This window comes from Microbacterium testaceum, assembly GCF_001476655.1.
Taxonomy (GTDB): Bacteria; Actinomycetota; Actinomycetes; order Actinomycetales; family Microbacteriaceae; genus Microbacterium; species Microbacterium testaceum_C.
In genome coordinates, this window is record NZ_LDRT01000051.1 from 1 (window position 1) to 50,857 (window position 50,857).

Consider the following 50,857-nt stretch of genomic DNA (forward strand, 5'->3'; position numbering starts at 1 on the left):
GACCGCGACGACCGCCGCGGCGCCGACGCCGACCAGCGAGCGGCGCACGATACGCCAGCGAGTCTGTCGCGCCTTCACCTGCTGCGCCTTCTCACGCACCGCCTCCCGGCGATCGCGTTCGGCGGGCACATTCGGCGTCTGGTCGTTGGACATGGAACCTCTCGGGCACGGACGTGGCCGCAAACAAAATCTGGGATCGCTCGGGTTGGGGCGAACGAGCATCGATGCTAGCCAGGCTGGCTGAGAAAAGCCCAGACGCATGCCATACTTGCCCTTGCGTCCAACGTCGGGCGCGCGGGGTCGCCCCCGCTCATTCCATTCACTACGGATCGTCCGGCACGTACCTGCCGGTGAAGGAGAAGAGAAAATGGCGTCCGTCACATTTGACAACGCAACCCGTCTGTACCCCGGTGGCACCCGTGCCGCGGTCGACAAGCTGAACCTCGAGGTCGCCGACGGCGAGTTCCTGGTCCTGGTCGGGCCCTCCGGCTGCGGTAAGTCCACGTCGCTGCGCATGCTGGCCGGCCTCGAAGAGGTCAACTCGGGCCGCATCCTCATCGGTGACCGCGATGTCACCGACGTGCCCCCGAAAGACCGTGACATCGCCATGGTCTTCCAGAACTACGCGCTGTACCCGCACATGACGGTCGCCGAGAACATGGGCTTCGCGCTCAAGATCGCCGGCGTCGGCAAGGAAGAGCGCGCCGCCCGCGTCCTCGAGGCCGCCAAGCTCCTCGACCTCGAGGAGTACCTGACCCGCAAGCCGAAGGCCCTCTCGGGTGGTCAGCGTCAGCGCGTCGCCATGGGCCGCGCGATCGTGCGTCAGCCCCAGGTGTTCCTCATGGACGAGCCGCTGTCGAACCTCGACGCCAAGCTCCGCGTCCAGACGCGCACCCAGATCGCGTCGCTGCAGCGTCGCCTGGGCGTCACCACGGTCTACGTCACCCACGACCAGACCGAGGCGCTCACCATGGGCGACCGCATCGCCGTGCTCAAGGACGGCCTCCTCCAGCAGGTCGGCACCCCGCGCGACCTCTACGAGAAGCCGAAGAACGTCTTCGTCGCCGGCTTCATCGGCTCGCCCGCGATGAACCTGTTCTCGGTCGATCTCGCCGAGGGCGGCGTCCGCTTCGGTGACCTCGTCGTCCCCGTCGAGGCCGACGTCATCGGCAAGGCCAACGGCTCCGAGGTCACCATCGGTGTCCGCCCCGAAGACATCCAGGTCGCCCCGGCCGACGGCCGCGGCCTCTCGGTCGTCGTCGACCTGGTCGAGGAGCTCGGTGCCGACGGTTACCTCTACGGTCACACCGACATCAACGGCAAGCGCACCGATCTGGTCGCTCGTGTCGACGGACGTCGTCACCCGAACGCCGGCGAGACCGTCGTGCTGGCCCCCGTCCCCGGTCACGTCCACGTCTTCGACGCGACCTCGGGCGACCGCCTGACCGACAAGGCCATCGCTTCGGCCTGATCGACGCACCGCTGCGGCGCGTCTTCGTTCCTGACCTGTCACGGGACGAAGGCGCGCCGCACCTGTTTTCCCGGAGAAACCGTGTCCGAATCCCTCCGCATCACCGCCAGCGCCGTCGACCCGGGACTGCTTCAGCTCCCCTGGTCCACGGGACTCGCCGACTGGCCGAGCAACCACATCGTCGCGCTGCCGAAGGGCATCTCCCGCCACCTCGTGCGGTTCGCGAACCTGTCGGGGCGTGTCGTGGCGATCAAAGAGACCACCGAGGAGATGGCGCGCCGCGAGTACGACATGCTCGGCAACCTCGACCGGCTCGACGCTCCCTGCGTCGACCGCATCGCCGTCATCGCCGGTCGCACCGACGCCTCCGGGCGTCCCCTCCCCGCGGCGCTCGTGACCGCGCACCTGCGCTTCTCGCTCCCCTACCGCGCGCTGTTCACGCAGGTGCTGCGTCCTCACACCGCGACCCGTCTGGTCGATGCCCTGGCCGTCCTCCTCGTGCGCCTGCACAACGTCGGGTTCTACTGGGGCGACGTGTCGCTGTCGAACACGCTGTTCCGTCGCGACGCGGGCGAGTTCGCCGCGTACCTCGTCGACGCCGAGACCGGTGAACTGCACGGCAATCGCCTGAGCCCCGGGCAGCGCGCGCACGACCTCGACATCGCCCGCACGAACATCGCGGGAGAGATCATGGACCTCGAGGCCGGCGGACGCCTGGAAGGCGGACTGGATGCCGTCGCCATCGCCGATGGTCTCGTCTCGTCCTACCACTCGCTGTGGGGCGCGCTGACCGACAAGGAGTCGTTCGCCGTCGACGAGTCGTGGCGCATCACCGAACGCGTCCACCGCTTGAACGCCCTCGGTTTCGACATCGGCGAGATGTCGATGAGCACCACGAGCGACGGCACGCGCGTGTCGATCCAGCCCAAGGTCGTGGATGCCGGACACCACCAGCGCCGACTCCTGCGCTTGACCGGTCTGGACGTCGAAGAGAACCAGGCGCGACGCCTGCTGAACGACCTCGACGAGTTCCGGGCGCGCGTGTCACGCCTCGGGGCCGACGAAGAGATGGTCGCGCACGAGTGGCTCACCCGCGTGTTCGAGCCGATCGTCATGTCGATCCCCTTCGACCTCCGCGCGAAGCTCGAACCCGCGGAGGTCTTCCACCAGGTGCTCGAGCACCGCTGGTACATGTCACAGGCGCGCGGGCGCTCGGTCCCCCTCGCCGAGGTCGTGACCTCCTACATCGAAGACGTGCTGCGTCACCGCCGCGACGAGGCCACCGTCATGGGTCCGCCCACGGACACGATGTCGTTGCCGACCGTCTCCGACGCCGACGCGCCCGCTACCGGCGAGGTCCCCACCACCGACACCGACGTCGTCGACTGGCGCGATCTCGTCTGACATCGCCCCGCACAGGAGGAAGGCCGTGGCATCCGGGACAGATCCGGGATGCCACGGCCTCACCGTGGGAGGGCGAGTCAGTAGCCGACGGTGAAGCGCCCCCGCGTGTGCTTCGGGTTCTCGATCTCGTCGAGGACCGCGATCGCGAAGTCGGCACCGCCGATGAAGGAGTTTCCGTCGCCGTCGACGACGAGGACGTCGCCGCCGTCGCGGTAGCTGCCGGTACGCTCCCCCGGGGCCCACGAGCCGAAGCCGCCGGCGGGGTGCACGTAGAACCAGTCGCGGCCGGTGTCGTCTGCCTGCAGGTCCTCCAGGATGCCGATGGCCTCGCGTGCTTCCGGCTTGTACTCCTCGGCGAAGCCCTCGGTGTCGATCAGCCGCGGGCCGCCCTCGGCGACGAGCGAGCCGCCCGCACCGCCGACGACACCCACACGGACGTTCTCGGGCAGTGCCGCGACGAGCTCGGCGATCGCGGGGCGGAGCTTGCCCTCCATGTCACCGCGGGGAGCCGCGGCCGAGACGACAACATCGACCCCCTCGAGCTGCGCCACGAGACCGGGGACGTCCAGGACGGTGCCCTCGAGATAGGTCGCCCCCTCGACGCGCTCGGTCGGAACCGACCGGGCGACCGAGACGGCGGTGTGTCCGCGGCGGACGGCCTCGGCGATGATGTGGCTGCCGGCGTAGCCGGTGCCACCGATGACGGCGATACGGGTCATGAGCGTTCCTTTCTCGGTGAGTCAGTGCGCGGCGCGGAGCGTCGACACCTGGTACAGGGCCACGGATGCCGCGATCCCGGCGTTCAGCGACTCGGTCGCCGTCGAGATCGGGATCGACACGACCTGGTCGCACGTCTCGGTGACCAGACGGGAGAGACCCTTGCCCTCGGAGCCCACGACGATCACGACCGGACGGTCGGCGAGCTCGAGGGCCGGCAGCGAGACATCGCCGTCGCCGGCGAGGCCGAGCACGAACACGCCCTGCTTCTTGAACTCTTTCAGCGTCGCCGTCAGGTTCGCCGCGAGAGCCACCGGGATCCGCGCCGCGGCTCCGGCGCTGGTCTTCCACGCCGCGGAGTTCACGCTCGCCGAACGGCGCTGCGGCAGGATGAGCCCCTGCCCGCCGAAAGCGCCGGTCGAGCGGATGATCGCGCCGAGGTTGCGGGGGTCGGTGACGCCGTCGAGAGCCACGAGAAGCGGAACCTCGCCCCGGTCGATGATCTGCTCGAGCAGATCCTGCGGGTGCGCGTACGTGTACGGCGGCACCTTCAGCGCGACGCCCTGGTGGACACCGTCGAACCCGGCCATACGGTCCAGTTCGGGACGCGTGACCTCGAGGACCGGGATACCCCGGTTCGTCGCGATCGACAGCATCTCTTTGACACGGTCGTCCATCTCGACGCGCTGGGCGATGTAGAACGCCGTGGCCGGGATCTTCGCGCGCAGAGCCTCGAGCACCGAGTTACGGCCCGTGACCGTCTCGGTGTCGTCCGCCGCCTTGGGGCTCTTGCGGTTGCTGTTGCTGCCCACCGCGCGGACGCCGGGGCGGCCCTTACCGCCCGCGGCGGCGTAGCGTTCTTCTGCGGCCTTGCGCTTGCCGGCGGGGTGCCAGGCGCGGTCCTCCGCCTTCGGGGTGGGCCCGCGCCCCTCGAGCGCTTTGCGGGAGTGCCCGCCGGTGCCCTTCAGCGGGCCCTTCTTCTTGCCGGGGTTGCGTGCTCCCGGGCGTCCAGGCTTAGCCATCGATACTCCAATTGGTTCCGGCCGGAGTGTCCTCCAGCGTGATTCCTGCGGCGGCGACGGCGTCGCGGATACGATCGGCCGCCGCCCAGTCCTTGTCGGCGCGTGCCCGCGCGCGCTGGTCGATCATCTTGCTCAGCAGGGCGTCGAGCACAGCCTCGCTCGCCCCGGTCGCGACGGCGGGCTGGGCGGCATCCAGACCCAGGATGCCGAGCATCGCGGCGACGCTGCGGTGGGCCGCGATCGCGGTCTCGAGGTCTCCCGCGTCGATCGCGACGTTTCCCGCGCGTACCGTCTCATGCAGGGACGCGAGCGCCTGGGGCACGCCGAGGTCGTCATCCATCGCCGCGGCGAAGCCCGCCGGGATCGTCCCTGGCACGATCACGAGGGGATCGGCGTCGGCGGCGCGCAGAACGCGCTGGCGGAACGTATCGATGCGCTCCAGCGCACTGGCCGCCTCCGCAAACGCGCGATCGGAGACGTCGAGGTTCGAGCGGTAGTGCGCGGCCGCCAGCGCGTAGCGCACCACGCGCGGGTCATGGTCGGAGAGGACGTCGACCGCGAGCGTGAAGTTGCCGAGCGACTTCGACATCTTCTGGCCGTCGACGGTCACGAGGCCGTTGTGCACCCAGTACCGCGCGAAGGGGTCTCCCGCCGCCGTCGACTGGGCGATCTCGTTCTCGTGGTGGGGGAAGCGCAGGTCGAGGCCGCCGCCGTGGATGTCGAACTCGGGACCCAGGTAACGACGCGACATCGCGGAGCACTCGATGTGCCACCCCGGCCGGCCCGCGCCCCACGGCGAGGCCCACGTGGCCGATGCCGGCTCGTCGTCCTTCGCGCCCTTCCAGAGGGCGAAGTCCCGCGGGTCGCGCTTGCCCCGGGGGTCGGCGTCGGCCGCGGGCTCCATGGCATCCAGGCTCTGGCGGGTGAGCTCGCCGTAGGCGGGCCAGGACCGCACGTCGAAGTAGACGTCGCCTGCGGCGGCGTAGGCGTGACCCCGTTCGATGAGCTCGGCGATCAGCTCCTGCATCTGAGTGACGGAGGCCGTGGCTCGCGGTTCGTACGTGGGCGGAAGGATGCCGATGGCCGTATAGGCGCGGGTGAACTCGAGCTCCATGCGGTAGGCGAGGGCCCACCACGGCTCGGTGTCGGTCGCGTTGGCGAGGACCTTGTCATCGATGTCGGTGACGTTGCGCACGAACGTGACACGACCGAAGCGGTGCGCAAGCCAGCGGCGCAGCAGATCGAAGGCGAGTGCGGCGCGCACATGCCCGATGTGCGGACCCGACTGCACGGTGGGACCGCACACGTAGATCGTGACGTTCGCGGGGTCGAGAGGGACGAAGTCGCGCAGGGCCTGCGCTTTCGTGTCGTACAGCCGAACAGTCACCGTCCCAGCCTACCGGCCGCCCCTGACGAGGACCCGTGCCCGAAACACGGCGCGCGTACGCTCGAACCGTGCAACTCGACATCCGCCTCGACGACCTCTCCGGATCCGCCACCCGCGACCTCGTGACGGCCCACGTCGCGGGGATGCTCGCCACCACACCGGCGGAGAGCTGTCATGCCCTCGACGCCGACTCGCTCGTGGGCAAGGGCGCTCTGCTGTGGTCGGCGTGGGCCGACGGCGAACTCGCGGGGATCGGTGCGCTCTCGCCCTGGGGCGACGATGCAGGAGAGCTGAAGTCCATGCGGGTGACCGAGGCCTTCCTCGGCCGCGGGGTGGGCCGTGCGATCCTCCGGCACATCATGGGAGAGGCGCGGGCGCGCGGCATCCGGAGTCTCTGGCTCGAGACCGGGAGCGGTGACGACTTCGCCGCAGCCCGCGGACTCTACGCCAGCGAAGGCTTCGCCGAATGCGCGCCCTTCGGCACGTACACGGCCGATCCACTGTCGACCTTCATGACCCGGGCACTCTAGAGAGGGACGACCAGGGCGGTCGCGAACGCGGCGACGCCCTCGGTGCGCCCGGTGAAGCCCAGGCCGTCCGTCGTCGTGGCGCTGACCGACACCGGTGCCCCGCCGAGAGCGGCCGACAGAGCCCGCTCGGCCTCGATCCGGCGAGCGGCGAAGCGCGGGCGGTTCGCCTGCACCTGCACCGAGACGTTGCCCACCCGCCACCCGGCGGCCGCCAGGAGGCCGACCGTGTGCGAGAGAAAAGCCTCGGCGTGAGCACCGGCGAACTCGGGCCGGTCGGTGCCGAAGTGGGTGCCGATGTCGCCCAACCCCGCGGCGGCGAGGAGCGCATCGACGATCGCGTGCGCGACGGCGTCGCCGTCGGAGTGCCCGGACAGCGCGGGTTCCCCCGGCCACTCCAGACCCGCGAGCCAGAGCGCGCCCTCCCCTCCGAAGCCGTGGACGTCGGTTCCGAGGCCGACGCGGGGGATCAGCGCGGGGCGCGGCGCGACGAGGCTCCGCGCACGTTCGAGGTCGGGGGCGGTGGTGATCTTGAACGAACTCGCATCGCCGGCGACCGTCACGACCGTGTGGCCGGCGGCGGCGACGAGGGCGGCATCGTCGGTGTGGTCGGCATCGGCGGCGGCGACCGCGGCTTCGAGGACGTCACGACGGAAGCCCTGGGGCGTCTGAGCCGCGGCGAGCTCGGATCGGTCGACAGCGGCCAGAATGACGCCGTCGTGGTCGACGCGCTTGATCGTGTCGACGACGGGGACGGCGGGGATGACGGCCGACGCGCCCCGTTCGAGGGCATGAACGACCCTCTCGAACACCGCGACAGGAGTCAGGGCGCGGGCCGCATCGTGCACCAGGACGAACTCCACGCTCGGCTCGAGCACCGCCAGGCCCGCAGCGACCGACTCCTGACGGGTGCGACCACCGACGACGACGTCCACGCGCCGAACGCGATCGGCGGCGGTGCGAGCGGAGTCCTCGTATCCGTCGGGGACGACGACCACGACGTGCGCGGACGGGGCCGCGAACACCCCGTCAAGAGCATGCTCCAGGATCGAGCGGTCATCGAGAGCGACGAAGGCCTTGGGTCCTCCCCCGTTCAGACGGGTTCCGGAGCCGGCGGCGACGACGATGACTGCGAGGCGCGGAGAAGGCGAGGGGGTCACTCCCCTACGCTAGCGCGGGCATCGCCCGCCGTTCGGAACGAACGACGGGCGATGAGGCGTCTCAGGACGCGAGGACCTCGTCGAGCACGACGCTCGCGCGGTCTTCGTCGGTCTTCTCGGCCAGAGCGAGCTCGGACACGAGGATCTGGCGGGCCTTGGCCAGCATGCGCTTCTCGCCGGCGGACAGGCCGCGGTCCTGGTCACGTCGCCACAGGTCACGGACGACCTCGCTGACCTTGATCACATCGCCGGACGCGAGCTTCTCGAGGTTCGCCTTGTACCGACGCGACCAGTTGGTCGGCTCCTCGGTGAAAGGCGCGCGCAGCACGTCGAAGACGCGGTCGAGGCCTTCCTTGCCGATGACGTCACGGACGCCGACGAGGTCGACGTTGTCGGCAGGGACCTCGATGACGAGGTCTCCCTGGGTGACGTTGAGCTTCAGGTACTTCTTCGTCTCGCCCTTGATAACGCGTTCTTTGACCTCGATGATCGTGGCCGCGCCATGGTGCGGGTAAACGACGGTCTCGCCAACCTCAAAAAGCATGGAGTTATGTCCTTTCGGCAACATCCAGGATACCACAGGCAGTCATACGCTAAGGTTCCGCCCTCTCTGCCGACCCCTCCCTCACACCCGCGCCTTCGCGCGCGCGCAGAAGCGCCCCCGCGTGCGCGCCCGAGCCGATCCCCACGCGCCGACCCCGTAGGATGGGGACGTGCCGTCTGTCGTCCTGGGAGGATCCGTGAAATCGCGCCTGATCGCGTCCATCGCCGTAGGTGCCGCTGTCGTGCTCGGCACGACGGGTTGCAACATCCTCGCGCCGCAGGCGACGACGATCGACTACTCCGCCTCCGACGGCGTCAACGTCCCCGCCGCCTCCGGCCCTCTCGACGTGCGCAACGCGTTGATCGTCGCCGACCAAGATGGCGAGCTCGGTAACTTCGTCGCCGCGGTCGTCAACTCCTCGAACCAGCCGCTCACGCTGCGCGTCGAGGTCGGCGAGGGCTCGTCGGCGGTGCGCGCCTCGGTCAACGTCCCCGCGAGCAGCACCCTGAGCCTCGGAGACCTCGCCAACGGCGTGGAGCCCCTGCGTCTCGAGGGCATCGACGCCGTGCCCGGCTCGACGGTCCCCGTGTACTTCCAGTCCGGCGACGGCGAGGGCGCGCTCATGCAGGTGCCCGTCCTCGACAGTGCCGTCCAGTACCTCAGCACCCTCGCGCCGACTCCGTTCCCGACGGTCACGGCCACCCCGATGCCGCTGCCGAGCTCGACGTCGACGCCCAGCGTCCCGACGCCGACTCCCACGCCGTAAGCGGTCGACCTCTCGACCGAAGAGGAAGGCGCCGACGGTTTCCCGTCGGCGCCTTCCTCGTTCCGCTCTCAGGATTCGAAGCGGTAGCCGAGCCCGCGAACGGTGACGAGCATCGTCGGCTCGCTCGGACTGCGCTCGATGCGCGAGCGGATGCGCTTGATGTGCACGTCGAGGGTCTTGGTGTCGCCGAAGTAGTCGGTCCCCCACACCCGATCGATGAGCTGGCCGCGGGTGAGCACTCTGCCGGCATTGCGCATGAGGACCTCGAGCAGCTCGAACTCCTTCAACGGCATGTTGATCTCGCTGCCGTCCACCGCCACCGTGTGCCGATCGATGTCGAGCGTGACACGCCCCCCGCTGAGCACGCGATCGTCGAGGTCGGCGTCATCCGGAGTACGGCGTCGCAGAACAGCTCGCATGCGGGCGAGCAGCTCGCGCGTCGAGTACGGCTTCGTGACGTAATCGTCGGCACCGAGCTCGAGGCCCACGACGATGTCGACCTCGGAGTCCTTGGCCGTCAGCATGATGATCGGCACATGCGACGACAGGCGGAGCTGTCGACAGACCTCGGTGCCGGGCATGCCCGGGAGCATGAGATCGAGGAGAACGATGTCAGCGCCGCGGTCGTGGAAGGCCGACAGCGCGAGCGCGCCGTCCTCGGCGATCTCGACCTCATAGCCCTCGCGCCGCAACAAGTAGGCGAGCGGGTCGGCGAGGTCCGGCTCGTCCTCGACGATCAGAACACGGGTCATACAGGGTCTCCGTTCAGGGAAGCCGGTCGCGGGACGGAAGCGGCCTTACGGCCCTTGCGTCCCGACTTCGGACGGGCGGGTTCGAGGTCGGGCGCCTCGGACATGGGCAGTCGAATGGTGAAGGTCGAACCACGGTCGGGGCGCGACCACAAGCGCACCTCGCCGCCGTGACGTTGCACGGCGTGCTTGACGATCGACAGGCCGAGGCCGGTCCCCCCGGTGCGGCGCGACCGCGCCTGATCGGCGCGGTAGAAGCGCTCGAACACCCGGTGCTGATCGGCCTCGGGGATACCGATTCCGCGGTCGGTGACGGCGATCTCGACGACCGTGCCGTCGAGCTTCACGCCCACACCGACCTTCGAGCCGCTCGGCGAGTACGCGATCGCGTTGGCGACGAGGTTGCCGAGGGCCTCGGTGAGGATCTGCGGCTCCCCGCGCACCCACAGTCCTTTGGTGCCGCCACGCACGACCGTCACCTGCGCCGAGTCCGCCGCCACGGCGTAGGCCTCGACCGCGGAGGTGACGACTTCGTCGATCGACACGTCGCGCACGTCGCGCAGCTCGTCGGAGGCCTGCAGACGGGACAGGCTCAGGATGCGATTGACCAGACCGCCGAGCCTCGTGACCTCCGCCTGCAGCCGCGACGAGAAGTATCGGACCTGCTCGGGGTCCTCGGCGGCGGACTCGATCGCCTCGGCCAGCAGGCTCACCGCCCCCACCGGCGTCTTGAGTTCGTGGCTGGTGTTCGCCACGAAGTCGCGTCGCATCTCTTCGACGCGCTCGCGCTCCGTGATGTCGCGCAGGACGAGGAGGGTGAGCCGGGCCGAGATGGGCGTGGCCCGCACGGCGACCAACCGAGGCTCCGCGGGGGCGGCACCTCGACGCAGACGCAGGTTCTCGCTCACCGACGCGCCGGAATCGCGCGCCGCCCGGGCGACCCGGCGGAGCTCGTCGCTCGCGATCACCTCTCCGGCGATCAGGCCGAACACCCCCGCGGACGATGACAGCGCCAGCACCGTCGACGACATGTCGCACACGAAAGCGGGGTCGTCCATCGCTCCGAGCATGGCCTCGACCCCTTCGGGAAGGTCCACGGTCGCGTGTGCGAGCGATCGATCCCGCGCGCGCAGGGCGCCGACCACGAGGCCGACGATGCCGCCCCCGAGCAGGAGCCCGACGAGGAGCGCGAGCAGCGAGAGCTGCGGTGGTTCCATGTCACCAGCGTAAAGGCGAGGTCACGGCGTCACCGGCCGTTCAGGCACGGGATGCCGAAGCCGGACGTTACTATTCACTGTCACGGCACCGTTCGTTCATCTTCGCTGGAAACAATCCCGGGAGGTAGCGGGACGTCCCTGTGCCGTGCCGCCGACGGAAGGTACCGCGATGCGCGAAGTATTCCACCAGTCCCTCGAGGACGTTCAGGGCCGCCTGGTCGAGATCGCCGACCTCGTGACGGTCGCGATCGACCGCGCCACGCGCGCGTTCGGCACGAGCGACGTCGCACTGGCCGAGGAGGTCATCGAGGCCGACGCGGTCATCGATGAGAAGGCCCTCGAGCTCGACGAGCTGGCCATCGAGATCCTCGCTCGCCAGCAGCCGGTCGCGCGCGACCTCCGCATCGTCGTCACGGCGCTCCGGGTGAGCGCTTCGCTCGAGCGCATGGGCGACATGGCCGAGCACATCGCCCAGCTCGCACGCTCACGGTTCCCCGAGCGCGCGATCCCCAAGGGACTCAAGACGACGTTCACCCGCATGGGCGAGCTCGACGTCGAGGTCTCGCGAAAGCTCGCCGAGCTCCTGCGCACGCAGGACCTGCGGATCGCCGAGTCCATCCGCGACGCCGACGACGACATCGACGAACTTCACGTCAGCGTGTTCGAGAAGGTGCTCGGCGACTCGTGGAAGGGTGAGGCCACCGCAACCGTCGACGCGACCCTCGCGAGCCGTTACCACGAGCGCTTCGCCGACCACGCGGTGTCGGTGGCCAAGAAGGTCGTGTACCTCGCGACGGGCGATTGGGCCGGTGCCGACGAGGAGGCCGAGACCAGCCCCGTCATCTGACCGCAGAACGAGGAAGGGGGTGGATGCCGAACGGCATCCACCCCCTTCCTCGTTGCGGTGTCAGTGCTTGTTGCCCTGTGCAGCCACGGCCGCAGCCCCCGCGGCGGCGGCCTCGGGGTCGAGGTACTCGCCCGGGCCGAGGGGCTTGAGATCGTCGTCGAGACGATAGACGAGGGGGATGCCGGTGGGGATGTTCAGCTCCGCGATGTCGGCGTCGCTGATGCCTTCGAGGTGCTTCACGAGACCGCGCAGCGAGTTGCCGTGGGCCGTGACGAGCACCGTCTTTCCCGCCTGAAGGTCGGGAACGATGTCGCTGTGCCAGTACGGAAGCATGCGGTCGATGACGATCGCGAGCGACTCGGTGTCGGGAACCTCGCCGTCGATGCCGACGTAGCGCGGGTCACCGACCTGGCTGTACGGGTCGTCCGCGGGCAGCGGCGGCGGCGGCACGTCGAACGAACGACGCCAGAGCATGAACTGCTCGTTGCCGAACTCCTCGAGGGTCTGCGCCTTGTCCTTGCCCTGCAGGGCACCGTAGTGGCGCTCGTTGAGGCGCCACGAGCGCTTCACCGGGATCCACAGGCGGTCGGCCGCGTCGAGCGCGATGTTGGCCGTCTGGATCGCGCGACTGAGCACCGAGGTGTGCAGCACGTCGGGGAGCACGCCGGATTCCGCGAGCAGCTCACCGCCGCGCTTCGCCTCGGCCTTGCCCTGGTCGGTGAGTCGCACGTCGACCCAGCCGGTGAACTGGTTGGTCTTGTTCCACTCGCTCTGCCCGTGGCGGAGGAGGATCAGCGTGTGAGGCATGGGTCCATGCTATCGAGGACCAGGGCCGAAGCCTCGGCCAGGGCTGGCATCATGGCGGACGTGACTTCCTCGCCCGTCGGCCGCCCGACCCGCGGCACGACCGGCACCAATCGCCTGCGCCGGATCGATCGCTGGATCTCTCGGCATCCGGTGCTCCGCCGTACCGAGGATCCGCTCGTGGTCGACCTCGGCTTCGGGGCGAGCGCGGTGACGCCCCTCGAGCTCCTCGCGCGTCTGCGCAGCCAGAGGCCCGACGCCGAGGTGCTCGGTCTCGAGATCGATCCCGAGCGGGTCACCCGCGCGCGGGAGCAATCCGCCGGGATCGCAGGGGTGTCGTTCGCCCGTGGCGGCTTCGAGGTCCCGGTCCCGGGGACGCGTCGACCGGCAGTGATCCGGGCGCTCAACGTGCTCCGCCAATACGACGAGTCCGATGTCGCCGAAGCCTGGGCGCTCATGTGCGCGCGCCTGCAGCCCGACGGCATCCTCGTCGAGGGGACGTGCGACGAGATCGGGCGGGTCGCGACCTGGATCGAGGTGGGGGCGGATGCCGTACCCCGCAGCCTCACGATCTCGCTGCGTCTCGCGGAGCTCGACTCCCCCGCGATCGCCGCCGAGCGTCTGCCGAAGGCGCTGATCCACCGCAACGTCGCCGGAGAGCGGGTGCACGAGTTCGTGGCATCCCTCGATCGGGAATGGACGCGCGCGTCCGCGGTCGCGCCCTTCGGACCCGTGCACCGCTGGCGCACCGCGATGCACACCCTCGCCGACGCCGGCTGGCCGCTGGTGCGGCGGGACCGTTGGAGACTGGGCGAGGTCGGGGTGGCCTGGGACGCGGTCGCGCCGCGCTGAGGTGGGCCCCCTCCGGGAGCTGCGCGCACGCGTCTCTGCCCGGGCGACGCGGTCCGGCTCAGATCCGCGGGAGAAGAGCGCGGGCCTCGGCGGACGGCATCCCGGCAGCGACCAGCAGGTCGACGGCCAGCGGCCGCATCGCGGTGACGAGGCCCTGCTCGCCGACCCCGCCGCCCGGAAGAAGCGCAGCCGGGTCGAGGCGCCGGACGACGGCGACGAGGCCGGCGCGCGCCGCCGGTTCGAGGGAGATGTCATCGAGGCTGTCGCGCACGAGAGACGCGCCCCGCGCCAGCTCCGCGAGGAGGTCGGCGGGGACCGGGCGCGCCTGGCCGTCTGCGCACAGGTAGGCGGCGCGACGCGCGACCACGCGCAGGTTGCGGGTCGCCAGGTCGAGAGCCTCGCGCACACGGGCATGCCTTTGCAGCTCGGTGCGCTGGCGGCGGAGGAACGGCGAGATGCGAGCGACCTCGCGCCCGGATTCGAGGGATCCGCTCCACGCGTCGACGTAGGTCTGCAGCGACCGCGCGCGCTCGAGGCCGCGCTCGGCGCGCGCCCTGTCGCCCTTGCGAAGCGCCCGCACGATCGTCGTCATGGCCACCTCGAGCGCGTCGAAGAGTTCGTCGGCGTCGCGCAGCTCGGTGCGGCGCAGGGTGCGCGGGATGAGGGCGGTCACGATGAGAGCCGCCACTCCCCCGACCGCGCCGTCCACCAACCGCAGGAAGGGCACCCCCGAGACGAGCACGAGGGCGATGAGCGACTGCACGACCGCAGCGAGCGCGAAGCCGGGCTGCGGCGAGAGGAAGCGCGCGGCGAGCAGGGTGATCGTCATCGCGAGCGCGATCTGCCACCAGCCCGCACCCGCGATCAGCAGCACGACCTCGGCGATGAGGATGCCGACGAGCATTCCCGTGACGGTTTCGGCGACGCGCCACGGTCGCGCGTCGCGGACGAGCCCGAGACTCGAGACGGTGACGGTGGCCGCGAGCAGCGGGACGCTGTGCCCGAGCACGAAGTGCGCGAAACAGTACGCCGCGGTGGCCGCGACGACGATCTGGGCGATCGCCGGCAGAGACTCCCGCACCCGGGTTCCGCGCCGAGCGAGCGAGACGCGCCACCCCGGCCGAGACACCACCACCCCGACGGTGGTGGTCGAGGAGTCGTCCGCGGTCATTCCGCGGCGCGACGGCGTCCGAGGCGCGGGAGCCGCGGAATGGAGGCCGTGGCGCCCGCATCGGCGGGGACGACGGTCTCTTGCGCGGCGGCCAGCGGACCGTCGGCGGTGTCGACGACGAGCGGGACACCCTCGGGGGCGTTGCGCTTGATGAGAGCCAGAGCGATCGGGCCCTCTTCGTGGTGCACGGCGACCGAGGTGATGGCTCCGATCACCGCGTCTCCGGCGCGCACCTCGTCGCCGCGCTGCGGGAGGACGTTGTCACTGCCGTCGAGCTGCAGCGCGACGACGCGCCGCGGCGGGTGGCCGAGGTTATGGACCTTCGCCACCGTCTCCTGACCGCGGTAGCACCCCTTCGACAGGTGGACCGCCGTGCGGAGCCAGTCCACCTCGTGCGGGAGCAACCGCTCGTCGGCGTCGACGCCGACACGCGGACGCCATGCGGCCACGCGCAGCGCCTCCACGGCGTCGAGACCCGCGAGCGCGACCTCACCGCGCGCGGCGGCATCGATCACGCGGCCGAACTCGTCGGCATCCACGATCGCCTCGGCCCAGTCGCGGTCGGCACCGGGGTGCGGTTCGACGCGTGCGTACGCCCAGCCTCCGGGCGAGACATCCGGCCACGGGTCGACCCATACGGGCGCGACGGCCGACAGCGCCGAGACCGCGTCGTGTGTGCCTCCGACGACGAACAGCTCGTCGGAGCGGTCCTTCACCTCGACCCGCAGGCGGAACCGCATCCGCGTCAGCCATCCGGCGAGCGCCTCGACGTCGGTCGCATCGACGATGAGCCACGCGGTCTCTCCGTCGTCGACGACGGACGCGGCGTGTTCGACGCGGCCTTGTGGATCGAGGATGAGCATCTCCGTCGAGACGCCCGGTGCGAGGTGTGTCAACGCTTGCGACGACAGCGAATCGAGCCAGCTGCGCCGGTCCTCGCCACCGACCGAGATGACGCGGCGATCACCGAGGGGGGCGAGAGCGGCACCGGATGCCAGACGTCGTTGCTCCGCGACCGGGGAACCGACATGGCGAAGACCCCGGTCGTCGACGACGGCACCGGGTACGTCTGTGAGCGTGGCCACCGTCATTCCGCCCGCGCGAGACGTGCCGACGCGTGCGAGCCCAGCTCGCGACCGAGCGCCGCGATGTCCCAGGCCCAGAGGAGGTGGTTGTCGACGAGACCGTACAGGCGCGTCGCGGCGGTGTACGGCTTGGCGCCGGCGGTGCGCACGACCGCATCGGTGACGAGGTCGATTCGCGGGCCCTTGACCTGGCCGACGTACAGCTCGAGGACGCCGTCGGAGTGCACGAGGCTCACCTCGAGGTCGAAGCCGCCGTCGGCGTTGCGCAGGGTTTCGACGTCATCCGCCGAGCGGATGACCGCGGGGTCGGTCGGGGGCAGCAGAGCCGGACCGGCGTCCGCGCCGGTCGACGGCCGCGCGAGGCGCCAATACCCGATCTCGGAGACCAGCGGGCGCCGCTCTTCTCCGTCGAGAAGCCACGCATCCGCGGAGTAGTTGAGGAAGTCGCCGCCGTCGTGGCTGAAGCTCACGCGGTGTGCGAACTCGCCCGAGAAGGATCGACCGTCCGCTTCGTAGTCGATGACTCCGGTGCCTTCCCAGACGCCGAGGAGCCACGAGAGCGGGACGAGGTCGGCGGGAAGATCCGTCGGAATCTCGATCACGAGATGGCGATCAGCGCTGGCCGCGGTAGAGGTTCCAGACGACCGTTCCCGACACGAAGGCGATCGCCAGAGACGCCAGACCGAGAAGTCCCACGAAGAACAGTTCGAGCGCGAGGAGGTTCATGGCTCAACTCTAGCGGGGAACGATAGCCGCGAGCCCGAAGCCGGCCGTGATGAGTCCGAGAACGACGAGGGCGCCGAGCACGCTCGCGGCCATGCGCTGGATGAAGGCCTGGGACCGCCCGTACCAGAGCTGAATGGCGAAGGCCGCGACGACGCACGCCCCCAGCGCGACCGTGACCCATTGCGCACGCACGTTCGCCGGAACCAGGATGCCGATGGCGACACCGGCGATGGCGGCCAGGACCCACACGGCGATCACCCCGCCGTAGGTGCGGCGCGGTACGAGGTCGGGCGTCGACATGCCTCCATCATCACCCACGTGGAGGCGCGGTGCACGTGAGAAGGGCTCGTGCGGTGTCGTGTCGCGGCTCACCCTAAGATGGGCGGGTGTGCGGCAGCCCGCACTGGGAGGACCGTGTGGCTCAACTTCTCGTTCTCAGCTCCGCCCCCGGCGGCGGTGCCGTGCTGCCTGCGCTCGAACTTCTGAGCCACCGGGTACGGCAGATTCCGGCCGAACCTGCGCAATTGGTCAACGCACCCAGCGCCGACATCGTCTTCGTCGACGCCCGCTTCGACCTGGTCGGGGCGAAGTCGCTGTGCAAGATCCTCACGACCACGGGCATCGAGGCTCCCCTGATCCTCGTCATCACCGAGGGCGGGCTCACCGCCGTCTCGACCGACTGGGGCATCGACGACGTCGTGCTGGTCGGGGCCGGTCCCGCCGAGATCGACGCTCGCATCCGCCTGGCGATGGGCCGGCGCAGCGCCGACCAGGTCTCCACGCGTATCCAGACCTCCGGGATCACGATCGACGAGTCCTCGTACTCGGCGAAGGTCCACGGCAAGCCGCTCGACCTCACGTACAAAGAGTTCCAGCTCCTTCACTTCTTCGCGACGCACCCCTCTCGGGTGTTCACGCGCGAGCAGCTGCTCAGCGAGGTCTGGGGCTACGACTACTTCGGCGGGACGCGCACCGTCGACGTGCACGTGCGACGCCTGCGGGCGAAGCTCGGCGACCTCGAGCAGCTCATCGGCACGGTGCGCAACGTCGGCTACCGCTTCAACGTCTACGAAGACGAGCAGCCGCCCGTGGCGTCCGCTCCCGCCTGACGACCCCCGCCACCGCACGCGGGTACCGCGTGTTCACTCCCGTGTCACCGACCCCTGCAATGATGTGGGGATGATGGAACACGACGCGCTCGACGCGGGCCTCGGCGACGCGGACGACGACGACTTCGACGAGGCGATCGAGGTAGAGGACGACCAGCTGCCCGACCACCGCTACCTCGATCGCGAGATCAGCTGGCTCGCCTTCAACCAGCGAGTGCTCGAGCTCGCCGAAGACCCCACGGTTCCCGTGCTGGAGCGCGCGAACTTCCTCGCGATCTTCGCCAGCAACCTCGACGAGTTCTTCATGGTGCGCGTCGCCGGGTTGAAGCGTCGCATCATCACCGGGCTCGCCGTGCCGACGAACGTCGGCCGCGCCCCGCTGGATGTCCTCGCCGACATCTCGGCCGAAGCCCATCGTCTCCAGCTGCGGCATGCCGCGGCATGGACCGAGAAGGTGCGTCCTGCCCTCGCCGAGGCAGGGATCGAGGTCGTGTCGTGGGACTCGCTCGACGAACCCACGGCCGAGCGACTGACCGAGTACTTCCAGCGCAACGTCTTCCCGGTCCTCATGCCCCTCGCGGTCGACCCGGCCCACCCGTTCCCCTACATCTCGGGCTTGTCGCTGAACCTCGCGATCCGCATCCGCAATGCGCGGACCGGGCGCCAGGAGTTCGCGCGTCTGAAGGTCCCGCCGATGCTTCCCCGCTTCGTCGAGGTCCCGGGCGACGGCCCGGGTGTGCGCTATCTCCCCCTCGAAGAGCTCATCTCCAACCACCTGGGCGATCTGTTCCCGGGCATGGAGGTCCTCGACCATCACGCGTTCCGCCTGACGCGCAACGAAGACATGACGATCGAGGAAGACGAGACGGAGAACCTCATCCAGGCGCTCGAAGCCGAGCTTCTCCGCCGCCGCTTCGGTCCCCCGATCCGCCTCGAGATCACCGAGGACATGGACGACGTGACCCGCTCGCTCCTGTTGAGCGAGCTCGACATCACCGAGCAGGAGGTCTACCGACTCCCCGGCGCGCTCGACCTGCGCGGGCTGTTCGACCTCTCGCGCATCGACCGTCCCGACCTCCACTACCCGCCGCACGTGCCGAAGACGGCCCTCGCCTTCCAGCCGCCGGAGCAGAACGGCCGCGCCGACCTGTTCGGGGCGATCCGCAAGGCGGACGTGCTCGTGCACCACCCCTACGAGTCCTTCGCGACGAGCGTGCAGGCGTTCCTCGAGCAGGCGGCGCGTGACCCGCACGTGCTCGCCATCAAGCAGACCCTCTACCGCACCTCGGGCGACAGTCCCATCGTGCAGGCCCTCATCGACGCGGCCGAGGCCGGCAAGCAGGTGCTCGCTCTGGTCGAGGTCAAGGCCCGATTCGACGAGGCCAACAACATCGTGTGGGCCCGGAAGCTCGAGAAGGCCGGCGTCCACGTGGTCTACGGTCTCGTCGGGCTCAAGACGCACTGCAAGCTCGCGCTCGTCATCCGAGAGGAAGAGGGGCGGCTCCGCCACTACAGCCACGTCGGGACGGGCAACTACAACCCGAAGACCAGCCGCATCTATGAGGACTTCGGTCTCTTCACCATCGACGACCAGGTCGGTCGCGACCTCACGCGTCTCTTCAACGAGCTGAGCGGCTACGCGATCGAGAAGAAGTTCAAGCGCCTTCTCGTCGCCCCGCTGCACCTGCGCAAGGGACTGCTGCGGCACATCGACAAAGAGCGCCGCAACGCGCTCGAGGGCAAGCCCGCGCGCGTGCGCATCAAAGTCAACTCGATGGTCGACGAAGAGATCATCGACGCGCTCTACCGGGCCAGCCAGGCGGGCGTTCCCGTCGAGGTGTGGGTGCGCGGCATCTGCTCGATCAAGCCCGGCGTGCCGGGGATGAGCGAGAACATCACCGTGCGCTCGATCCTCGGCCGCTATCTCGAGCACTCGCGCATCTTCTCGTTCGCGAACGACGGCGACGAGCAGATCTACATCGGCAGTGCCGACATGATGCACCGCAACCTCGACCGCCGTGTCGAGGCGCTCGTGCGGGTCGTCGACCCGAGCCAGCTGCAGGAGCTGTCCACGCTGTTCGACCTCGCGATGGACGACGGCACGATGTCTTGGCACCTGGGGTCCGAGGGCGAGTGGGTCCGGCACAGCGTCGACGCCGAGGGGGCACCCCTCGTCGATCTGCAGGAGCACACGATGGCACGCGTGCAGCGCAAGCGGCGCGCTCGGGCGGCGCGGTGACGGAGACCGCCGTCTACGCGGCGGGCGGGGTGGTCTGGCGCGAGATCGAGGGCAAGCTCCGTGTCCTGCTGATCCACCGCACCAAGTACCGCGACATCACGCTGCCCAAGGGCAAGGTCGACCCGGGCGAGACGCTGGCCGAGACCGCGGTGCGTGAGATCCGCGAAGAGACCGGCATCCGGGTCGCCTTGGGCGTGCCCGTCGGTGTCTCTCGGTACCGGATGCCGAGCTCGCGCACGAAGATCGTGCACTATTGGGCGGCCGAGGCCTCCGACGCCGCCGTGCGCACGTCGAGCTTCGTGCCGAACAAAGAGGTCGCCGCGATCGAGTGGATGAGTCTGAAGAAGGCGCGGAAGCAGTTGAGCTACCCCGTCGACCTCGAGATCCTCGACGAGTTCATCCGGCTGGTCGACGAGAAGGCGCTGCCGACCTTCCCGATCATCGCCCTCCGCCACGGCAAGGCCCGCCCGCGGGAGGAGTGGGAGGGTCCGGATGCCGAGCGCCCCCTCGCCCCGCGTGGACGCCGTCAGGCGAACGCCATCGTCGGTCCGCTGCTCGCGTTCGGAGTCCGTCGCATCGTGTCGAGCCCGGCGGAACGCTGCGTCCGCACGGTGACGCCGTTGTCCCAGGCGTTGGCGCTGAAGATCCAGACGTCCCCGGACATCAGCCAGGACGCCTGGGAGGAGGGGCGAGCCGACGTCCGACGCGTCATGGGCGAACGCGTGCGCGCCCGCAAGCCCGTGGTGCTCTCGAGTCACGGCCCGGTGCTGCCCTCCATCCTCCATGAGCTCGCCCTGGCGACCGGGACGATGCGGGGGGCGTACCTCGGCAGCTCCTCGGCACTCGAGACCGGGGCGTTCTCGGTGGTCCACGTCCCCCTCCACCACCCGGGGGCGGGCATCGTCGCCATCGAGACGCACGAGCCGCCGGTGTGACCCTCCCCCCAGGGGTGCGGGTCGCGTGGGGCGAGGTCGCCGACGCGGCGTCGCGTCGCGCCGTGTCGAGGGCCCTGCTGTCGGCGCTCCTCCCCGAGGCGACGTTCGTCTCGCGCTGTCCGCGCTGCGGGGGTGATCACGGTCGCATCCGCGTGTCCGGGGCGGATGCCGTGGTCTCCGTCTCGTACGCGCAGGGCTGGGCGGTGGGAGCTGTCGCGGAGGGGTGGACGCGCGTGGGAATCGATGTCTCGCCCACCGACGCCGGAGGGCTCGACCTCGTTCTGCCGGGAGCCGATGCCCGAAGCTGGACGCGCGTCGAGGCCGTTCTGAAAGCCGACGGACGGGGCCTCGACGTGGATCCGGCCCGCGTCGAGGTGGCATCCGGTGCGGACGACGCCTGGACGGCGCGCATTGACGACGGGGCGTGGGTCACGGGCCATGACCTCGCGAGTCCTCCGGGACTGGTCGCGGCTCTGGCGGTCGCTGCCGAGTGATGCGCGGGCCGCGCGGGAGCGGCTCGGGCTCTCACCGCAATGCGGGCAGCTCGCGGCGATCGATCCAGGTCGAGAGCAAGGCAGCGGCATCCGCTCCCCCGGCCTGCTCCACCGCGGCGCGGAAGTCGTCGGTCGTGACGAGAGCATGGCGGTGGTCGGCGGTCCACGCGCGCAGCAGAGCGAAGAACGCCTCATCGCCCAGGGCACGGCGCACCGCGTGCAGGGCGAGAGCGCCGCGCTTGTAGACGCGATCGTCGAACATGTCGTCGGGCCCTGGATCCACGAGGAGGAGGTCGCGGGGCTTCGCGGCGAGGCGGGTGTAATTCTCCTCGACGCAGGCGTCGACGGACCGGCCGCCTGACTCGTCCGACCACAGCCACTCCGCGTAGCAGGCGAAGCCCTCGTTCAGCCAGATGTCGCTCCAGGCGGCGATGCCGACGCTGTTGCCGAACCATTGATGGGCGAGTTCGTGGGCGACGAGACGCTGCGCGGCGGGAACGAGGTGGTTCATCCCGAAGACCGCGAGACCCTGGGCTTCGAGCGGGATCTCGAGCTCATCGGCGGTCACCACGAGCGTGCAGGTCTCCTGTGGATACGGTCCGAACAGCCGATCGAACACCCGGAGCATCTCGGGGACGCGCGCGAAGGCGCGATCGGCGGCCGCCGTGAGCGCCGGCGGAGCGGTCACGCTGGCCGCGGGGACGACGTCGACGCCGCTCCCCGCCAGATGCTGGGTGCGGTAACGGCCCACGTGGACGGCTGCGAGGTACGTCGCGGTGGGGACATCCGACGTGAAAGTCGTGGTGGTGCGTCCGCCGCGCCGCGTCACAGCTCCCGGCACACCGGTGGCTGCGACCGTGTACCCGTCGTCGACGGTGACCTGCATGCGCATGCGCGCGCGATCGTCGGGCCGGTCGTTGCAGGGGAACCAGGTCGGCGCGCCGGTCGGCTGACCCGCGACGAGGGCGCCATCGGTGAGTTCCTCCCACCCGACGGTTCCCCAGCGCGAGCGCCGCGGAGCCGGTGAACCCGCATACGCGACCTCGACCGTGAACGGCGTCCCCGCGGCGAGCGCGACCGGTGACGTGACACGCAGCGCACGGGGACCGCTCGTGTACCGCGCCGTCGCCCCATCGACCTTCACGCGCGTCGCGCGGAGCCCGACGAGATCGAGGGTGAACGCGGTGATCGGCTGGCGCGCGACAGCGGTGATCGTCGCCACGCCCTCGAGCCGGTTGGTGCGCACACGGTAGCCGAGCGCGAGGTCGTACTCCTGTACGTCGTAGGACGGGTCGCCGCTCTGCGGCGCGTACGGATCGGCGCTCACGTCGTCGACTGGTACGCGCGCACCTTCACGGCACGCCATGGTCCGATGGGGTTCCCGCTCCAGCGCGAGCCGACCGGAACGGTCTCGCCGCGCATCACGAGAGACGCCGGTCCCACGGTGGCGTGGGCTCCGAGCGTGGATGCCGGGAGCACCACGCTGTGCGGACCGAGGGTCGCCCCGGGTTCCAGCTCGACGGTGTCCATACTCATGATTCGATCATGGAACAGATGGGTCTGAACCACGCATCCGCGGTTGACGGTTGACGCGTCACCCAGAGTCACCAGGTCGGGCTCGGGCAGCCAGTAGCTCTCGCACCAGACGCCCGCGCCGATTCTCGCGCCGAGGCTGCGAAGCCAGACGGCGAGTGCCGGGGTGCCCGAGGCCGCGCGGGCGAACCAGGGTGCCGCGACCATCTCAGTGAAGGTGTCCGACACCTCGGTCCGCCAGACGAAGCTCGACCACAGCGGCTGCTCGCCCGCACGGATGACCCCGACGATCGCCCACTTCGCGGCGGTGGACACCGCCGCCGCGACCGCGCCGGCGGCGAGCATGACGACACCCGAGAGCAGCAGGGTCCACACCGGTCCGGCCACGTCCCACAGGGCGGCGAGCGTGAACAGCACCCCGAGGCCGATCCCGCACGTGACCACCACGGGCACGAATCGACAGAGTTCCCACAGCGTGCGCGCAAGGCGCAGGGCCGGTGTCGGCTGATACGTGCGCGACTCGTCTCCCTCGGCGGAGAGGCGCCGCAGGCGTACCGCCGGAGATCCCAGCCACGACGATCCCGGCTTCGCCTTCAGCGGCGCGGCCGAGAGCACCGCGACGAGACCGTCGCGCGGCACGCGGTGCCCGGGGGCTGCCATGCCCGAGTTGCCGAGGAACGCGCGCTTGCCGATGCGGACCGGCCCGAGGCGGAGCCACCCGGCGCGCAGCTCGTACGACGCGACCATCGTGTCATCTGCCAGGAACGCCCCGTCTTCGATCCGCGTCATCGACGGGATCAGCAGAACGGTGGATGCCTCGACGTCCCGGCCGACGCGCGCGCCCAGCAACCGCAGCCACACCGGCGTGAAGAGCGACGAGTAGAGGGGGAAGAGGATCGTGCGGGCGGCATCCAGGAGTCTCTCGATGCTCCACGCCTGCCAGGCGACCCGGCTGCGCACGGGGAACGTGCCCTCGATGAGACCGAGCGACAGCAGCCGCACGAGAAGGACCACGGATGCCGCGAAAACGACGCCCGTGACCGCCACCGCCGGCACGAGCCAGGCGAACGCGCGCAGGGTGGCCTCGCCGAGCGAGTCGGCCCCCGCGATGCCCTGGGCGACGACGAGACCGCCGAGGGTGAACGCCGCGAGCGGCAGCAGAGCGAGCACGACGGCGGAGGTGGCGTAGGCCCACAGCCAGCGCGTCGGGGCCGGCGGACGCTCCCCCGGCCAGCCCTTCGCGGTTCCGCCGACGCGGACGGCCGGAGAGCCGGCCCACGACTGGTCCGCCTTGACCCGGCCGAAGACCGCCGAACCCGGGGCGATCTCGGCTCGCCGGCCGATACGCGTACCCGGGGCGAGCGTCGAGCGCGCTCCCACCGTGGCCTCCGCACCGATGCGCACCTCGCCGATGCGCACGAGGTCGCCGTCGATCCAGTAGCCGGTAAGGTCCACCTCGGGTTCGATCGAGGCTCCGTCGCCGACGACGAGCATCCCGGTGACCGGGGGCAGAGCGTGCAGGTCGACGTTGCGGCCGATGCGTGCACCCAGCGCCCGCGCGTAGTACGACACCCACGGGGCTCCGGCGAGGCCCACGGCATCCACCTGATCCGCGATCTGCTCCGCCAGCCACAGGCGGATGTGCACCCAGCCTCCGCGCGGATAGTCGCCCGGACGCACGCCCGACAGCAGAAGACGAGCGGATGCCACGGCGATCGCCATGCGCCCGAACGGGGTCGCGAAGACGAGCAGTCCGACCAGCAGCACGGGCCACGGCACCGCGGGGAGCACCTCGAATCCGGGTAGGAGCTGCAGGATCGCCGACGCGGTCAGCAGGTACAGCAGCCACCGCACGCCCGCGAGGATGAACAGCGGCGCGCCCAGCAGCGTCTGCGCCCACTGCGTGGTGCGGGGCGTCGGTGTCGCGCGGTGGAACTGCGCGGGAGTGTCGTCGGTGAGCTGCGGGCCGAGGGCCTTCGCCATCGCGCCGAGGCGTGGAACGTCGTAGATGTCGGCGACCGAGAATTCGGGTACCCGCGCACGGATCCGCGAGACCAGCTGCGCGGCGGCGAGGGACCCTCCGCCGAGGTCGAAGAAGTCGGCTTTGCGTTCGGTCACCGGTAGTCCGAGGACGGCCTGCCACTGCTCGGCCAGCCAGAGCTCATCGGTCGAGAAGTCGGTGGCGGCGGGGGCGTCGGCTCCGGGAAGGGGCCACGGCAGCGCGGCACGGTCGACCTTGCCCGAGGTGCGGACGGGGAGCTCGTCCACGACGCCGAGGAGGGGGATGGTCGCCGCGGGGAGTCGCTCGGAGAGCGCTGCCCGAGCCGCTCCACGGTCGAGATCGACCCCGGCGTCCATGACCAGATAGCCCACGAGCACGGGGACGCCGGCCGCGGTGGTCCGCACCGCGACGGTGGCCGCGCTGACCCCGGCGAGGTCCTGCAGAGCGGATTCCACCTCGCCGAGTTCGATGCGACGACCGCCGACCTTGACCTGATCGTCCGCGCGACCCTGGAAGACCAGCCCCTCCGGGTCGAACCGCACCAGGTCGCCGGAGCGGTAGGCCCGTTCCCACCCGAGGGTCGGCATGGGCGCGTACTTCTCGGCATCCTTCGCGGGATCCAGGTACCGCGCGAGGCCCACGCCGCCGATGATGAGCTCACCGACCTGCCCCTCCGCCACGGGGAGACCCTCGGCGTCCACCACGGCCAGTGCCCAGCCGTCCAGCGGCAGACCGATCCGCACGGGCAGGGTCCCGTCGAGCGGGGCGGCGCACGCGACGACCGTGGCTTCGGTGGGGCCGTAGGTGTTCCACACCTCGCGGCCCTCGGCGACCAGCCGGGCCGCGAGTTCGGGGGGACACGCCTCTCCCCCGAAGATGAGGAGGCGGACGTTCTCGATCGAGTCCGCGGGCCACATCGCCGCGAGCGTGGGCACGGTCGAGACGACCGTGATGCCCTGGCGAAGCAGCCACGGAGCCAGATCCTCCCCCGAGCGGACGAGGGAGCGGGGCGCGGGGACGAGGCACGCCCCATGTCCCCAGGCGAGCCACATCTCTTCGCACGAGGCGTCGAACGCCACCGACAGACCGGCCAGGACGCGGTCGCCGGGTCCGAGCGGGTCCTGCTGCAGGAAGATGCGCGCCTCGGCCTCGACGAAGGCCGCTGCGGACCGGTGCGAGACGGCCACTCCCTTGGGCACCCCCGTCGAGCCGGAGGTGAAGATGATCCACGCGTCATCGTCCACCGTGGGTGGGGCGACCACCGGCAGCGCGTGGGTGCTCGGGTGCGGGGCGTCTCCGTCGTAGAGGCGCACGAGATCGTCCTGGCCGACCACGAACTCGCCGTCCCCCGCGATGATCCCCTTCACCGCGGCTTCGCCGAACACCAGGCGGGCACGCTCGTCGGGGTCATCGGCATCCACGGGCACGTAAGCGGCCCCCGCGGCCATCACCGCGAGGATCGACACGTACAGCTCCTTCGACCCCGAGGGCATGCGAACGCCGACGCGGTCACCCCGCCGCACGCCCGCCGCGTGCAACGCGCCGGCCGTCCTCCAGACGCGCGCGAGGAGTTCGCGGTAGCTGAGGGCACCCGAACCGTCGTCGATCGCGGAGGCCTCCGGATGCCGCGCAGCGACCTCGGCGAGGAGGTCGATGAGCGTGCGGGCAGGCGGAGCGGCGCTGACACGATCGAGCGGCGCTTGCGCGGCGGGAGCGGGGGTCGTCACGGAGGTGAAGCGTATACCGCCCGAGAAAACGTCCCGGTCAGGCCAGAGCGGTTCACCGTCCGTTCACCCGTGCAACGCACTCTCGTAAGAGTCGGTGTTTACCGTGCGGGAGAACCCTGCACCGGGTTCGTGTCCCCGACATACGAAGGATTCACACAGTGAAGCTCTCCCGATTCGTTCAGCTGGGCGCCGTGGCGGCCGTTGCCTCCGTGGCCCTCGCCGGTTGCTCCTCCCCCTCCGGCTCCGGCGACGCCGCTGCTTCGTCGCCGTCGGCCTCGTCGTCGTCCGTGGCCTTCACGGTCGACCCCAGCCTGAGCGGCACGATCACCGCCGGCGGATCGAGCGCCCAGTCCAACGCGCAGGCCGCGTGGACCGCCGCGTACAACGCGCAGGCCAAGGGTGTCACCATCAACTACGACAAGTCGCAGGGCTCCGGCGGTGGCGTCACGAACTTCCTGAGCGGCGCGTACGACTTCGCCGGCTCCGACTCGCCCCTCAACGCCGACCAGACCGCGCAGTCCAAGGCGCTGTGCACCGCGGGCGGCGTCAACATCCCCGTCTACCTCGACGGTGTCGCGATCATCTTCAACCTTCCCGGCGTCACCAACCTGAAGCTCTCGGGCGAGACGATCGCCAAGATCTTCGCGCTGCAGATCACCGACTGGTCCGACCCGGCCATCACCAAGGACAACGGCACGGCGCTCCCCGCCGGCGCGATCACGACCGTCGCTCGCTCGGACGGCTCGGGCACCACGCAGAACTTCACCAACTACCTCGCCGCGACGCAGTCGTCGGTCTGGACCTCGCCCGCGGGCAAGGACTGGCCCATCGAGGGCAACGTGTCGAAGCAGAAGGGCGGCTCCGGCGTCGTCGAGGCGGTCAAGGCCGGCTCGGGCACGATCGGTTACGCCGACCACTCCGCGATCGGTGACCTGAACGCTGCCGCGATCATCCAGGACGGCACCGCGATCCCCTACAGCGCCGAGGCCGTCACCGCGACGTTCGCCGCTGCCGCGGTCGACGCCAGCAACGGCGTCACGGGCGACCTGTCGAAGAAGTTCGACTACTCGAAGCTGACCGCCGAGACCTACCCGATCCCGCTGGTGTCGTACGCGATCGCGTGCTCCACCTTCAAGGACACCAAGCAGGCCGCTCTCGTGAAGTCGTACCTCGGCTTCGTCACCAGCACCACGGGCCAGCAGGTCGCCGCGAAGAACGCCGGCTCCGCTCCGCTGCCCGACTCGGTTCTCGCGGCTGCCGCGAAGACCCTCGAGGCGATCAAGTAACACCTCTCGGACTCGGCCCGGTCCGCACCCCTCGTGCGGACCGGGCCGGGCTGATCGGAGGGGTCGATTCAGCATCGACCGTTCCGCTGAGCCGAACATCCTCAGAGAGAACCCGACCGAGGAGAATCCCTTGATCCGCGCCGAGCACGAGGTCCCCCGTGACTGACACTGTGAGTGACGCCACGACCGAAGCCGCGACACCGAACACCCCGAAAGCCAGCATCGTCGGTAAGCGTCGCGTCGGCGACACCGTCTTCCTCGGCCTGTCGACCACGGCCGCCGTGTCGATCATGGTCATCCTCGCCGGTGTGGCGATCTTCCTCATCATCCGGGGTCTCCCCGCCATCACGGCCAACTGGAGCGAAGGCGACCTCGCCGGCTACCAGAACCGCAACTGGTCGAGCTTCTGGGAGTACGTCGGCCCCCTGCTCTTCGGCAGCATCTGGGCGGCGCTGATCGCCATGGTGATCGGAACCCCCGTCGCCATCGGCATCGCGCTGTTCATCTCGCACTACGCGCCGCGCAAGGTCGCGGGTGCCCTCGGGTACGTCGTCGACCTCCTCGCCGCGGTGCCGTCGATCGTCTTCGGCCTGTGGGGCATCATCGTGATGCGTCCGCTGCTGCTGCCGGTCAGTCAGTTCCTCAACGAGTACCTGGGCTGGATCCCGCTCTTCCAGGGCCCGGTGTCCTCCACCGGTTCGACGATGTTCACCGGTGGCGTCGTGCTCGCGGTCATGATCCTGCCGATCGTCACCTCGATCACCCGCGAGATCTTCCTGCAGACTCCGCGCCTGCACGAAGAAGCCGCCCTCGCCCTCGGTGCGACGCGCTGGGAGATGATCCGCCTCGCCGTCTTCCCCTACGCCCGCAGCGGCATGGTGTCGGCGACGCTGCTCGGCCTCGGTCGCGCCCTCGGCGAGACGATGGCCATCGCGCTGATCATCTCCCCGAGCCTCATCTACTCGGTGCTGCTTCTCACCGACGGTTACAACTCCCAGACCATCGCCGCCAACATCGCCCTGAACTTCCCGATCGCGACCGACCTGCAGCGCTCGGCGCTCATCGGAACCGGTCTGATGCTGTTCGTGGTGTCGCTCGCGGTCAACATGCTCGCGCGCTACATCATCTCGGCGACGGGACCGGGCGCGAAGGGCCGCAAGAGAGGAAAGCGCTCGTGACCGCCACCGCCGTCCCGGCCTCGAAGCCCCTGGCCCTCACGAGCGGTCAGCTGCCCCGCTACATCGAGCCCGCCCTCCTCCTCGGCATCGCCGTCGTCGTTGTCGGTGTGCAGGTCCTCGTCGGCGGCTTCAACCTCGCCGTCTGGCTCATCCTCACCGCCGTGATCTACCTCATCGCGATCGGTGTCGGCTCCTCGATCGTCGAGAACCGTCGCAAGGCCGTCGACCGCGTCGTCCGGGGCCTGGTGACGGCGGCCTTCCTGCTGGCTCTCGCTCCGCTCATCTCGACGCTGTGGACCGTGGTGTCCAAGGGCCTGGCCGTGGTGAACCTGCAGTTCATCACCCAGGTGGGGGGCACGACCTTCGACCCGGACACCCTCGCGGTCGTGGCGACGGCCGGGGCGTGGCAGGCGATCACCGGAACCCTGATCATCACCGGCATCGCCGCGCTCATCTCGGTCCCCGTCGGCGTCCTCGCGGCCGTCTACCTCGTCGAGTACGCGCTGCCGACCAATCCGCTCCGTCGCACGATCACCTTCCTCGTCGACGTGATGACCGGCATCCCCTCGATCGTCGCGGGTCTGTTCGCCTTCTCGCTGTTCAGCCTCGTCGTGGGGCCGAAGGCGTTCAGCGGGTTCTCGGCATCCATCGCCCTGTGCGTGCTGATGATCCCGATCGTGATCCGCTCCACCGAAGAGATGCTGCGCCTGGTGCCGGCCGACCTGCGTGAGGCCTCCCTCGCACTCGGCGTGCCGCGCTCGGCCACGATCATCAAGGTCGTGCTGCGCACCGCGGCCTCCGGCATCATCACCGGTGTCGTGCTCGCCGTGGCCCGCGTCGTGGGTGAGACCGCGCCGATCTTCATCGCCGCGAGCTTCACCGACAACTTCAACGCGAACCCGTTCGAGGGCCCGATGCAGACCCTTCCGGTCATGGCGTACACCGCGTACAGCTTCCCCGGCCAGGACATCGACGCCTCCCAGGCCAACGCCTGGGGCGCGGCTTTCCTCCTCGTCGTCCTCGTCGTCATCTTCAACCTGATCGCCCGGATCGTCGCGGCACTGTTCGCGCCGAAGACCCGCTGAGCGCGGAAAGGCACACCCCCATGTCCAAGAGCATCGAGGTCCAGGACCTCAACGTCTACTACAGCGACTTCCTCGCGGTCGAGGGCGTCTCGATCGACATCGAGCCGCGTTCGGTCACCGCCTTCATCGGTCCCTCGGGATGCGGGAAGTCCACGTTCCTGCGCACGCTGAACCGCATGCACGAGGTCATCCCCGGCGGTCACGTCAAGGGCCGCGTGCTCATCGACGGCGATGACCTGTACGGTCCCGGGGTCGACCCCGTGCTCGTGCGCCGCCACGTCGGCATGGTCTTCCAGCGCCCGAACCCCTTCCCCACCATGTCGATCCGCGAGAACGTGCTGGCCGGGGCGAAGCTCAACGACAAGCGCATGTCGAAGAGCGACGCGGACGCCCTCGTCGAGAAGTCGCTGCAGGGAGCGAACCTCTGGAACGAGGTCAAGGATCGCCTCGACAAGCCCGGCGGCGGCCTGTCGGGCGGTCAGCAGCAGCGTCTGTGCATCGCGCGGGCCATCGCGGTCTCGCCCGACGTGCTGCTGATGGACGAACCCTGCTCCGCCCTCGACCCGATCTCGACCTTCGCGATCGAGGAGCTGATCGGTGAACTGAAGAGCGAGTACACCATCGTCATCGTCACGCACAACATGCAGCAGGCCTCGCGCGTGAGCGACAAGACGGCGTTCTTCAACATCGCCGGCACCGGCAAGCCCGGCAAGCTCATCGAGTACAACGACACGGCGGCGATCTTCACGGCACCCACCGTCCAGGCGACCGAAGACTACGTCTCGGGCCGCTTCGGGTAAGCACCTCTCGCGCGAAAGCCCCGCTTCGGCGGGGCTTTCGTCGTTTCCGGATCAGTCGCGGGGCGAGAGCAGGTACGCGTTCAGCTCGTCGGTGAACACGCGGTCAACGGGCTTCTCCACGCCGTCGACGGCGGAGATCGGCGCGGCCAGGCGCACGCTGGAGAGCAACCACGCGGCATCCGCGTTTCGCAGATCGCTCAGCAGAACCTCTTCGTAGGCGGTCTCGAACCCGCGCCCGCCGAGGTGGGTGAACAGACTGCGCTGGGTCGTGCCGTGCAGGATTCCGGCGTGGGGCTCGGGGGTGACGAACTTGTCGCCGGAACGCAGGATCACGGATGCCGTGGGCGCCTCGAGCACGTACCCGTCACTCGTGACGAACACGGCGTCGTCGGCGCCCCGGCGCTTCGCCTCGCGCACGGCGGCCATGTTGACCGCGTAGGACAGAGTCTTCGCCCCCAGCAGCAGCCACGGGGCGCGGCCGGGCACGTCGAGTTGGTAGCCCCGGTCGAGCGTCACGACGCGGACCCCCTCGGTGCGGGCGCGGGCGTTGTCGGGGGCGGCGGCAAGGGTGATCCACGCGGTCGGCGAAGATCCGTGCTCCACCCCTCGGCTGAGGATGAGCTTGATCACGCTCTCCCCCGCCCCGGCCTCTGCGGCGACGCGGGCGATCGCCTCCCGCCACTGCTGCGCGTGCGGGACGGGCAGGTCGGCGAGCTGCGCCGAGCGCGCCAACCGGTCCAGGTGCGGACCCACTTCTTGCGCGTGCCCGTCGACCACGCCGATCGACTCGAACACGCCATCGCCGCGCTGCGCGCTGAGCTCGCCCAGGGGCAGCACGGGACCGTCGGGATCCACCACCGTGAAGGTGTCGGAGAAGCTCTGACCTCGATTCTCGGATGCCAGGGGGTCGAGCACGAGAGCGAAGAGCAGAGCCATGCAGCGAGCCTACGCCCGCGGTCCGACACGCCCGGGCCTTGTCAACGGGGCAGTCGGAGGGAATGTGCGGGGCCGACGCTTGTTACACTTTTATCGCCGGGCCGCAGTAACCCCGGGCTCCATCTTCTGCCGCTATGAGCGGCCATGCGCCGAGAGGCGTTCTGCGGTCCGGCACTTATCTTTTCGGCGGTGTGTGGTCACGCCGGGGCTTCGACAGACTCAGCCATCCGCTCCGCCCCGTCGGATCGCGCCGGGGCTTCGACACTCTCAGCCACCGGTCCGCTCGAGGTCCCTGAGCTTGTCGAAGGGACCGGGACCGGATCGGCGCTCAGCTCAGGCCGTCGCGACGCCAGAGGGCCGCCGCTGCGGACAGGTCCTCGGCGTACGTCGACAAGCGCAGCGCCCGCGTCGTCAACGCCGACGCCCGCTCCGATTCGGTGTTCTCGTAGTCGTCCGCCAGGTGCGTCGAGCCCGAGGCCTGCACGCGGCAGAACGCGGCTGCGCGGTCGAGCGCCACCGCGAAGTCGCCCTCGAAGAGGCCGCGCAGGATCGTGTCGATCAGCTGCACGAGCTCCTCGGGACCCGCGGGAGCCGGGGCTCCCACCACCACGGGGTCCACGGTCGCCATCTCGACGCGCCCCCGCTCGTAGAGGAGCGCGGCGGTCGCGGCGTCATCGTGGATCATGAGCTGCAGCAGGTACAGCCGCCAGAGCGCACCCGGGAGAGACCGCGCGGGCGAGCGCGACCAGAGTTCCGCGATGTCGTCGATGCCGTGGTCGTCGGTGAACGCGACGAGACGCTCGACGACATCGACGCTCGGATCGGCGCGGACCCGCGCCAGAAGGGCGTGCGCGGTGCTGTGCGCGACGCGGGACACCTCCGCAGGGTCATCGGCGGCGAAGAGGCGGTCGAACAGTTCGGCGGGACGTCGGATCGGCTTGTGGAACTCGCGCGGCGAATCGCTCATCGTTCCAGGCTAGGCGGTCCGCTCGGGGGCGGGGTGGGTCCCGTCGACAGGTTCAGGGACCTTCGAAAGGTTCAGGGACCTTCATGAGCTCGGGGACCTCTCACCCGCGCAAAGGCGCGAGTTGCTCAGGCGGTCGCGACAGCGACCACGGGAGCCGAGCTGGGCGTACCGTCCGGCGAGCCCCCCGCGGGTTCGATCGTCACCGCGATGGTGTCGCCGGAGTGGAACTCGCCGTCCAGGATCGCCGTCGCGCGACCCGCGGCATCCGTCTCGAAGATTCCGGCGGCGATCGGCGTCTCACCCCGCACGAACCACAGTTCGTACGTCTGATCGTCGCTGAGAGCCGGCATGCCGTCGGTCACGAGGACGCTTCGCCCCGTCGATGCGGACCAGTGCGCGGTGGCCGAGCCCCCGTCGGCCATCGTCACCGAAGCCGACTGCGCGTCGGGGGCCTTCTCGATCTGCTCGAGCGCCACGACCGAGGCCGGCCGGGTCACGTACTGGCCGATCGAGGCGGCGCCGAATCCGAGAACCAGAACGGCGACGATGGATGCCGCGAGCGTGAACCAGCGACGACGCCCCCAGCTCGTCGGGCGCGAGGACGTGGTCTCCAGGTCGATCGGAGCGGGACCCGCGGCGGCGAAATCCTCGTCGTCGTCCGGGGCGGGAGAGACATCGGTCTGCTGCGGAAGGTCGGCGATACGCGCCATCACGGACGCACGCACCGACGGCGGCGGATCGACCGGCTCGACGATGTCGCTCAGGGCGGCGATGGCCGCGGCGGCGTCTCGCACGTGCGAATCCCAGTGGGGATTGCTCGCAAGCGCCTCCTGGTACGCGCGTTCGTCAGCATCCGATAGCGCATTCAACGCGTGACCGGCTGCGAGGTCGGCGAAATCCCTCTCGTTCACTTGTCCACCCCCAATTCCATCCTCAAGCGTGACAATCCGTCGCGCATCCTGGTTTTGATGGTTCCGAGGGGCGACCCGACGAGAGTAGCGATCTCACTCTGGCTGTATCCACCGAAGTAGGCCAGGGTGAGGGCTTCTTTCTGGGCGTCGGGAAGCGTCGCCAATGCATCGACGACGCGCCGCCCTTCGATCTTCATCTCCACTTTTTCCGAGACGTTGTCGTACGCAACGTCCATATCGCGGAAGCCCGCGCGCACATCGCGATCGACACTGGACTGCGAGGACCGCACGCGGTCCACCGCTCGCCGGTGTGCGATCGTGAGGACCCACGATCTTCCTTGACCTCTCTTCGGAGTGAAGCGCGCAGCGGATTGCCAGACCTCCAGGAAAACCTCCTGAAGGACTTCTTCGCTCTGCGCGCGATCGACGAGCACGCGGCGGATGAGGCCGAAGGCTCGCGCGGACAGAGCGTCGTACACCTCCGCAAAGGCGTCACGGTCTCCCGTCGCCACGCGCTGGATCAGGTCGCCTATGTGGTCGACGCGGTCCGATCCCTCCTCGGGTAGGTCGAAACCGTCGATCACCATGGCATCCATCATTCCCTACGCCGAATCCCCTGCCCGGTGATCTTCACGCGCGTCGAGACATCGGTTAGGGAACCGTTACGAACGTCACTTCCCCTCTGGACCACCCGTCTGAAAAATATTCTTGCGAATATTTACCACTCCCTCATCAGGTGTTTTCTGCGCTGGAGCGGTCTTTCGGCGCACGAATTCCGAGGTTTCGCCAATCCGATTCCCCGGGGGACCCGAAGACCCCGTGTAAGCCGCTCCACGGCGAACCACCCGCACCGGGGTGTCCCTGACGGATCGCATCCGCGGTCCGAACGATTTCGGAGGAATGTCATGCTCACCAACAAGAAGCCTGTCGTTGCTGGTCTCGCCCTCGTTCTGGGTTCGGCCTTCGCTCTCACCGCTTGTTCGGGCGGCACCACCTCGGGTGGCTCGATGAGCGAGGAGAGCTCCAGCGCTCCCGCGATGTCGGCATCGCCGTCTGCGTCCTCGTCGATGATGGACCCGGCCGCCGACCTCGTCGGCCCCGGCTGCGCCGACTACGCCTCGCAGGTTCCCTCGGGTTCCGGCTCGGTCGCGGGCATGGCCGTCGACCCGGTCGCCACCGCCGCCTCGAACAACCCGCTGCTCACCACGCTGACCGCTGCCGTCAGCGGCAAGCTGAACCCCGACGTGAACCTCGTCGACACGCTCAACGGTGGCGAGTTCACCGTCTTCGCGCCGGTCGACTCGGCCTTCGCCAAGCTCCCGGCTGAGACCGTCGAAGGCCTCAAGACCGACAGCGCCACGCTGAGCAAGATCCTCACGTACCACGTGGTCGCCGGCCAGCTCAGCCCCTCCGAGATCGATGGCACGCACGCCACGGTCGAGGGCCAGAACGTCACCGTCTCGGGCTCGGGTGACAGCATCATGGTCAACGACGCCAAGGTCATCTGCGGTGGCGTGAAGACCGCCAACGCGACCGTGTACCTGATCGACACGGTTCTCACGCCCCCGGCTGCGTAATTCACGCACCCGGCCGATCTTTCGATCGGACTTGACGGCGAGCGCCGGACCCCAGGCGAGGGGGTCCGGCGCTCGCTCTCGTTAAGGCCTCAGTCCGCCTTCACCGCCCGGACGATCTGGTCTTGGACGAGTCGAGCGGCCACCGGACCCGCGTTGGTGAACCACGGGTCGTAGTCGACCGCGACGGTACGCCCCTCCGCGACGGCACCGAGCGTCGACCAGAGCGGGGCGCCCTCGATGAAGGTCTGCCCCTGACCGATGCCGGCATAGAACACGCGGTCGGCGTCCGCGAGGTCGATCTGCTCCGCACTGATGTCCTGGGACGTGTCGTCGAACTGCTGCGAGGCGGGGCGCCCGAGGCCGAGGTCCTGCGCGATGCCGCCCGCGAACGACGGTACCCCCATGATGCGCGTGCGATCCCCGGTGGACTGCAGGAACGACACCGTGGGCTCCCCCGCGGGGTGCGTGGCTGCAAAAGCCGCACTGTCGGACTGCAAGGAATCAAGGATGCCGCGGGCCTCACCCTCTTTCCCGAGGGCGTCCGCGATGAGCAGGAAATCGCTCTTCCAATTGACGCCGTTGCCCTTGGTGAGTACCGTCGGGGCGATCGCCGACAGCGCGTCGTACAGTTCGGTGCCGCGCGTGGAGTTGATGAGGATCAGGTCGGGATCGGCCTGAGCGATCGCCTCGAGGTCGGGCTCGGTCCGCTTGCCGATGTCGGACATGGTTCCGAGCGCCGAGGCGTCGTCGGGGAACGCGTCGGTCAGGTACTGCGGAACGAGCCCGCTGTTCTCGGCCCGCGTCGCCGCGACGGGTACCGTCCCCAGCGCGAGGAGCGCGTCGAGCTGACCCGTCGAGACGACCGCGATGCGCGTCGGCGCCGCGGGGATCTCCGTCACCCCGCCGAAGTGCGTCACGGAGCGGGGGAAGACGCCGTCGGCCTCCACCGAACCCATTCCCGGCTCGAGATCGCGCGCCACCACCCAGTCGCCGGTGGCGGCGGCTTCGGCGTCGACCGTCGAGGCGGGAGCCGCGGCACCGGAGCAGCCGGTGAGCACGAGAAGCAGGGCTGCGCCCAGGGCGACGGCCGCTCGCCGCGGACGGGAACGGGAAGGAAAGGACGGGAACCGAAAGTCATTCACCCGGTTAGGATAACCTTACCTCTGTGCTCGACTCGTCCCCCACAGCTGCGCCGGGAGTCGCCGCACACCTGGGTGCACGACGCCGAACAGCACTCACCCGCGCCGTCGCCCTCACCGTCGTCGTGTCCGCCCTGCTCTGCGGCCTCATCATCCTGAGCCTCGCGGTCGGATCGCGCGCCCTCGCGCCCGGCGACGTCGTCTCCGCTCTGTTCTCCGACCGACGGGACGCCGTCGGCGTGATCGTCCACGAGCTTCGCGTCCCCCGAACCCTCACTGCTCTCCTCGCGGGAGCCTGTCTGGGCGTCGCCGGTGTGCTGATGCAGGCCCTGACCCGCAACCCCCTCGCCGACCCGGGGCTGCTCGGTGTCAACGCGGGCGCGGCGGTGGGTGTGGTCGTCGCGATCTCGTTCTTCGGGGTGGGGACGGCGAGCGGCTACGTGTGGTTCGCCTTCGCGGGGGCGGCGGGTGCCGCGCTGCTCGTGAACAGCGCGGCTCGACCCGATCGCCGCGACGACACCGTCGGCCTGATCCTCGCCGGGGTCGCGCTCAGCGCGTGTCTGAGTGCCATCGTGGGCATCATCACGCTCGCCGACGACGACACGTTCGAGTCGTTCCGATTCTGGGCCGTCGGGTCGTTCGAACGCCGCGATCCCGACGTCGCCCTGCAGCTGCTCCCCTTCGCCCTGGTGGGGCTGCTGCTCGCCGCCGTGGTCGCGCGGGGCCTCGATCAGCTTCAGCTCGGCACCGATGTGGCGCGGTCGCTGGGGGTCTCCCCCGCGCTCGTGACCATCAGCGCGGGCGCCGCCATCACGCTCCTCTGCGCCACGGCGACCTCGGCCGCGGGTCCTCTGGCGTTCATCGGACTCATCGTCGCTCACGCCGTGCGCGGGGCCGTCGGCGGTTCCGTCCCCGTCTCCCTTCCGCTCGCCGCGGTGGTCGGTGCCGCGCTGACCCTCGCGAGCGACGTCATCGGGCGCGTCATCGCGATCCCGAGCGAGGTGGAGGCGGGAATCGTCGCGGCCTTCCTCGGTGCACCCCTCTTGCTGTGGCTGATCCTGCGGAGGTCCGCGTGAACACCTCCGCCGAGATCCGGACGCGTCTCCGGTCCGCTCGACGCCGGCGCATTCTCCTCGTCACCGCTCTCACGCTGGGAATCGCCGCGATCGCCGCGGTGATCGGTCTGACGACCGGCTCGTTCCACGCGTCGCTCGGCGACGTGGCATCCGCTCTCACCGGCGGAGCCGACGGTCGCACCACCGTCGTCGTCGTGGGCATGCGGATGCCACGGGTCATCGCGGCTCTCCTGATCGGCGCGGCTCTGGGGCTGGCCGGCGCCGTCTTCCAGACGCTCGCCCGCAACCCGCTCGCGAGTCCCGACATCGTGGGCTTCACCGCCGGCTCGGCCACCGGCGCGCTCATCGGCCTGACGCTGATCGCTCCCCCGGCCTCGCCCGCCGTGGGGGCGTGGACCGGAGGCCTGCTCACCGTCGTCGTGGTCATGGCCATCGCCCGAAGCGTGGGCATCTCGCGCGAGCGGACGATCCTCGCGGGCATCGCCCTGTCGACCCTGCTGGCCGCCGTCAACGACTACCTGCTCACACGCGCGCCGATCGACATCGCCCGCAACGCGACGCAGTGGCTGCACGGGAGTCTCGCCGCGACCTCCGCGAACGACGTCGTGCTGCTCCTGGCATCCCTCGGCGTACTCGGTGCCGTGCTCATCGCGGTGCATCGCGACTACCGGGCCCTCGAGTTCGACGACGACACCGCGCGCTCGCTCGGCGTGCGCACCGGTCGCGTCCGTCTCATTCTGGTCATCGTCGCCGCCCTCCTGACCGGCACGGCTACGTCCGTGGCGGGACCGATCGGGTTCATCGCTCTCGCCGCTCCCCAGCTCGCACGTCGCGCGATGGGCACGAGCGGCATCCCCGTCGTCGGCTCGGCCGTCACCGGCGCCACCGTGCTCCTCGTGGCGGATGTCATCGCCCAGCGCGCGCTCGCACCCCTGCAGATCCCGGTCGGGCTCCTCACCGCCGTCGTCGGTGGCGCCTACCTGTTCTGGATCGTGGCCCGCTCCCGCCGATGAGGACGGGGACCCTCCTCGCGCCCGCTAGGCTGGGGGTTGAGGGCCTGTAGCTCAGTTGGCAGAGCATCGGACTTTTAATCCGCGGGTCGAGGGTTCGAGCCCCTCCGGGCCCACCACGTCAGCGTTACTCGAAATATCGTCCTTGGCGATGTTTACGAGAGTCGCGACTTCCGACGATTTCCCACCGCCGCTGTTCGCAGGGGCGGTTTTGGTTTGTCCACTCTCGGTCACGTTCGCGTACTGCTCGTCGGCGGCAATGAGCACGTCGAATGGCTCGTTGAACTCCACGCCCGTCACCTCGTCTGCTTCGACGTAGATGCGGGAGAACACCGCCTGATTCAGCATCCGGCGCTGTTCGTCCGTGGCACCGGCGTACAGGTCGCCGGGGCGCTCCAGTATTGAGAGCGCGGCGTCGATGTACTCCAGGACCGCAGTCAGCCTTTTCTCCGTGTTTTCGAGCCGAGCCGTCATAGCTGCTCGGCTCTTCGCGATGCCATTCATCCGCCGCTGCACGACGTCTCGGGGAAGCGTTCCGTCTGCGGCCATATCGACCAGGTTCTCTTGCTGGTGGTCGAGCTTCTGAAGGTTCGCAGTCAGCTGCGTGTGCAGCGAACGTGCGGCGGCTTGGTCACCTTCGATCGTGCGGCGAAGCCCCCGACGAGCCCCTTCAAGGAATTCGTCGTTCAGGGTGAGCCGGTACCAGTACCGCTCGATCGCCTCTTCCACCCGTTCGATCTGCATGTAGGACGAGTCGCAGAGGTGCTCCTGACGGAGTCGGCAGAAAAAGTAGTCGTACCGCCCGCCCCGCCCACTCGCGCTGTTGATGATGATCCGACCGTGCGTACCGTCCCGGTCGTAGCAGCGTCCGCAGTACAGGGTGCTCTTTAGGTAGTGGTGGTGCACGCGCTGCCGCTCCCCCGTCGACCGCATCGCCACGACCTCTTGGACTCGAGCAAAGAGCTCGCCGTCCACCAGCGCTTCGTGTCGTCCCGGGTAGATCTGGTCTTTGAATCGAGTGAGCCCGAGGTAGTACGGATCTTGAAGAAGGCGAAGCAACTGGTTGTCCGAGAGCTGCTGGGATGGCCAGCGCCCCGAAGCCCGCGTCTTCAGACCACGCAGGAACAGCTCATCCCCAAGTTCCGGGATGCTGTACTTGCCGGTTGCATAGAGTTCGAACGCGAGCTTGACGAGGTGAGCACGGTCCGGATCGAAGTCGACGGCGCGGACCTCCCGATCCTCGATGCGTACGCCGACGTTGATGTAGCCGAGCGGCGCCATGAAAACGGTGCCGCCCTTCTTGGCCTTCTCCCCCAACTTGTACGCGATGTCTGCACCGTCCTCGGCGGACCGGTACTGATTGAAGGCCGACAGGATGCCCTGCATCAGCTGGCCCACGGGGGTGCCATCGATGCTCTCCGTCGCCGAAACCAGAGTGACGCCGCGGCGCTGCAGCTCAGCCATAGTGAAGGCTTCGTCGTAACGGTTGCGGTGGAGCCGCGAGAGTTTGTAGACGATGACGTAGTCGACGTCGCGTTGCCTCTTGATGCGTTCGAGCATCTCCTGAAACTTTGGACGCCCGGATGCGTTCGTTCCCGAGCGACCGGGCTCGACGTACTCTTCTACGACCTCCAGTCCCATCTGCTCAACCTTGCGCTCACACGCTTGGCGCTGGGCTGGGAGCGAAATCCCCTCCGGGTCGTAGTCGGTAGCGACCTGCTACCTCTACATCGGACCACTCGAGGATGGACGCCGCTTCTTCGCCATCACCTTCGACAGTGCGCAGCGACTTCACGCAGCCATCTCGGCCGTTCTAGAAGCGGCGAAGTAGGCAGCTTCGAACGAAGAGACCTTCATCGTGCGTGCTGTCTTACAAAGATCGGATGGGAGCGAGATTGTTGGTCGCCGTTCTCCTCGCGAGAGTGCGGCGGCTGACGAGGCGTAGAATCGCGGTTGTGGACGATGCTCGAATCATCATCGATCCGGTCACATGGCTTGAGGTCGAGGTGCCAATCTACGCAACCGATACGGCAGCGATCGAAAAGGAACATCGCCGTCGCGAAGGAAGGATCTCTTCGCTCATTCTCGAGCCGGAATACGGCTGCGGTGCCCCTCTCTGGGATAGGAGTGGCCCTGTAGATCTAGAGTCTTACGGAGTTTCCCGCAAGCTCCGAGACGACTTGAGCGCTTGGCTTTCTTTTTGGGAGGACAATTTCCATTATGAGCACGGGTGGGCAAGTGCCGTCAGTCGCAAGGAGTGGAGCGAGCGCGGTGAAGATCTGTACGGAAGACTCTGCCGTGAGGTTTGGGAACTGGCTGACGTTAAACCTGAATTTAGAAAATTTACGACGACTTGAAGTCGAAGGCGCCCCGGTGTGACTGGCTGGACGGGAGGGCGGCTCGAATGTCGCCCTCCCGATTTTTCAGCAAGTAGATTTGTCGATTGGATAGGCCGTAATCAGTCGATCACTAACCACCGAGAAGACCGCGGCCGCTTTAAAGCTGTAGACAATCTTCCAGCTACCGTTTGAGCTAACTTCCCCAAAGGTTACGGTGCTAATAGTGCACCGTGTGTTATTCCCCTTGACCGGGCTGGCGTAGCCCCAGTATGTAACTGCAGTACCTACGGCAATGTTCATGAGGTCATCCCAGCCCTCCACTCCCTGCGTGGAGGGTTGCCAGCCCTTGCTCTTCGCGGCATCGAGTTGCTTTTCCCACAAGCCCTTTTTGCCGGCCCGAATGTGCTTGTATCCCCACCCGGAACCGCTGGCTTTTTGCTCGCCGCACTTCAATCGGACATTTTGGAAATTTCCATTCATATAGAACGCGTACTCGCTGAACACGTCTTCTTCAACGTTCAGCGAGAAAAACCTGAACCACTGATCGAAGTTTATGAGCGCGGGATGCGCTCCGCCGGATGAGCTCGGCGGAGGAGTCTTGAGACCAAGCCCCGTCGATCCTAGGGCTTGGTCGACGGGGATCAGCTTTCCATTTGAATCGGTGACGAGGGCCACGACGCGCCCCGTTGCCCCAGTCTGAGTAGACGGGGCCGCCGATGCCGCGGCAGACCCCGTGAACGTGAGGGCCAGGGCGAGAGCGGCGGCGATCAATGGCTTTTTATCTGCACGAGAGCAGCTCCTAGATATCTCAGATGGCGCGGCGGCTTCCGCGCCTGATGTGCCCCGGTCCTACGCTGCAGTCTGCGCCACTGCCCGGCGGGCAGTCGGCATGTTTGTAGCGAAGACGGAGACGTCTGTGCGGGGCGGCCAGCTTGAAACGAGGCTCAGTACTTCGTTCCGGCGGATCCCCCGTTGGAAGGGAGGGTCTTGATGTCGACAACCCGCTCATGTGGTGCGCTGAGCCGAAACCGCACACCCGTGGCTGCGCACTAGACGGTCATTACCGTCGACTTGAGACGAGGCCCACCCAACTGCCACAAGGGGACTATTCGCGTCAGCCAACATGCGAGGAAATGAGTGGCATCGAAAGTGGTCGACACTCAAGATGGTTTAACTGCAGAAATCTGCGTCCGACCATCTCTGCGTGAGAAGGTGTGCCAGGATCGAGCGTGCGGATCGACGCGAACGCTAAGTGCCGTGATCCAGGAATAAAGTATGCGAAAAATACCGATTACTTGCACGATCTGCAGGCGCACCCCAAATCCCTTCCCCCAAAGGTAACCGCATCACGAAAGTGACGACGTGTTGTCACCGTAGTGGACCCGGGCACACCGTACAAAGTCGTCCAAGGCGACACTCGTCGTAGATGTGGATCGGCGCCTGCGAATGAAGGTCGTCGCAAAATGGGATTTAGTAAATCCCTAGACCGTTGATATTGTCCGGTTCGATCGGACGGTTGGCCCGGCGCGGGATCTGTCGTTCACTGGGATAGCGGGTGCTGCAGTTCAGTCCTGGCACCCGCTCCACAGCTTCGTTGCCGGTATGCGGTCTTGGAGAGAACCATCCGAGTTCTCGGGCCGCACCCGTCAAGGAAGGTGACCCGCCCATGAGCGAGCCCAACACCACCACCCCGCCCGCCTCGGCAGCGTCCGCGAACGGACTCGGCTATGGCCCGATCAACCCCCTCGCGGTCAGACTCAACGAGTCCACCCGCACCCAGCTGGACATCATCGCCCAGCTCAACGACCGAACCGCCAGCCACAAGCTCGCGGCGGTGTGACGCAGGTCGTGGACGCCGATGACGGGGAGCTCGCCTCTTACCAGCACCGGCTTGAAATAGTTGGGTCAGAACGTGGCGTTGTCCCAGAAGCGGTCATAGTCCGCGCGCTGTGGCCAAGGCGTGCGTCCCGGCCATAAGAGCGCGTCGCCGTCGCCTGAACGCGAATGCCGCATCTTCAAGGTTCTCAGATCCGCCAGCAGCTGTCGGTCCAGGAGCGGCACGTCGCGGGATGCGGCGCGACTTGGGCGTTTCGGAGATCCACTCCCCCCACTTCTTGATCGGTGCGCTTGATCCACTGTCCCGTCTGTCGGACTGACGCATGGCCTGCACGCAGGTGGATCGCGCGGACCCTCGGCCCCGCGACCTCCCCGGCGCGGAGACCCGTGTATGCCACGAACCGTACCAGCACGTCGTATGGCCTGCAGTTCGCGAGCTCGGACGCGGCGACTTCCGCCTGCACGTATGTCAGCACGGCAAGCTCGCCCTCGTCCAGGTCGAGAGCTTTGGGTAGGTCAATCCCGCCGCAAGGGTTGAACGTGATCTGCCGATCCCACAACGAGAGCTTCATCACCATGCGGAGTGCGACGTAGCAGTCGCCGGGAGGACCCTTTTGGGCCGACCGCATCCCGCGCGAAATACGCCGACGCCTGCCGGAGGATCTCGATCTCCGCGACCTAAACCCCATTCTCGCGTAGCAGCCGGACCAGCTCGGCACGTTGGTCCGAGGTCATGCCTTCCCGAATGCCCTCGTCAACGTCTGCGATCTTCACCCACCGGCGCAGACACGACTCACTGATCCCCAGATCGGCCGCGAGCTGCGCGACAGGCTTCTCCTTCTACCGCGCGAGCGCAACCGCCCTCCGACGAAACTCCGCCGGGGTGAGCTGCAGACATGATGACTCCTTTGCGAACGACTCTCGCCGCTCAGATGAGGTGTCCACAAGATCGGGTTCAGCTCCCCCTACGGTCCAGAGAAGGAAATCTGTCCCGACGTGTCGCAGTCTGCCAGCGTGAGATTGATCCAATCCAGCGAGCGCATGAAGCCATTGTCTGCCCAGAAGAACGTCTCCTCGCCGTACTCGATCTTCAATAGCCCGCCCTCCGATGCCGACCAGGTGGCGTCACCGGAGTACGTCTCTCCCGAGCGATCGAAGCACCAGTAGGAGTCCATCTTCCGCCCCTTGCCCGCGGGAAGATTGAACGCCTGGGCGGTTCCGTCTTCATGTAGCTCCATGCCAACGTCCCCCGGCGCTAATGTACGAGACGACCGCAGGACGTCGGGGTCCGCTTGCAGCCATAAACCAGGCAGATTGACCTTGTCAGTGAGAGCGCTCGTCTCCGACGCACACCCAGCGATCACCGAGCAGCAGAAGAGGACCACTGCGGCGCGCCCCGTCGACCGCGGAACACTTCGTGCATTCACTCCCATGTCACCCCCGCCTTGTGGTTCCGCACTTACTCAACCCGCGCATCTGAGGTCATCCCGTCAGGTCTATCTTCGACCACCTTGTGACAGAGTGAGATGGCGGCACCGTCGTACGAACGAGCCCCACCGCACTCGTCTTAAGCGAACAGCAGGTCCCACGCGTGGCTCGTCACCTTCAGAGCGCGGAGGGCTTCTCCGTGAGTGCGGAGAACTGAGGCTTTCCCACCACACGTCCGCTTCGACGCGGATTCCCCTTCCGGGTCAAGAGGATGAGTGCCCAGACGGGCACGGTGAATGCGAGCAGGGGTGTGGCCATGAAGCCGCCGATCGCTGCGTAGAGCAATCCCGCGCTGCTTCCGATGACGAGCGCCGCGGGGCGCGGGAGGCGGACTCGGGGCGTGATCCACCAGGTGACGGCGACTCCCGCGCTAAGCGACCCGCTGAAGAACCAGGGCGCTATCGGTTCCCATTCGGGTCCCCGGAGGTAGCCGATCGCCAAGAGGACCAGCGAAATGCCCGAGACCAGAATCGGTCCCCACGTGTGGCGGTGTCGAACTCGACGGTTCTCATGAATCTGGGTCCCGAACCCTACGAGGAGCGGGAGGGCGGAGACGAGGAGCATGACGATTCCCAGCTGCATCGCTTGGGTCGCGTCGATAGCTCCCGGCGCCCACAGGGAACCGGTGAGGGCGAACGCGACTCCTGTGGTGCCGCCGAGCACAGCTACGAGTGCGCACCCCTGGATAATCGGCACCCGGCGCGAGCCGGCCGCTTCTGGGGCGAGCGCCCGCGCCGGCTGCGGGACACGCTTGCGTTCGTCGACGGGGGGCCGCTCGCGGCGCCCGGGCATGAGGGACATGACGAGGGTCGTCATCGCGACGAGGGCGCTGAGGGTAGGGGTGAGGAGCGCCAGCCCGAGGACGGGAGCGGTGACGACCGCGATGCACAGCGAGGCGACGATTCGCAGAATCGGCGGGCAGGTTGTTCGCTGGAGCAGGCTGTCAGTGAGGAGTGCGAGCACTATCGCCCCGGCGACGATGCTCGTGATAACGAGAGCGCCCCACCCCTGCGCGAGTGGAGGCGGAAGAGCGCCGCTATCGGCGGCGTCGAATCCGAGCCCCCACGAGATAGACGCGAGGCCGGCGAGGGCCAGCGCGACGGCTGAGACCCCGATCATCGATAGTGCTCGTGTGTCGGAGATCCACCCCCGCGCTCGGATCGCAGAGGTGAGTGCGGTCGCGGTGAGGACCGGGATGGCGAAGGTGGCTAGCACCGGGTAGCCGACAGTGGCGAAGGTCGCGTCACCGACGGTGCCGAACATCGTTGTCGCGCTGAGGGCCGCGGCCAGCAGCAGCGCAGCCAACGACAGCGAGACGGCCAGGCGTCGATCGACGTGCGCCCCGACCCCATGAAGCAGGGCGCTTCGGCGCTCGGCCCGAGTCGGCTCGCTCCGCCCGTCCGCGTCCGCCGCCTCCAGGAGAGTGGCGATGAACACCTCGCCGTTCAGCTGGCGCCATGAGCGCGGGTACCAGCGCAGGAGGCGGCGAAAACCCCGTTCGTCGACAGTGTTCATACCGGCACCGCCCCCGCAACGAAGCCAGACCCACCATCCGCGAGTCGCTGGCGGGCGGCCGCTGCCTGCTGCTCGAGAGCAGCGACTTCCGCCGCGAGCGCGACACGACCGCTATCACTGAGGACGAAGTAGCGTCGGGCGCGACCTCCGACGATCTCTTGACCATCGGCGCGGATGAGGCCCTCGCGCTCCAGCCTGTCGAGAGCTGCGTACAGAGTCGTCACTTTCAGTGCGACCCGACCGTCAGACGCTTCCGTCGTTTCCTTCAGGATCTCGTACCCATGTCGGCGCTGACCGGCCAGTGCGGTCAGGATCCAGAACGCTGCGGGGCTGAGGTTCGTCATATTGCCTTCAGTCATATTCCACTTACGGGAGTATGTCAACGGCTGCGCGGCCGATCGCTCACGCATCGATCCAGACCGTGGCGTTCACCTCGGCCAGCCGCTTCACCGTGCCGGCATGCAGCGTCTCGGCTCCCGAGGGAAGCGTCATGAAGAGCCGCACGAACGACTCCGGAGCGTGGAGTACGGCGCGGGGGACGCTTTCGAGCCGGTCCACGAGCTCGTGGATCGTCGTGTTCAGCTTGCCGGCCCGCGCCTCCCAGGCCGGCTCATCGAACTTCACCGTGCCGAGGTCGTAGATGAACGGCGACACTGGCGGATCCCGGAGATACCGCTCGAGCTCATCGACGCGCACCGCCGTCGAGACGCTGAGGCTGACGATCACCTGGCCGGTATCGGCATCCATCTCGATGTCCGCATCTCTCGTCACGTGGTGATCATCGCACCTCGCGCGACCGCCGCGAGCGATCGTCGGCTCCCTCGTATCCGCGGGCACCGGGCCCATTCCGGGAGTTCACGGAGCAACTCGTCTCCGTCGCGCTGCCGCCGATCAGCCGCGGAACTCGGGCTTGTTCGATCCGTCGTCCGTCGCTGGATCGGCGGGTGGCACGCCGGCGGATTCGTCTTGCCCGTCGATGTCCCACGCTTCTTGCTTCGTCAGGGGTGTTGCTTCACGAAGAAAACGCATCACGTGCGCGGCGAAGGTCGCAACCTCGCGCTCGTCCCAGCCCGAAACGACCCGGGAGACAAGAGTGTCTCCGATGTCATACAGACGTCGCGCCGCAGCGATGCCTGCGGGAGAGAGCCGGATCGGACGCATCCGGGAGTCAGCGGCATCCGTCCCCGCGATCACCAGGCCCCGCTGTCGAAGCTTCACCGTCGCTTTCGACACCGACGGCGCGCCGATATCGAGCAGAGTGGCGAGTTCTCCGGGGCGCAGGTGCCTCCGTCGCCCGAGTTCCCACACGATCCTCGCCTCGGTGACACCCAGTTCCTCGCCGGCAGCATCAACGAGGACTCGACGGACACTCGGAGACCACCACAACGAGACCAGCTCACTGAGCGCCTCGGCCAAGGCCGTGCGGTACGACAAGCCCTCGGCTTCTTCCTGCACAGAATCACGATACGGGAGCTCTGCCACGAGTATTGTTTCCCAGGGAAAGGACTTGTCAGCGTGGCAGGTCGGAGAGGAGAACAATGTCGTTCGCAGACAAGGTCGTCGTGGTCACCGGAGGCGCGTCGGGGATCGGCGAGGCAACCGCGAAGCTGCTTGCGGAACGGGGTGCGAAGGTCGTCATCGGCGATGTCGTCGAGGCCGCAGGAGAACGAGTCGTCGCCGAGATCTCTGCAGCGGGCGGTACGGCCTCGTTCCTCCGGACGGATGTCGCGCAGGCTGCCGACACCGTGGCCCTCGTCGACCACGCCGTGGCGACCTACGGCGGTCTGCACCTCGCCGCGAACATCGCCGGTATCGGCCATCCGCCCGCACGCATGCACGAGCTCGACGAAGCCTGGTGGGACCGCATCCATGACATCGACCTCAAGGGCATGTGGTTGTCGATGAGAGCCGAGATCGCCTACTTCCTCGCGCATGGCGGGGGCGCGATCGTGAACATGGCCTCCGGAGCGGGCCAGCGCGCCACGCTCGGTCAGCCCGCGTACGCTGCCGCCAAGGCAGGGGTCATCTCCCTCACCGGTCAGGCGGCGTTGGAGTATGCCCGCGACAACATCCGTGTCAACGCGGTCGCCCCCGGACTGATCGAGACGCCCGCTGTCGCCGCACTCGATGAGCAGACCCGCGCGATGTATGCCGCGCAGATGCCGATCGGACGGATGGGGCAACCGCGCGAGATCGCCACGACGGTCGCGTGGCTGCTGTCCGACGATGCGTCCTTCGTCACGGGCATCACGCACAACACCGATGGCGGATTCACCCAGAAGAGCTGAGTCCGCGCGGGCGTCTGTCGCCCCGAGGACACCGAACAGTCAATCCGCGCCTCTCGCGCACGACCCGTAAGGACGGTCATGTCGGATAACACTCACCCCGCGGAGGGGACCCCTCGCACCTACGTCATCACCGGGGTCGCATCCGGAATCGGCAAGACCACCGCCGCGATCCTCTCCGCTGCGGGTCATCGCATCGTCGGAGTCGACGTCCGCGATGCGGATGTCATCGCTGACCTGAGCACCGCCGAGGGCCGCAGCGGCCTCTTCTCCGCGGTGAACGAAGCAAGCGAAGGGCATGTCGACGCGATCATCGCGGTTGCCGGAGTCGCCGCACCGGCGCCCATCACGATCCGGGTGAACTACTTCGGTGCCGTTGCCACGCTGGAGACTCTTCGCCCTCTGTTGCTGCGCTCGGACGCTCCGCGCGCAGCGATCGTTTCGTCTTTCTCGACGTTGCAGGACGTCGACGACGCCGTTGTCGACGCGTGCCTGGCAGGCGACGAATCCTCGGCCGTCGAGGCAGCCGAGGCGGCCGTGGCAAGAGATGGCGGAATGACGTTGTACGCGTCTTCGAAGCGCGCCATCTCGCGCTGGGTCCGCCGCGCCGCGATTCGGCCGGAGTGGGCGGGTGCCGGCATCCCCGTCAATGCCGTGGGGCCCGGCATCGTGATCAGTCCGATGACGCAGCCGATGCTCGACGATCCCGAACAGCGAGCAGGTCTCCTGAGAATGGTCCCCATGCCTCTGCACGGCCCGTCGGATGCCACGGCACCCGGGGAACTGCTCGCGTGGCTCACCGGACCGACGAACACACACGTCACGGGTCAGGTGATCTTCGTCGATGGCGGTGCGGACGCGACACTTCGTCCCCACGACATCTTCCAGTGACGCGCGCGGTCGCTCCGATCGGCGGCATCGCGGCCTCTCCGCGCAAGGCGCCGGGCGCGACCGCGTCTACGAAGACGCCGCTTCCGCCCGCGCCGCCGACTCGCGCGCCCATCTCAGCGCGAGAGCGGTCCGGTCGGGCTCGCCGAGCTTGCGCAGCAGCGCGGAGACGGTGTTCTTCACCGTGCCGTGCGCGAGATGCAGCCGCGCGGCGATCTCCGCGTTGGGGAGGCCGCGGGCGACGAGCGCCGCGACCGCACGTTCCCCCTCGGTGAGGGCGGGTCCGGCAGCCGGCGGCGGTGGCGGCGACAGAGCGGCACGCGCGACGCGCGGGTCGAGCACGAGGCCCCCGGCGAGAACGTGGCGGATGGCATCCGTCAAAGCCTCCGCCGAAATGTCCTTCAGGAGGAACCCGGCGGCGCCCGCATTCAGGAGCTGACGCACGAGGCGGGCGTCGTCGAAGGTCGTGAGAACCAGCACCGGCAGCGACGGGTGGGACACCGCGAGGCGCTCCACCAGGCCGAGACCGTCGAGGATCGGCATCCGGGCATCCGCGAGGACGAGGTCGGGGGCCAGCTCGGGGAGGAGGGCGAGGGCCCGTTCTCCGTTCTCGGCTTCGCCGACCACCGAGATGTCGGGGTCGGTCTCCAGGATCATGCGGAGCCCCCGCCGGAGCAGTTCCTGATCGTCGACGACGAGCACGCGTACAGGGCTCACGCGAGCTCCCGGACCATCGCACCATCAGCCGCGGCCGGCACGGCGAGAGCGACCCGGAAACCCCCGGACGTCGGTGCCGCGTCAACCGTTCCTCCGACCCGTTCGGCGCGAGCGCGGAGCGAGCGCAGGCCGAAGCCCTCGACGAACGAGCCGGTCGACGCTCCGGTTCCGCGGTCCTCGATCACCGCGCTCAGGTCGGCGTCGCCGACGACCATCCGGAGATCGACGGATGCCGCATCGGAATGCCGCACGACGTTCGTCAGCCCTTCCTGCACGAAGCTCAACAGCAGGAGCGCCCGTTCGTGGCTCAGCGCGGAGTCGTCGCCCTCGATGGACACGCGGATGTCGATACCCGTGCCGCGGAAGGCCTCGGCCACCGCGCGAAATGCGTCGGCGTTGCGAAGAGTACTGAGTTCGACGGGATGCATCGCGCGGACGAGCCGGCGCATCGCGTCGAGCGACTCTCCCACCAGGTCCCGCGCGCGGCGCGTCTCCTCCCGCGCCTCGGGTATGTCACCCACCCTCATCGCGTAGTCGAGAGACAGGCCGATGGCCGTCAGGCGATGCCCGAGACCATCGTGCAGCTCCCGCGCGGTGCGTTCGCGCTCCCGCGCCAGAACGAGATCGCGGTCGGTGTCGAGACGTCCGCGCAACTCGGCATTGGCGGCGTCCAGCCGTGCGAGCGCCGCGCGCAGTTCCTCGCCCACGCGAAAGCTGTCGCGCAGGATCGCCGCCACGGCCGCGGCGATGCCCGCGAAGATCGCCGCCACCGCCGCTTCGTCGAGAAGCATGTCCGGCGCACTTCCGGTCGACAGGTGCAGGGCGATGACGATCCCGACGAGGGATGCCGCGTAGCCCCACACGACGGCTGCGGAAGCGAACGTCACCCCCAGCACCAGGCACGCCGCCGACACGATGACGTAGTACAGCGCACCGTTTCCGAGCGACATCGTGACGACGGCGATCACGGCGAATGCGATCGCGGCGAGGCGGGAGCGTTGCCCGGAGCGTCGCCACAGCACCCACACGACCATCGACGCGACGAGCAGCGACACGACGGCGATCGACGTCCATACGGCTCGCGTCTCGAGCGAGTACAGCACCATCAGCGCCGGTCCCGCCCATCCGATCGCGGCCGCGAGATCCAGCAGCAGCGCACGGCGGTTCGGCATCGCGGACATACGGTTCAGCTAAGCACGCGCGCTCGCCCGTCACACGTGACCGCGGTCACGACTTCGGCGGCGAAAACCGTGACCACGGTCGCTCACCACCGTGACGCCGGGGGCGAGACGACGGCCGCGCGGCTCCGTAGCGTCCTCGACATGAACGTCACCCC

49 protein-coding genes, 1 tRNA gene and 1 pseudogene are annotated in these 50,857 nt (G+C 68.6%); 22 read left to right on the forward strand and 29 right to left on the reverse strand.

What is annotated here, in order from left to right; genetic code table 11:
- Nucleotides 1-367: 367 nt before the first annotated feature.
- Together NS220_RS08540 and NS220_RS08545 are read left to right on the forward strand one after the other, a co-directional pair.
- Nucleotides 368-1,471, forward strand: a complete 1,104-nt coding sequence (locus NS220_RS08540; protein WP_058623655.1) for an ABC transporter ATP-binding protein — start codon at nucleotides 368-370, stop codon at nucleotides 1,469-1,471.
- Between the two features lie 81 nt (nucleotides 1,472-1,552).
- Nucleotides 1,553-2,875, forward strand: a complete 1,323-nt coding sequence (locus NS220_RS08545) for a DUF4032 domain-containing protein (protein ID WP_058623656.1) — start codon at nucleotides 1,553-1,555, stop codon at nucleotides 2,873-2,875.
- Nucleotides 2,876-2,952: 77 nt separating this feature from the next.
- On the opposite strand, the gene NS220_RS08550 is transcribed toward NS220_RS08545, so the two are convergent.
- From NS220_RS08550 to cysS, 3 genes are read right to left on the reverse strand one after another with little or no spacing between them, the layout of a single operon-like run.
- Nucleotides 2,953-3,594 carry an NAD(P)-dependent oxidoreductase gene (locus NS220_RS08550; RefSeq protein ID WP_058623657.1) on the reverse strand — a complete coding sequence of 214 codons (642 nt, stop codon included), beginning with the start codon at nucleotides 3,592-3,594 and terminating at the stop codon, nucleotides 2,953-2,955.
- Nucleotides 3,595-3,615: 21 nt separating this feature from the next.
- Nucleotides 3,616-4,614 carry a 23S rRNA (guanosine(2251)-2'-O)-methyltransferase RlmB gene (gene rlmB, locus NS220_RS08555; RefSeq protein WP_058623658.1) on the reverse strand — a complete coding sequence of 333 codons (999 nt, stop codon included), beginning with the start codon at nucleotides 4,612-4,614 and terminating at the stop codon, nucleotides 3,616-3,618.
- Entirely contained in the window at nucleotides 4,607-6,001 is a 1,395-nt protein-coding gene (gene cysS, locus NS220_RS08560; protein ID WP_058623659.1) for a cysteine--tRNA ligase, read from the reverse strand. The genes rlmB and cysS overlap by 8 nt, the downstream gene beginning before the upstream one ends.
- Before the next feature lie 68 nt (nucleotides 6,002-6,069).
- Here cysS and NS220_RS08565 point away from each other — a divergent pair, with 68 nt between their 5' ends.
- On the forward strand, nucleotides 6,070-6,531 hold the full coding sequence (locus tag NS220_RS08565) for a GNAT family N-acetyltransferase (protein WP_058623695.1): 462 nt from the start codon (nucleotides 6,070-6,072) through the stop codon (nucleotides 6,529-6,531).
- Here the strand turns inward: NS220_RS08565 and ispD are convergent.
- Both ispD and NS220_RS08575 read right to left on the reverse strand, forming a co-directional pair.
- Nucleotides 6,528-7,688, reverse strand: coding sequence for a 2-C-methyl-D-erythritol 4-phosphate cytidylyltransferase (gene ispD / locus NS220_RS08570; RefSeq protein WP_058623660.1), 1,161 nt, complete (start codon nucleotides 7,686-7,688; stop codon nucleotides 6,528-6,530). The two genes, NS220_RS08565 and ispD, sit on opposite strands and share 4 nt — an antisense overlap.
- Before the next feature lie 61 nt (nucleotides 7,689-7,749).
- Entirely contained in the window at nucleotides 7,750-8,232 is a 483-nt protein-coding gene (locus NS220_RS08575) for a CarD family transcriptional regulator (RefSeq protein ID WP_013585821.1), read from the reverse strand.
- Between the two features lie 169 nt (nucleotides 8,233-8,401).
- Between NS220_RS08575 and NS220_RS08580 the strand changes: the two genes are divergently transcribed.
- Nucleotides 8,402-8,998 carry a DNA modification methylase gene (locus tag NS220_RS08580; RefSeq protein ID WP_153004222.1) on the forward strand — a complete coding sequence of 199 codons (597 nt, stop codon included), beginning with the start codon at nucleotides 8,402-8,404 and terminating at the stop codon, nucleotides 8,996-8,998.
- Between the two features lie 68 nt (nucleotides 8,999-9,066).
- Here the strand turns inward: NS220_RS08580 and NS220_RS08585 are convergent, their stop codons facing one another.
- Together NS220_RS08585 and NS220_RS08590 are read right to left on the reverse strand one after the other, a co-directional pair.
- Nucleotides 9,067-9,750, reverse strand: coding sequence for a response regulator transcription factor (locus tag NS220_RS08585; RefSeq protein WP_058623661.1), 684 nt, complete (start codon nucleotides 9,748-9,750; stop codon nucleotides 9,067-9,069).
- Nucleotides 9,747-10,964 carry a sensor histidine kinase gene (locus NS220_RS08590; RefSeq protein ID WP_058623662.1) on the reverse strand — a complete coding sequence of 406 codons (1,218 nt, stop codon included), beginning with the start codon at nucleotides 10,962-10,964 and terminating at the stop codon, nucleotides 9,747-9,749. Before NS220_RS08590 ends, NS220_RS08585 begins: the two co-directional genes overlap by 4 nt.
- Before the next feature lie 169 nt (nucleotides 10,965-11,133).
- Here NS220_RS08590 and phoU point away from each other — a divergent pair, with 169 nt between their 5' ends.
- Complete coding sequence (gene phoU / locus NS220_RS08595; protein WP_058623663.1) at nucleotides 11,134-11,811, forward strand: phosphate signaling complex protein PhoU; 678 nt, start codon at nucleotides 11,134-11,136, stop codon at nucleotides 11,809-11,811.
- 60 nt (nucleotides 11,812-11,871) lie between these two features.
- Here the strand turns inward: phoU and NS220_RS08600 are convergent, their stop codons facing one another.
- Nucleotides 11,872-12,618 (reverse strand): phosphoglyceromutase, encoded by a 747-nt coding sequence (locus NS220_RS08600; RefSeq protein ID WP_058623664.1) that lies wholly within the window; start codon nucleotides 12,616-12,618, stop codon nucleotides 11,872-11,874.
- Nucleotides 12,619-12,669: 51 nt separating this feature from the next.
- Between NS220_RS08600 and NS220_RS08605 the strand changes: the two genes are divergently transcribed.
- Nucleotides 12,670-13,467, forward strand: a complete 798-nt coding sequence (locus tag NS220_RS08605; RefSeq protein ID WP_058623665.1) for a hypothetical protein — start codon at nucleotides 12,670-12,672, stop codon at nucleotides 13,465-13,467.
- Between the two features lie 58 nt (nucleotides 13,468-13,525).
- Here NS220_RS08605 and NS220_RS08610 read toward each other — a convergent pair whose 3' ends face one another.
- The 4 genes from NS220_RS08610 to NS220_RS08625 form a co-directional block, all read right to left on the reverse strand.
- Entirely contained in the window at nucleotides 13,526-14,638 is a 1,113-nt protein-coding gene (locus NS220_RS08610) for an FUSC family protein (RefSeq protein WP_193755318.1), read from the reverse strand.
- On the reverse strand, nucleotides 14,635-15,729 hold the full coding sequence (ygfZ, locus tag NS220_RS08615; RefSeq protein ID WP_058623666.1) for a CAF17-like 4Fe-4S cluster assembly/insertion protein YgfZ: 1,095 nt from the start codon (nucleotides 15,727-15,729) through the stop codon (nucleotides 14,635-14,637). Before ygfZ ends, NS220_RS08610 begins: the two co-directional genes overlap by 4 nt.
- Entirely contained in the window at nucleotides 15,726-16,325 is a 600-nt protein-coding gene (locus tag NS220_RS08620) for an FABP family protein (protein ID WP_058623667.1), read from the reverse strand. Before NS220_RS08620 ends, ygfZ begins: the two co-directional genes overlap by 4 nt.
- 133 nt (nucleotides 16,326-16,458) lie before the next feature.
- Complete coding sequence (locus NS220_RS08625; RefSeq protein ID WP_058623668.1) at nucleotides 16,459-16,749, reverse strand: hypothetical protein; 291 nt, start codon at nucleotides 16,747-16,749, stop codon at nucleotides 16,459-16,461.
- Nucleotides 16,750-16,865: 116 nt separating this feature from the next.
- Between NS220_RS08625 and NS220_RS08630 the strand changes: the two genes are divergently transcribed.
- The 4 genes from NS220_RS08630 to NS220_RS08645 all read left to right on the forward strand — a co-directional run bounded on the left by NS220_RS08630 (nucleotide 16,866) and on the right by NS220_RS08645 (nucleotide 21,226).
- Nucleotides 16,866-17,558 carry a winged helix-turn-helix transcriptional regulator gene (locus NS220_RS08630; protein ID WP_058623669.1) on the forward strand — a complete coding sequence of 231 codons (693 nt, stop codon included), beginning with the start codon at nucleotides 16,866-16,868 and terminating at the stop codon, nucleotides 17,556-17,558.
- Nucleotides 17,559-17,628: 70 nt separating this feature from the next.
- The gene (locus NS220_RS08635; RefSeq protein WP_058623670.1) at nucleotides 17,629-19,797 is read left to right on the forward strand and encodes an RNA degradosome polyphosphate kinase; all 2,169 of its coding nucleotides are present in this window, start codon (nucleotides 17,629-17,631) and stop codon (nucleotides 19,795-19,797) included.
- The gene (locus tag NS220_RS08640; protein ID WP_058623671.1) at nucleotides 19,794-20,732 is read left to right on the forward strand and encodes an NUDIX hydrolase; all 939 of its coding nucleotides are present in this window, start codon (nucleotides 19,794-19,796) and stop codon (nucleotides 20,730-20,732) included. Before NS220_RS08635 ends, NS220_RS08640 begins: the two co-directional genes overlap by 4 nt.
- The gene (locus tag NS220_RS08645; RefSeq protein ID WP_153004223.1) at nucleotides 20,729-21,226 is read left to right on the forward strand and encodes a hypothetical protein; all 498 of its coding nucleotides are present in this window, start codon (nucleotides 20,729-20,731) and stop codon (nucleotides 21,224-21,226) included. Before NS220_RS08640 ends, NS220_RS08645 begins: the two co-directional genes overlap by 4 nt.
- A gap of 31 nt (nucleotides 21,227-21,257) precedes the next feature.
- Here NS220_RS08645 and NS220_RS08650 read toward each other — a convergent pair whose 3' ends face one another.
- Both NS220_RS08650 and NS220_RS08655 read right to left on the reverse strand, forming a co-directional pair.
- Nucleotides 21,258-22,553, reverse strand: coding sequence for a M1 family metallopeptidase (locus NS220_RS08650; RefSeq protein ID WP_058623673.1), 1,296 nt, complete (start codon nucleotides 22,551-22,553; stop codon nucleotides 21,258-21,260).
- Entirely contained in the window at nucleotides 22,550-26,488 is a 3,939-nt protein-coding gene (locus tag NS220_RS08655) for a Pls/PosA family non-ribosomal peptide synthetase (RefSeq protein ID WP_058623674.1), read from the reverse strand. The genes NS220_RS08650 and NS220_RS08655 overlap by 4 nt, the downstream gene beginning before the upstream one ends.
- A 158-nt stretch (nucleotides 26,489-26,646) precedes the next feature.
- Here NS220_RS08655 and NS220_RS08660 point away from each other — a divergent pair, with 158 nt between their 5' ends.
- The 4 genes from NS220_RS08660 (at nucleotide 26,647) to pstB (ending at nucleotide 30,837) form a co-directional block, all read left to right on the forward strand.
- Nucleotides 26,647-27,774 (forward strand): phosphate ABC transporter substrate-binding protein PstS, encoded by a 1,128-nt coding sequence (locus tag NS220_RS08660; RefSeq protein ID WP_058623675.1) that lies wholly within the window; start codon nucleotides 26,647-26,649, stop codon nucleotides 27,772-27,774.
- A gap of 158 nt (nucleotides 27,775-27,932) precedes the next feature.
- Entirely contained in the window at nucleotides 27,933-28,952 is a 1,020-nt protein-coding gene (pstC, locus tag NS220_RS08665) for a phosphate ABC transporter permease subunit PstC (protein ID WP_193755319.1), read from the forward strand.
- Complete coding sequence (pstA, locus tag NS220_RS08670; protein WP_058623677.1) at nucleotides 28,949-30,037, forward strand: phosphate ABC transporter permease PstA; 1,089 nt, start codon at nucleotides 28,949-28,951, stop codon at nucleotides 30,035-30,037. The genes pstC and pstA overlap by 4 nt, the downstream gene beginning before the upstream one ends.
- A 20-nt stretch (nucleotides 30,038-30,057) precedes the next feature.
- Entirely contained in the window at nucleotides 30,058-30,837 is a 780-nt protein-coding gene (pstB, locus tag NS220_RS08675; protein ID WP_058623678.1) for a phosphate ABC transporter ATP-binding protein PstB, read from the forward strand.
- Nucleotides 30,838-30,888: 51 nt separating this feature from the next.
- Here the strand turns inward: pstB and NS220_RS08680 are convergent, their stop codons facing one another.
- The 4 genes from NS220_RS08680 to sigK all read right to left on the reverse strand — a co-directional run bounded on the left by NS220_RS08680 (nucleotide 30,889) and on the right by sigK (nucleotide 34,250).
- On the reverse strand, nucleotides 30,889-31,773 hold the full coding sequence (locus tag NS220_RS08680) for an aminodeoxychorismate lyase (protein ID WP_058623679.1): 885 nt from the start codon (nucleotides 31,771-31,773) through the stop codon (nucleotides 30,889-30,891).
- A gap of 328 nt (nucleotides 31,774-32,101) precedes the next feature.
- A complete protein-coding gene (locus NS220_RS08685; protein ID WP_058623680.1) occupies nucleotides 32,102-32,740 on the reverse strand; it encodes a hypothetical protein in 639 nt (212 codons plus the stop codon).
- 125 nt (nucleotides 32,741-32,865) lie between these two features.
- Nucleotides 32,866-33,651, reverse strand: a complete 786-nt coding sequence (locus tag NS220_RS08690) for an anti-sigma factor (protein WP_058623681.1) — start codon at nucleotides 33,649-33,651, stop codon at nucleotides 32,866-32,868.
- The gene (gene sigK, locus NS220_RS08695; protein WP_193755320.1) at nucleotides 33,648-34,250 is read right to left on the reverse strand and encodes an ECF RNA polymerase sigma factor SigK; all 603 of its coding nucleotides are present in this window, start codon (nucleotides 34,248-34,250) and stop codon (nucleotides 33,648-33,650) included. The genes NS220_RS08690 and sigK overlap by 4 nt, the downstream gene beginning before the upstream one ends.
- Before the next feature lie 306 nt (nucleotides 34,251-34,556).
- Here sigK and NS220_RS08700 point away from each other — a divergent pair, with 306 nt between their 5' ends.
- On the forward strand, nucleotides 34,557-35,228 hold the full coding sequence (locus NS220_RS08700) for a fasciclin domain-containing protein (RefSeq protein WP_058623682.1): 672 nt from the start codon (nucleotides 34,557-34,559) through the stop codon (nucleotides 35,226-35,228).
- Nucleotides 35,229-35,317: 89 nt separating this feature from the next.
- Here the strand turns inward: NS220_RS08700 and NS220_RS08705 are convergent, their stop codons facing one another.
- Nucleotides 35,318-36,370, reverse strand: a complete 1,053-nt coding sequence (locus NS220_RS08705; protein WP_242864572.1) for an iron-siderophore ABC transporter substrate-binding protein — start codon at nucleotides 36,368-36,370, stop codon at nucleotides 35,318-35,320.
- A 23-nt stretch (nucleotides 36,371-36,393) separates the two neighbouring features.
- Here NS220_RS08705 and NS220_RS08710 point away from each other — a divergent pair, with 23 nt between their 5' ends.
- From NS220_RS08710 to NS220_RS08720, 3 genes are all read left to right on the forward strand, one after another.
- On the forward strand, nucleotides 36,394-37,443 hold the full coding sequence (locus NS220_RS08710) for a FecCD family ABC transporter permease (RefSeq protein WP_206543001.1): 1,050 nt from the start codon (nucleotides 36,394-36,396) through the stop codon (nucleotides 37,441-37,443).
- Complete coding sequence (locus NS220_RS08715) at nucleotides 37,440-38,456, forward strand: FecCD family ABC transporter permease (RefSeq protein ID WP_193755321.1); 1,017 nt, start codon at nucleotides 37,440-37,442, stop codon at nucleotides 38,454-38,456. The genes NS220_RS08710 and NS220_RS08715 overlap by 4 nt, the downstream gene beginning before the upstream one ends.
- A gap of 40 nt (nucleotides 38,457-38,496) precedes the next feature.
- Nucleotides 38,497-38,572, forward strand: a tRNA-Lys gene (locus NS220_RS08720).
- A gap of 877 nt (nucleotides 38,573-39,449) precedes the next feature.
- On the opposite strand, the pseudogene NS220_RS20785 reads toward NS220_RS08720, so the two are convergent.
- A pseudogene (locus NS220_RS20785) lies at nucleotides 39,450-40,094 on the reverse strand (recombinase family protein); the annotation flags it as partial.
- Between the two features lie 314 nt (nucleotides 40,095-40,408).
- Here NS220_RS20785 and NS220_RS19725 point away from each other — a divergent pair.
- On the forward strand, nucleotides 40,409-40,810 hold the full coding sequence (locus NS220_RS19725; RefSeq protein WP_153004224.1) for a hypothetical protein: 402 nt from the start codon (nucleotides 40,409-40,411) through the stop codon (nucleotides 40,808-40,810).
- Nucleotides 40,811-40,876: 66 nt separating this feature from the next.
- Here the strand turns inward: NS220_RS19725 and NS220_RS19730 are convergent, their stop codons facing one another.
- Nucleotides 40,877-41,467 carry a hypothetical protein gene (locus tag NS220_RS19730; protein WP_153004225.1) on the reverse strand — a complete coding sequence of 197 codons (591 nt, stop codon included), beginning with the start codon at nucleotides 41,465-41,467 and terminating at the stop codon, nucleotides 40,877-40,879.
- 991 nt (nucleotides 41,468-42,458) lie between these two features.
- Between NS220_RS19730 and NS220_RS20105 the strand changes: the two genes are divergently transcribed.
- Nucleotides 42,459-42,632, forward strand: coding sequence for a hypothetical protein (locus NS220_RS20105; protein ID WP_193755322.1), 174 nt, complete (start codon nucleotides 42,459-42,461; stop codon nucleotides 42,630-42,632).
- Between the two features lie 184 nt (nucleotides 42,633-42,816).
- Here NS220_RS20105 and NS220_RS08725 read toward each other — a convergent pair whose 3' ends face one another.
- The 6 genes from NS220_RS08725 to NS220_RS08750 all read right to left on the reverse strand — a co-directional run bounded on the left by NS220_RS08725 (nucleotide 42,817) and on the right by NS220_RS08750 (nucleotide 47,086).
- A complete protein-coding gene (locus NS220_RS08725) occupies nucleotides 42,817-43,206 on the reverse strand; it encodes a hypothetical protein (protein ID WP_153004226.1) in 390 nt (129 codons plus the stop codon).
- Nucleotides 43,207-43,593: 387 nt separating this feature from the next.
- Nucleotides 43,594-43,803 (reverse strand): hypothetical protein, encoded by a 210-nt coding sequence (locus NS220_RS08730; protein WP_206543002.1) that lies wholly within the window; start codon nucleotides 43,801-43,803, stop codon nucleotides 43,594-43,596.
- A 430-nt stretch (nucleotides 43,804-44,233) separates the two neighbouring features.
- Complete coding sequence (locus NS220_RS08735) at nucleotides 44,234-45,631, reverse strand: hypothetical protein (RefSeq protein WP_058623687.1); 1,398 nt, start codon at nucleotides 45,629-45,631, stop codon at nucleotides 44,234-44,236.
- Nucleotides 45,628-45,975 (reverse strand): PadR family transcriptional regulator, encoded by a 348-nt coding sequence (locus NS220_RS08740; protein ID WP_058623688.1) that lies wholly within the window; start codon nucleotides 45,973-45,975, stop codon nucleotides 45,628-45,630. The genes NS220_RS08735 and NS220_RS08740 overlap by 4 nt, the downstream gene beginning before the upstream one ends.
- Before the next feature lie 58 nt (nucleotides 45,976-46,033).
- Nucleotides 46,034-46,402, reverse strand: coding sequence for a hypothetical protein (locus NS220_RS08745; RefSeq protein ID WP_058623689.1), 369 nt, complete (start codon nucleotides 46,400-46,402; stop codon nucleotides 46,034-46,036).
- Nucleotides 46,403-46,522: 120 nt separating this feature from the next.
- The gene (locus NS220_RS08750) at nucleotides 46,523-47,086 is read right to left on the reverse strand and encodes a MarR family winged helix-turn-helix transcriptional regulator (RefSeq protein WP_058623690.1); all 564 of its coding nucleotides are present in this window, start codon (nucleotides 47,084-47,086) and stop codon (nucleotides 46,523-46,525) included.
- Nucleotides 47,087-47,169: 83 nt separating this feature from the next.
- Between NS220_RS08750 and NS220_RS08755 the strand changes: the two genes are divergently transcribed.
- Both NS220_RS08755 and NS220_RS08760 read left to right on the forward strand, forming a co-directional pair.
- Nucleotides 47,170-47,919 carry an SDR family NAD(P)-dependent oxidoreductase gene (locus NS220_RS08755; protein ID WP_058623691.1) on the forward strand — a complete coding sequence of 250 codons (750 nt, stop codon included), beginning with the start codon at nucleotides 47,170-47,172 and terminating at the stop codon, nucleotides 47,917-47,919.
- A 78-nt stretch (nucleotides 47,920-47,997) separates the two neighbouring features.
- Entirely contained in the window at nucleotides 47,998-48,807 is an 810-nt protein-coding gene (locus NS220_RS08760) for an SDR family oxidoreductase (protein ID WP_058623692.1), read from the forward strand.
- Nucleotides 48,808-48,873: 66 nt separating this feature from the next.
- Here NS220_RS08760 and NS220_RS08765 read toward each other — a convergent pair whose 3' ends face one another.
- Both NS220_RS08765 and NS220_RS08770 read right to left on the reverse strand, forming a co-directional pair.
- Nucleotides 48,874-49,521 (reverse strand): response regulator transcription factor, encoded by a 648-nt coding sequence (locus NS220_RS08765; RefSeq protein WP_058623693.1) that lies wholly within the window; start codon nucleotides 49,519-49,521, stop codon nucleotides 48,874-48,876.
- Nucleotides 49,518-50,693 carry a sensor histidine kinase gene (locus NS220_RS08770; RefSeq protein WP_193755323.1) on the reverse strand — a complete coding sequence of 392 codons (1,176 nt, stop codon included), beginning with the start codon at nucleotides 50,691-50,693 and terminating at the stop codon, nucleotides 49,518-49,520. Before NS220_RS08770 ends, NS220_RS08765 begins: the two co-directional genes overlap by 4 nt.
- Between the last annotated feature and the right edge of the window lie 164 nt (nucleotides 50,694-50,857).

Excerpts from the sequence above, each read along its gene's own strand:
- NS220_RS08540 (WP_058623655.1), top strand. The coding sequence starts at position 368 with ATGGCGTCCGTCACATTTGACAACGCAACCCGTCTGTACCCCGGTGGC.
- NS220_RS08550 (WP_058623657.1), bottom strand. The coding sequence starts at position 3,594 with ATGACCCGTATCGCCGTCATCGGTGGCACCGGCTACGCCGGCAGCCAC.
- rlmB (WP_058623658.1), bottom strand. The coding sequence starts at position 4,614 with ATGGCTAAGCCTGGACGCCCGGGAGCACGCAACCCCGGCAAGAAGAAG.
- NS220_RS08575 (WP_013585821.1), bottom strand. The coding sequence starts at position 8,232 with ATGCTTTTTGAGGTTGGCGAGACCGTCGTTTACCCGCACCATGGCGCG.
- NS220_RS08585 (WP_058623661.1), bottom strand. The coding sequence starts at position 9,750 with ATGACCCGTGTTCTGATCGTCGAGGACGAGCCGGACCTCGCCGACCCG.
- NS220_RS08590 (WP_058623662.1), bottom strand. The coding sequence starts at position 10,964 with ATGGAACCACCGCAGCTCTCGCTGCTCGCGCTCCTCGTCGGGCTCCTG.
- phoU (WP_058623663.1), top strand. The coding sequence starts at position 11,134 with ATGCGCGAAGTATTCCACCAGTCCCTCGAGGACGTTCAGGGCCGCCTG.
- NS220_RS08600 (WP_058623664.1), bottom strand. The coding sequence starts at position 12,618 with ATGCCTCACACGCTGATCCTCCTCCGCCACGGGCAGAGCGAGTGGAAC.
- NS220_RS08605 (WP_058623665.1), top strand. The coding sequence starts at position 12,670 with ATGGCGGACGTGACTTCCTCGCCCGTCGGCCGCCCGACCCGCGGCACG.
- NS220_RS08610 (WP_193755318.1), bottom strand. The coding sequence starts at position 14,638 with ATGACCGCGGACGACTCCTCGACCACCACCGTCGGGGTGGTGGTGTCT.
- ygfZ (WP_058623666.1), bottom strand. The coding sequence starts at position 15,729 with ATGACGGTGGCCACGCTCACAGACGTACCCGGTGCCGTCGTCGACGAC.
- NS220_RS08625 (WP_058623668.1), bottom strand. The coding sequence starts at position 16,749 with ATGTCGACGCCCGACCTCGTACCGCGCCGCACCTACGGCGGGGTGATC.
- NS220_RS08635 (WP_058623670.1), top strand. The coding sequence starts at position 17,629 with ATGATGGAACACGACGCGCTCGACGCGGGCCTCGGCGACGCGGACGAC.
- pstB (WP_058623678.1), top strand. The coding sequence starts at position 30,058 with ATGTCCAAGAGCATCGAGGTCCAGGACCTCAACGTCTACTACAGCGAC.
- NS220_RS08680 (WP_058623679.1), bottom strand. The coding sequence starts at position 31,773 with ATGGCTCTGCTCTTCGCTCTCGTGCTCGACCCCCTGGCATCCGAGAAT.
- NS220_RS08685 (WP_058623680.1), bottom strand. The coding sequence starts at position 32,740 with ATGAGCGATTCGCCGCGCGAGTTCCACAAGCCGATCCGACGTCCCGCC.
- sigK (WP_193755320.1), bottom strand. The coding sequence starts at position 34,250 with ATGATGGATGCCATGGTGATCGACGGTTTCGACCTACCCGAGGAGGGA.
- NS220_RS08700 (WP_058623682.1), top strand. The coding sequence starts at position 34,557 with ATGCTCACCAACAAGAAGCCTGTCGTTGCTGGTCTCGCCCTCGTTCTG.
- NS220_RS20105 (WP_193755322.1), top strand. The coding sequence starts at position 42,459 with ATGAGCGAGCCCAACACCACCACCCCGCCCGCCTCGGCAGCGTCCGCG.
- NS220_RS08725 (WP_153004226.1), bottom strand. The coding sequence starts at position 43,206 with ATGGTGATGAAGCTCTCGTTGTGGGATCGGCAGATCACGTTCAACCCT.
- NS220_RS08730 (WP_206543002.1), bottom strand. The coding sequence starts at position 43,803 with ATGGACTCCTACTGGTGCTTCGATCGCTCGGGAGAGACGTACTCCGGT.
- NS220_RS08735 (WP_058623687.1), bottom strand. The coding sequence starts at position 45,631 with ATGAACACTGTCGACGAACGGGGTTTTCGCCGCCTCCTGCGCTGGTAC.
- NS220_RS08740 (WP_058623688.1), bottom strand. The coding sequence starts at position 45,975 with ATGACGAACCTCAGCCCCGCAGCGTTCTGGATCCTGACCGCACTGGCC.
- NS220_RS08755 (WP_058623691.1), top strand. The coding sequence starts at position 47,170 with ATGTCGTTCGCAGACAAGGTCGTCGTGGTCACCGGAGGCGCGTCGGGG.
- NS220_RS08760 (WP_058623692.1), top strand. The coding sequence starts at position 47,998 with ATGTCGGATAACACTCACCCCGCGGAGGGGACCCCTCGCACCTACGTC.
- NS220_RS08770 (WP_193755323.1), bottom strand. The coding sequence starts at position 50,693 with ATGCCGAACCGCCGTGCGCTGCTGCTGGATCTCGCGGCCGCGATCGGA.